Source organism: Agrococcus sp. ProA11, from assembly GCF_039880525.1.
Taxonomy (GTDB): domain Bacteria; phylum Actinomycetota; class Actinomycetes; order Actinomycetales; family Microbacteriaceae; genus Agrococcus; species Agrococcus chionoecetis.
In genome coordinates this window covers 113,310-168,490 of record NZ_CP156989.1, presented here as the reverse complement: position 1 = coordinate 168,490, position 55,181 = coordinate 113,310, and the positions used below count along the sequence as shown (strand labels likewise).

Below are 55,181 nucleotides of genomic sequence, written 5' to 3'. Positions count from 1 at the left end.
CCCGCCCGCCGCGCTGGCCCGATCTCACCACCCGCGAGCGCCGCGAGCGTGAGCTCATGGACGACCCCGACTGCGATCCCGTCGCCCTGCGCACCACCTACGCGCTCTTCCGGCCGATCAACCGGCTGGTCTCCGGCTGGCGCCGCATCTACCTCCGCCAGCTCCGCCCGGCGTTCTCGCCGACCCGCGCGACCACGCTGCTCGACATCGGCTCCGGCGGCGGCGACGTGCCGCGCGCGCTGGCCGCATGGGCCGCACGCGACGGCCTGCTGCTCGACGTCACCGCCATCGACCCCGACGAGCGCGCGCACGAGTTCGCGAGCGGGCTCGACCCGGTGGCGAACGTGCGGTTCCGTCGGATGCTGAGCGCCGACCTCGTCGCCGCCCACGAGCGGTTCGACATCGTCACGTCGAACCACCTCCTGCACCACCTCGACCAGGCGGGCCTCGCCGCCCTGCTCGCCGACAGCGAGCGGCTCGCCAGGCGGCTCGTCGTCCACAACGACATCGCCCGCGGCAACCTGGCCTACGCCGTGTACCGAGCGGCGACCGTGCCGCTGGCGCGCGGCTCGTTCGTGCACTTCGACGGCTCGCTCTCCATCCGGCGCAGCTACCGCGCACCCGAGCTGCGCAGCACGCTGCGCGACATCGGTGCCGACGACGGATGGCACGTCGACACCTCCGTGCCCTTCCGCATGATCCTGCGGTGGACGCCGCCTCGGGACGGGCAGTCGCGTGCGTGATGTCCTCATCATCGGCGGCGGCCCCGTCGGCCTGCTGCTCGCGACGCTGCTGGCCGATGCCGGCCTCGACGCCGCGGTGTGGGAGCGCCGGGAGTCGGTCGCGCCGCTGTCGCGCGCCATCGGCATCCACCCGCCGTCGCTCGTCGCGCTCGAGCGGGCCGGGGTCGCCGACGCCGTGCTCGCCGAGGCGCTGCCGATCCGGCGCGGCATCGCGAGCTCGGGCGGCAGCGTGCTCGGTCAGGTCGCGTTCGACCGTGCCCATCCGCGCTTCCCGTTCGTCGCGGCGCTGCCGCAATCCCGCACGGAGACGCTGCTCGCGGCGCGCCTCGAGCGGCTCGCGCCCGGGGCGCTGCGCCGCGGCGTCGCGCTGGAGTCGCTGCACCCGACCGACGGCGACGTGCGGGCGGCCGGTCGCGCGACGCGGACGGATGTCGAGCACCGGGCGCCCGTCGAGGAGCGCGCGCGCTTCGTGATCGGCGCCGACGGTGCGCGCAGCGCCGTGCGCGACCTGCTCGGGATCGCCGCGCCCGTGCACGACTACCCCGACACCTACGTCATGGGCGACTTCGCCGACAGCTGGCGCGCGCCCGACGCCTTCGTGCACCTGGAGGCGGGCGGCGTGGTCGAGGCGTTCCCGTTGCCGGGCGGCATGCGCCGATACGTCGCGCACACCCCGCACCCCGCCGAGCCGACGCCGGCCTGGCTCGCCGAGCTCGTCGCCGCGCGCACGGGCGTCGACCTCGATCCGGCGACCGCGACCATGCTGAGCGCGTTCGGCGTGCGACGACGGCTCGCCGCCCGGATGGTCGCGGGGCGCGTGGTGCTCATCGGCGATGCGGCGCACGAGATCAGCCCGATCGGCGGCCAGGGCATGAATCTGGGCTGGCTGGATGCCGCCGCGCTCGCGCCGATCCTGGTGGCGAGCGTGCGTGCCGGCAGACCGGATGCGGCGGCGCTCCGCACGTTCGAGGCGCGTCGCACGACGAGCGCGCGCCGGGCGGCGCGCCAGGCGGAGCTGAACATGGCGCTCGGCCGACCGGTGCGCGGCGCTCGGCTCGCGGCACGGAACGCCGGGCTGCGCATCGCGCTCCGCAGCCCCGCGAGCAGGCTGCTGGCGTCGGTCTACGCCATGCGCTGGTCCTGACGCGCCCCGCCGCTCTGCGTCAGGAGATGAGACGGGTGCCGCTGAGGCCCAGCTGCACCGCGATCAGCAGCGACGCGACGATGATGAGCCGGAACAGCAGTCGGCTCGGCGGCCGACTCGCGACGAGCACGATGCCCCACGCGGCGATCCCGAGCGATGCCACGAGCCCGCCGATCGCGACCGGCGACGGCGTCGCAGCCGCGCCCGCGACGCCGCTCGACACCCACGGCCCGACGAGCACGAGCAGCGCGGCGACGGCGAGTGCGAGGAACGCGACGACTCCCGACACCACACGGCCCAGCCGGTGCGGCAGCCCGACGACGCCGGTGCGTGCATCGTCGGCGAGGTCGGGCAGCACGTTCGTGAAGTGGATCGAGATGCCGAACACCGCGCCGACGGCGATCGCCCACGGTGCCGCGACGGCCGGCTCCGGCAGCGCGAGCGTGACGACGGTCGGCAGCAGGCCGAAGCTCACGATGAACGGCACCACCGACCAGGCCGTGCGCTTGAGACCCGCGTTGTACGCCCATCCGGATGCCACGAGCACCAGGTGCGCCACCCCCGCCCAGAGGCCGAGCGCGAAGGAGACCGCCATCGCCACCGCAACAGCGACGAACGCCGCCGTGCGCACGGTGCCGACGGTCACGAGCCCCTGCGCGACCGGCTTGTCGCTGCGGCCGACCGCCCGGTCGCGCTCAGCGTCGATCCAGTCGTTCGACCAGCCGATCGAGAGCTGTCCCGCGACGATCGCGAGCGCCAGCGCGGCCACGCGCAGCGGCGACATCCCGATGGCTGCCGCGAGGACGGCGGAGAGCGCGGTCACCGCCACCGTCGGACCCGGGTGGGAGGAGAGCGCGAGAGCCGTTGCCCGGGCGAACATCCCGTCAGCCTAGGGGAACGACCCGGAACGCCGACTACCCTCTGACGCGATGCGACGCGGCACGGCCGCGTGCGACAGGACGGAGCCGTCCGGCTCCCCGAGCGAGGAGGCAGCATGAGCGAGACGACCGGAGCGAGCGCGCAGGCAGCGACGAGCTGGCACGGCACCGCCGGTGACCCGGTGGTGGTGCTGGCGCACGACTGGAACGGCAGACTGCCGTGGATCGAGGAGCTCGCCGAGACGCTCGCGGGCGAGGGATTCCGCGTCGCGGTCCCGGACTTCTTCGAGGGCCGCACCACGACTGACGATGACGAGGCCGGCGCGCTCCTCGCCGAGCGGTACGACGATCTCGACGGCGCGTACCGCATCCTCAGCGAGGCGATCGGCGAGGCCCGTGCGGAGGGCAGCGAGCGCGCGGCCGTCGTCGGCTTCTCGATGGGCTCGACGCTCGCGCTCGGCTACGCGGCGCACGGTGCGCTGGAGGCGGTCGTGGCCTACTACGGCGCCGCGATGCCCGGCACGCAGACGGGGCCGCGCACGCCGGTGCTCTTCCAGCTCGCCGAGACCGACGACTGGAGCGGCCGCGAGGCGCCGGAGGACTACCGAGCGCGGCTGAGCGGCGAGGGCTACGACGACGTCGAGCTGCGGCACTACGCGGGCTCGGTGCACGGGTTCCAGAACGCGCAGATCGCGAAGCGCTACAACGCGGATGCCTCGGCCGAGGCCTGGGAGTCGACGGTGGCCTTCCTGCGCGAGCACCTGCTGGGCTGATCCGCGCCGGCGTCAGGCCACGAAGGCGGCGCGCAGCAGCCGCGCGAGCGCGGCAGGCCCCTCCGAGAGCGCGGCGCGCTGCCGGGCGGCGCCGTTGCCGTCGGCGCGCGCGCGCTCGACCAGCGCAGCGACCCGCGGCAGGTCACCCACCGCGGCCAGCGCGGGCCCGACCGCATCGAGCATCCGCTCGATCACGACCCACGCGGGGGCGAGCGTGGCAGTGACGGGGTCGACGAGCGTCTCCTCGAGCCCGTGCCGGGCCGCATGCCAGACCGCCGAGTCGACGAACTCGTGGTGCTCCGCAGCCGCCGCGTGCGGCAGGTCGCCCGCCGCTGCGGTCTCGACGAGCGCGCGGGTGAGCAGCGCCGCGGCGACCGTCTCGTCGGCCGTCAGCTGCGCGTCGAACACCCGCAGCTCAAGCGTCGGATAGCGCTCGGGAAGCCGCATCATCCACGCGATCGAGGCGATATCGAATGTCGTGCCGATGCCCAGCAGCCCGCGGATGCGCCGCCGATAGTCCTCTCCGTCGGCGAACGCGGGCGGCACCGACGCGGTCGCGAAGCGGCGCCCGACGATGGTGCGCCAGCTCGCGAAGCCGGTGTCGGCACCCGAGAAGCAGGGGGAGTTCGCCGTCAGGGCGATGAGCGGCGCGAGCCACGGCCGCAGCGCGTTCATCACCGCCACGCCCTCGTCGGCCGAGGCGACCGCCACGTGCACGTGCTGGCCCTGGATGCGGTGGTCGGGATGGATCGCCCCGAGCGTGCGGACGAAGCGCGCGTACCGCTCCCCCGTGCCCACCGACGAGTGGCCGCCGCCGAAGGTGGTGCCGACGCTCGCGACCAGCAGCCCGCGGCGCTCGGCAGCACGCTGGAGGGTGTCGCGGAACTGCCGCACGACGCGGTCGGCGGTGTCGCCGTTGGTGAGCAGCGGCGACGAGAACTCCACCTGCGCCTTGAGGTACTCCGCGCTCACCCAGTCGGACACGGCGTGCCCGTCGCAGACCTCGGCGATCACCTCGTCGGCCACGTCCACCGGGTCGAGCGTGTCCGGGGTCAGCAGGATGACCTCCTCCTCGATGCCGAACGTGCGGGGCGAGGCTGAGATCGGCGCGGTGACCGTCATGTCCGGGATTGTCCCCCTGCTGGCTGAGCGCCCGGTGACAGCATCCAGCCGCGCGTTTCCTGGGAGATGCCCCCTAGCGGCGCTCAGATCGGTGGTGGACAGTGAGAGCATGCGAGCGATCTGGAAGGGCTCGATCACGTTCGGGCTCGTGAACGTACCGGTCAAGCTGTATTCGGCGACCGAGGAGCACGACCTTGAGCTGCATCAGGTGCACGACGCCGACGGCGGCAGGATCCGCTATCAGCGGCGCTGCGAGGTGTGCGGCAAGAAGGTGGCGTACGAGCACATCGACAAGGCCTATGACGATGGCGAGCAGACGGTGGTGCTCACCGACGAGGACTTCGAGGCGCTGCCGGTCGAGCGCAGCCGCGACATCGAGGTGCTGGAGTTCGTACCGAACGAGCAGATCGATCCGATCCTGTACGAGCGCAGCTACTACCTGGAGCCCGACTCGAAGAGCTCGAAGGCCTACGTGCTGCTCCGACGCGTGCTGGAGGACACCGAGCGCACCGCGATCGTGAAGCTGTCGCTGCGGCAGCGCACCCGGCTCGCCTCGCTGCGGGTGCGCGATGGCGTGCTGATGGTGCAGACGATGCGGTGGGCCGACGAGGTGCGCGAGGCCTCGTTCGAGAGCCTCGAGGAGGATGTGCGGATCGGCAAGCGCGAGATGGAGCTGGCCCGCTCGATCGTGAGCGACCTGGAGGCCGACTTCGAGCCCGAGCAGTATGTCGACGAGTACCAGGAGCAGCTGCGCACCCTGGTGGAGGCGAAGCTCGACCAGGGCGAGGCGCTCGACACCGCCGCGACCTTCGGCGAGCAGGAGGACGGCGAGGGCGGCGAGGTCATCGACCTGCTCGAGGCGCTGCAGGCATCGGTCGAGCGCAAGCGCGGGTCGGGTTCGACGGCGAAGGATGGCGACGCCTCGGCCAAGCGCTCCAGCGGCACGTCGAAGGCCGCGAAGCAGCCGGCGGCGAAGAAGGCCGCTGCGAAGAAGCCGGCCGCGAAGAAGAAGTCCGCCTGACGTGGCCGCGGCCGAGCGCATCACCGTCGGCGGCAGGACCCTGCGGCTGACGAACGCCGACAAGGTGCTCTACCCGTCGACCGGCACGACGAAGCGCGACGTGCTCGAGTACGTGCTGCGGGCATCCGACGCCCTGATCGCGCACTCGGCGCTGCGACCGGTGACCCGCAAGCGCTGGCCGGACGGGGTGGGCACGGCGCGCAAGCCCGGGAAGCTCTTCTTCCAGAAGGGACTCGAGCGGGGTGCGCCGGAGTGGGTCGAGACCGTCGAGCAGCAGCACAGCACCGGCAAGAAGCAGTACCCGGTGCTGAGCGAGCCCGCGACGCTCGCCTGGATGGCGCAGATGGGTGCGCTCGAGCTGCATGTGCCGCAGTGGCGGATGGTCGACGGCGAACGGGCGAACCCCGACCGGCTGGTGCTCGACCTCGACCCCGGCGACGGGGCCGACCTCGACGACTGCGCGCGCGTGGCGCTGCAGGTGCGGGAGCTGCTGGTCGACATCGGGCTCGATCCGGTGCCGCTGACGAGCGGCAGCAAGGGCATCCACCTGTATGCGCGGCTCGACGGCACGGTCACCAGCGAGCAGGCGAGCGAGGTCGCGCGACAGCTGGCGCGGTCGCTCGAGCAGATGCATCCTGACGAGATCGTCAGCGACATGAAGAAGGCGCTGCGCCACGGCAAGGTGCTCATCGACTGGAGTCAGAACTCCGCGTCGAAGACGACCATCGCGCCGTACTCGCTGCGCGGCAGGCTGCGACCCACCGTCGCGGCGCCGCGCACCTGGGAGGAGATCGAGGCCGGCGGGCTCGAGCAGCTCGAATACCCGGAGGTGCTCGAGCGCCTGGAGCGCGACGGCGACCTGATCGCGGCGCTCGATCCGCCCCCTGACCGCCTGGAGAAGTATCGGGGGATGCGCTCGGCCGAACGCACGCCGGAGCCCGTGCCGGCCGAGCCCGCCGTGCCCGGCGAGGGGCGCTCGTGGGTGGTGCAGCGGCATCAGGCGCGCCGGCTGCACTACGACTTCCGGCTGGAGCAGGAGGGCGTGCTCGTCTCGTGGGCGGTGCCGAAGGGCCTGCCGACGACGCCGGCGCAGAATCGGCTCGCGGTGCAGACCGAGGATCATCCGCTCGAGTACGGCTCGTTCGAGGGCACGATCCCCAAGGGCGAGTACGGGGCCGGCACGGTCGAGATCTGGGATGCGGGCGAGTTCGAGCTCGAGAAGTGGCGCGACGACGAGGTGATCGTGGTGCTGCAGGGGCGCGCCGACGGCGGCCTCTCGGGCACGCCGACGCGGTTCGCGCTCATCCGCACCGACGCGAAGAAGCGGCAGTGGCTGGTGAAGCGGATGAAGGCGCAGCCCGGCGACGACTCGGCGCACGCCGACGAGCAGGGCGGCACCGAGGCGCGCGCGCGCTCGCGGCGCGGCGCGCGCACCGAGGGCGTGCCCGCGCGGCGCTCGCTGACGCTGCGCTCGGGCGCGAAGCGCCGCGCCCTGCCCACGACCGAGCTGCGACCGATGCTCGCGACGCTGGGCGACGCATCCGACCTCGAGGACGAGCACGAGTGGTCGTTCGAGGTGAAGTGGGATGGGTGGCGCGCCATCGTGCAGCGCGCCGGCGACGCGGTGCGGCTCGTCAGCAGGAACGGGAAGGATCTGGCGGAGGCGTTCCCCGAGCTGGTGGAGGCGCTCCCGGCCGCCATCGGGGCGGAGCAGGCGGTGCTCGACGGCGAAATCGTGATGCTGCGCAAGGGCGTCGCGAAGTTCGAGGCGCTGCAGGAGCGCGCCGGGCTCTCGGGCCGGCCTGCCGCGCGGGCGGCGGCGCAGTCGCCGGCGACGCTCATGCTGTTCGACGCGCTGGAGATCGATGGCGAGCGGATCGTCGGCGAACCGCTCGACGAGCGGCAGTCGCGACTCGATCAGCTCGTGCACGAGAGCGCACGCGTGAAGGTGTCGAAGCCGCTGCGCGGCCGGCTTGCCCGCATCCTCGAGGCGACCGCCGATCGGGGCGTGGAGGGCGTGATCGCCAAGCGGCACGACAGTCGCTACAAGCCGGGCAGGCGATCGGCGGACTGGCTGAAGCTCAAGCACGTGCTGGCCCGCGAAGTGGTCGTGGTGGGATGGCTGGAGGGCAACGGGTCGCTGGCCGGCACGGTCGGCGCGCTCGTGCTGGCGCTGCCGGGTGAGGACGGGCGGCTGCGCTACGCGGGCAGGGTCGGCACCGGCTTCTCGCACGCCGAGCGAGATCGGCTGCGAGACCGGCTGCAGCCCCGGAAGACGACGCCCACTGTCGACGACCTGCCGGCGGATGTGGCGCGCAAGGCACGCTGGGTGCGCGCGGCCGTCGCCGAGGTCGAGCACACCGAGCAGACCGCCTCGGGTGCGCTGCGGCATCCGGTGTGGCGGGGCCTGCGTCCCGACAAGTCGCTGGCCGACCTGCACGCGGAGTAGCGCGCCCGCCCTCGATCTCGTGACGCCCACGGCCTCCGGCCGCGGCCTCCTCGATCAGCGGGCTCTCCTCCGCGGGTCGAGGAGCGGGCTCTCCGCCGCAGGGCCCCACCCCCGTAGGTCGAGGAGCGGGCGGCGCAGGCGCCCGCGTCACGAGACCGGGACCGCCCTGCGCCGCCCGCGCTCCGCGCCCGATCCGCCATGCTGGAGCCATGACCGATGACGCGCGCGACGACGCGCCACTGGCAGGCATCCTCGTCGCCGACCTGTCGCGCGTGCTCGCCGGCCCGCTCGTCGGCGCGACGCTCGCCGACCTCGGCGCCCGCGTGATCAAGGTCGAGCAGCCCGGCACCGGCGACGGCACCCGCTCCTGGTCCCCGCCCGCATCCGCCACCGGCTCCACCTACTTCGACAGCGCCAATCGCGGCAAGGAGTCCGTGCTGCTCGACCTCGCCGAGTCCGGCGATCTCGAGCTCGCCCGCGAGCTCATCGCCCGCGCCGACGTGGTGATCGAGAACTTCCGGCCCGGCGGCGGCGCCCGCCTCGGCCTCGATCGCGATGCGCTGCTGGCAGAGCATCCGGGTCTCGTGTGGTGCTCCATCACCGGCTACGGCTCGCAGCCCGGTGGCGCCGATCGTGCCGGCTACGACTTCGTGCTGCAGGCCGCGAGCGGCCTCATGCACATCACCGGCGACGCCGACGGCCCGCCGACGAAGGCGGGCGTCGCGCTCGTCGACGTGCTGACCGCGAAGGACGCGCTGGCCGGCATCCTCGCCGCGCTGCTGCGCCGCGGACGCACCGGTCGCGGGGGCCTGGTCGAGGTGGCCCTGCTGTCGAGCATCCAGGCGGCGCTCGTGAACCAGCTGCAGGCGGTGCTGGGCCCGATCGGCGACGGCGCCGACCCGGATGCCGCGAGCTCGACGCCGGCGCAGGAGCCGCGCCGCGCCGGCAGCGGGCATCCGTCGATCGTGCCCTACCAGCTGCTCGAGACCGGCGACGGCCCGCTCGCGGTCGCCGTCGGCACCGACGGGCAGTTCCGCGCCTTCGCGGCGCTGCTCGGCGAGCCCGCCCTCGCCGACGACCCGCGCTTCGCGACCAACCCGCAGCGCGTCGCGCACCGCGACGAGCTCGTGCCGCTGCTGGAGGGCGCACTTGCATCCGCCGGCGCCGAGGCCTGGGAGGCGCGGATGCTCGCCGCCGGCCTCGTCGCCAGCCGGGTGCGCACGATCAGCGAGGGGCTGCAGCTGGCCGTCGATGTCGGGCTCGACCCCATCCGTGCCGTGCACGGCGCTGCCGGCCCCGGGCGGCAGCTCGCGTCGCCGATTCGCCTCGATCGCGTGGCGCGCACCGCGAGCGCCGCGCCGCCGCTGCTCGGCGAGCACGACGCGGCCGTGCGAGCCTGGCTCTCGCAGCCGCATTCGCCTGCTCTCTACCCGTCTGCATCCGACAGAGGAGCGCCATGACCACCGACCTGCTCGACATCGAGTCGCTGCTCACCGACGAGGAGCGCGCCGTGCGCGCGCGGGTGCGGGGGCTCGTCGACCGCGAGATCAAGCCGCACATCGCCGACTGGTTCGAGCGCGCGCACTTCCCGCGCGAGCTCATCCCCGCGCTCGCCGCCGAGGGGCTGCTCGGCATGCACATCTCGGGCTATGGATGCGCAGGCGCGTCCTCGGTCGAGTACGGCATCGTGATGCAGGAGCTCGAGGCGGGCGACAGCGGCATCCGCACGTTCGTGTCGGTGCAGGGATCGCTCGCGATGTCGGCGATCGCGAAGCACGGTTCCGAGGAGCAGAAGCAGCAGTGGCTGCCGCGCATGGCCGCCGGCGAGGCGATCGGATGCTTCGGGCTCACCGAGCCGAACGCCGGCAGCGACCCCGGCGCGATGCAGACCTTCGCGCGCCGCGACGGCGACGACTGGGTGATCGACGGCGCGAAGCGCTGGATCGGGCTCGCCTCGATCGCCGACGTGGCGGTCATCTGGGCGCAGACCGACGAGGGCGTGCGCGGCTTCCTGGTGGAGACATCAACCGACGGTGTGCCGACCGCGGGCTTCACGGCGACGCCGATCGAGCCGAAGCTGTCGATGCGCGCGTCGATCCAGTGCGACATCGAGCTCGACGGGGTGCGGGTGCCCGAGTCGATGCGGCTGCCGGAGGCGCGCGGGCTGCGGGCGCCGTTCGAGTGCCTCAACGAGGCGCGCTTCGGCATCGCCTGGGGCGCGCTGGGCGCCGGGCGCGACGCGCTCGAGGTCGCGCTGGCCTATGCCGGGGAGCGCGAGATCTTCGGGCGACCGCTCGCGGGCATGCAGCTGACGCAGGCACGGCTGGCCGAGATGGTGCTGTCGCTGCAGCAGGCGCAGCTGCTGGCGCTGCACCTCGGGCGGCGGAAGGACGCGGGCCTGCTGCGGCCGCACGAGATCTCGATGGGCAAGCTCGCCTCCTGCCGCACCGCGATCGACATCTGCCGTGAGGCGCGCGCGATCCTGGGCGGCAACGGCGTCTCGCTCGAGCACTCGCCGATGCGGCACGCGGCCAACCTCGAGAGCGTCCGCACCTACGAGGGCACCGACGAGGTGCACACGCTCGTGATCGGGCAGGCGCTGACGGGGCTGGCGGCCTTCCGCGGGTAGGCCGTCGCGCCGACCGGGACGCGGCCCGCGGAGCGTCAAGCCAGCAGTCGCTCCAGCACCTGCACGACGCCGTGCTGGTCGTTGCCGGGCGCGCGGTAGCGGGCGGTCGAGTGCACCTCGGGATGCGCGTTCTCCATCGCGAAGGTCCACTCGGCGTCGGCGAGCATGCCGAGGTCGTTGAGGTAGTCGCCGAAGACGACCGTCTGCCCGGCCGTCACGCCGAGCTCGCGCTGCAGCGCCTCCACACCCAGCCGCTTGTCGACGCTGTCGCGCGTCACGTCCACCCAGCGCGGCGACCCGATCGTGATGCGATGCCCGTCGTGCACCGGCTCGAGCCAGCGCGCGGCGTCGGCGGAGGATGTGCCGTTCGCGTGCACCGCGAGCTTCAGCACGTCGTCGGTGTGCTCGAGGAGATCCGCCACCGACTCGAGCGCCACGTGGTACTTGTGCGCCTGCTCGACGAATGTGGCCTCCCGCGACTCGATGGAGGCGATCTCGCGGCGGCTCACGACGAGGCCCAGCTGCCCGTCGGTCTCGCGCACGCGATGCACGACCTGCCGCACGGCATCCGCTGTCACCGTGGTGGTGCCGATCACCTCGCCGCCGTGCGTGACGATGGCGCCGTTCTCGGCGATGCTCGAGAGCCGACCGGCGCGCTCGAAGAGGTGCTCGAGCGTCGCGAGCTGGCGACCGCTCGCGGGCACGAAGGCGATGCCCGCATCGTGCATGCGCTCGAGCAGCGGCCAGAACGAGTCGGGCACGCGCCCGTGGGCGTCGAGCAGCGTGCCGTCCATGTCGGCGACGACGAGACGGATGTCGAGATCCCCAGGCAGCTCGCGCCAGTCGGCAGCCACTCAGTCGGCCCAGCGCACGTCGACGACGTGATGCTCGAGGTCGTGCAGCGCGTAGACGAGCAGCGTCTCGACCGTGAACATCGAGCCGTTCGAGCGCCGGCCGCTGCGGGCCCACGCGTCGTCGGGCACGGCATCCGCCGCGTTCGCGAGCGATGCCGCCGCCAGGTCGAGCTGGGCCGCCACGTGCTCGGGGTCGAGGCTCGGGTAGCGGCCGTCGAGCGCCGCCCGATCCTGATCCCAGTTGGCGAACTCGGGGTCGTCCTGCTCGAGCATCTGGCGCAGCCGCGTCAGCATCACGCCGCACACATCGCGCACGTGCGCGCCGTACTCGAGCGGCGACCAGGTCGCGTCGTCGGGCCGCTTCGTCACGGCCTCGCCATGCAGCCGTTCATGCATCGCCGCCGCCGCGTGCCGGATCCGGCGGCCCAGGTCGTCGCGCTCCACCTCCAGCGGGTCGAACCCGCACTCGGGGCAGCGCTCGTGCAGCACCCAGGTCCAGTCCTTGGTGTCGGGTTCGATCGGCATGCTCCGAGCATCCCACCCGCGCGGATCATCCGGAAGGATGACCGTCGCTGACCGGCAGGCGGATGCGCCCGGCCACGCCCCTTTCCTAGCGTCGAACACACGGCGACGCCGCACACGAAAGGGGCCTGTCATGGACATGTTCGACCTGCTCGGGACGATCGCGAACGTTGCGCTCGCAGCGCTGGCGCTCGCGACGGCGACCATCGTCGTGGTCGGCAGCGCCGTCATCGCCGGCGCGTGGGCGCTCGGCGCACTCGCCGGCCGCGACCGCCACGCCTGACCCGCCTGACCCGCCCGACCCGCCGTCCCTGGCGCGCCCGACCCGCCTGAGCCGCCGCCCCCCCGTCCGTCAACCGGCTCCCTGGTCCCGCAGCACGAAAATCCGCTTCCCGAACCACCAGCTCGGTCGGCCGACGGGCCGCTCGCTTGCACGCGCCTCCGCGGGGGCATACTGTATTCCTGAACGATCGGTCACTAATTCGGGTGCGGCTCGAGCCGGCCCGGTGATCGTCAGTGACGACGGAGTCAGGAGTCCCATGCCCGAGGCCCTTCTCGTCGGCGGCGCACGCACGCCGGTCGGCCGCTACGGCGGCGCGCTCGCCGGCGTCCGCCCCGACGACCTCGCAGCGCTCGTGATCGGCGAGGCCGTGCGCCGCGCCGGCATCGAACCGGCCACGATCGACGAGGTCATCTTCGGCGCCGCCAATCAGGCCGGCGAGGACAACCGCAACGTCGCCCGCATGGCGACCCTGCTCGCGGGCCTGCCCGACGAGGTGCCCGGCATCACGGTCAACCGGCTCTGCTCCTCCGGCATGTCGGCGATGATCATGGCTTCGCAGATGATCCGCGCTGGCGATGCCGACATCGTGGTCGCCGGCGGCGTCGAGTCGATGACCCGCGCCCCCTGGGTGCAGGCCAAGCCCGAGCGCCCGTGGGCGAAGCCCGGCGAGGCGTTCGACACCTCGATCGGCTGGCGCTTCGTCAACCCGCGCATGACTGCGCGCGACAAGGCCACCTTCTCGATGCCGGAGACCGCCGAGGAGGTCGCGCGCGTCGACGGCATCACCCGCGAGGAGGCGGACGCCTTCGCGCTGCGCTCGCAGGAGCGCGCCATCGCCGCGATCGACGCCGGCCGGTTCGACGACGAGATCGTCGCCGTGCCGACGAAGGCGGGCGACGTGACGGTCGACGAGGGGCCGCGCCGTGAGACGACGATGGAGGCGCTGGCGCGCCTGCGCCCCGTCGTCACCGGAGGATCCGTGGTCACCGCTGGCAACGCATCCAGCCTCAACGACGGCGCATCGGCGATCGTGGTCGCGAGCGACGCCGCCGTCGAGCGGTTCGGGCTCACCGCCAGGGCGCGCGTGGTCGGCGGCACCAGCGTCGGCCTCGCGCCCGAGATCATGGGGCTCGGCCCCGTGCCGGCCACCGAGAAGCTGCTGGCCCGGACTGGGCTGCAGGTGGAGGATCTCGGCGCGATCGAGCTGAACGAGGCGTTCGCGACGCAGTCGATCGGCACCATCCGTCGGCTCGGCCTCGACGACAGCCTCGTGAACGCCGACGGCGGCGCGATCGCCCTCGGGCATCCGCTCGGCTCCTCCGGCTCGCGGCTGGTCGTGACGCTGCTCGGCCGCATGGAGCGGGAGGGCGCCGACCGCGGCCTCGCGACCATGTGCATCGGCGTCGGCCAGGGCACGGCGATCATCCTGGAGCGCGTGTGAGCGAGACGCTGCGCATCGAGGAGCACGCCACGCACGTGCTCGCCACCCTCGACCGGCCCGAGAAGCGCAACGCGATCGACCAGGAGCTCGTCGACGCGCTGCACGCGCTCTGCGCCCGGCTCGAGGTCGAGCACCGCACGCTCGTGCTCACCGGGGCCGGCGGCTCGTTCGCCGCGGGCGCCGACATCGCCCAGCTCCGCGAGCGTCGCGCCGCCGACGCGCTCGAGGGCATCAACACGCGCTGCTTCCAGCGCATCCGTGCCCTCCCCATGCCGGTGATCGCGGTGCTGGACGGCTACGCCCTGGGCGGCGGTGCCGAGCTGGCCTATGCCGCCGACATCCGCATCGGCACTCCGAGCCTCAAGATCGGCAACCCGGAGACCGGCCTCGGCATCATCGCCGCCGCCGGCGCCACCTGGCGGCTGCCGCAGATCGTCGGCGACGCGCGTGCCGCCGAGATGCTGCTCACCGGCCGGATCCTGAACGCCGACGAGGCGCTCGCTGCGGGCCTGGTGAGCGCAGTGCTGGAGCCCGACGCCGCCCTCGCGCACGCGACCGAGCTCGCCGAGCGCATCGCGAAGCTCGACCCGGCGGCGACGCAGGCGACCAAGCGCGCGCTCCTCGCGCCGGCGAGCGCCCACCCCGAGATGGAGCTGCAGGAGCAGTCGGTGCTGTTCGAGAGCGACGAGAAGATGCGACGCATGACCGACTTCCTCGAGAGGCGCAAGCGATGAACGACCAGACGGATGCTGTGCTCGGTGCCGGCGCCCCCGAGCGCGTCGGTGTGCTCGGCGGCGGACGCATGGGCGCCGGGATCGCGCACGCCTTCGTGCTCGCGGGCAGCCAGGTGGTGGTCGTCGAGCGGGACGCGGCCGCGGCCGACGCCGCTCGCGAGCGCGTCACCGCGAGCCTGCGCAAGAGCGTCGAGCGCGGCTGGTCGGAGTCGCTCGTCGAGCTCGAGGGCCGCATCGCGGTCGCGCTCGACGTCAGCGCGTTCGACGAGAGCGACCTCGTGGTCGAGGCGGTGCCCGAGGACGAGGATCTGAAGGCGGATGCGCTGGCCCGCGTCGAGGCCGTCCTCGGCTCCCATGCGGCGCTCGCGAGCAACACCTCCTCCATCTCCATCGATCGCTTGGCGACTCGCCTCGACCGCCCCGAGCGGTTCCTGGGCCTGCACTTCTTCAACCCGGTCCCCGCATCCGCCCTGGTCGAGATCGTGCTGGGCGACGCGACCGAGCCGCGGCTCGCGAACGACGCCCGCGCATGGGTCGAGGCGATCGGCAAGACGCCCGTGACCGTGCATGACGCGCCCGGCTTCGCGAGCTCGAGGCTCGGTGTCGCGATCGGACTGGAGGCCATCCGCATGGTCGAGGAGGGCGTCGCGAGCCCCGGCGACATCGACGCGGCGATGGAGCTCGGCTACAAGCACCCGGTGGGGCCGCTGCGCACCACCGACATCGTCGGCCTGGATGTGCGGCTCGGCATCGCCGAGCAGCTGCACCGCGACCTGGGCGACCGCTTCGCGCCGCCGCAGCTGCTGCGCGACATGGTCGCCGACGGCCGCCTCGGCAAGAAGTCCGGCCGCGGCTTCTACGACTGGCACGACGCGTGACGCCCCCAACCGTCGAGCTTCCCGAAACGGCGCGGTTCCACCCCGAACCGCTCGATTCGGGGACGCTCGCCCCCGCACCCACCGCCGAGCTTCCCGAGACGGAGCGGTTCCGCACCGAACCGCTCGATTCGGGGACGCTCGACGACGACGAGACGAAGGATCGACGATGACTCGACTGCTGCCCAGCTACATCCAGGACGCATGGTGGGAGCCCACCGACGCGAGCGACGCGACCGTCGTGCGCGACGCGAGCACCGGCGAGGAGGTCGTGCGCGTGAGCGCGAACGGCCTCGACACCGTCGCCGCCCTCGACCACGCGCGCACGATCGGCCAGCACAGCCTCGCGCCCCTCACCTTCCACCAGCGCGCCATCCTGCTGAAGCAGTTCGCGATCGCGCTGACCGAGCGCAAGCAGGAGCTCTACGACCTCAGCTATCAGTCGGGTGCCACGAAGGCGGATTCGTGGGTCGACATCGACGGCGGCATCGGCGTGCTCTTCACGTACTCGTCGAAGGGCCGCCGCGAGATGCCGCAGTCGACCGTCTACCTCGACGGCGCGGTCGAGCCGCTGTCGAAGGACGGCTCGTTCCTCGCCCGCCACATCTGCACGACCCTGCCGGGCGTCGCGGTGCAGATCAACGCCTTCAACTTCCCCGTCTGGGGCTCGCTCGAGAAGCTCGCGCCGGCCTTCCTCGCCGGCATGCCGACCGTCATCAAGCCCGCCACCCCGACGGGCTTCGTCGCCGAGCACATGGTGCGCATCCTGGCCGAGTCGGGCCTCCTCCCCGCCGGCGCCGTCCAGATCGTCAACGGCTCCGCCCGCGATCTGCTCGACCACCTGCAGCTCGGCGACACCGTCGGCTTCACGGGCAGCGCCTCGACCGCCGACGCACTGCGCCGCCACGACGCGGTGCAGGCCCGCGGCGTGCGCTTCACGGCAGAGACCGACTCGATCAACGCCTCCGTGCTCGGCCCGGATGCCGTCGAGGGCACGCCCGAGTTCGACGCCTTCGTGCGCGGCCTCGTCACCGAGATGACGTCGAAGGCCGGGCAGAAGTGCACGGCCATCCGTCGGGCGATCGTGCCGACGGGCATGACCGATGCGGTGGCTGCCGCGGTCGAGGCGCGCATCGCCGCGAAGGTGGTGCTCGGCGACCCGCGCGGCGAGGGCGTCACCATGGGCCCGCTCGCCTCCGTCGAGCAGCGCGACGAGGTGCTGCAGCAGGTCATGAAGCTGCGCGAGGGCGGCGGCCGCGTCGTGGTCGGCGGCGACGCCGCCTCGGTGCGGCTGGCCGACGGCTCGATGGGAGCCGCAGAGGAGGGCGCCTTCGTCGCGCCGACGCTGCTCGCCTTCACCGACGCGGAGGCCGAGGCACTGCACTCGGTCGAGGCCTTCGGCCCGGTGTCATCGCTGGTCGAGTACGGCAGCCCCGAGCAGGCAGCAGAGCTCGTCGCCCGCGGCGGCGGCTCGCTCGTCACCTCGGTCGCAAGCTACGACGGCGCGTTCGTCGGCGAGCTCACGCGGCGCATCGCGGCGCACAACGGCCGCATCCTGCTGCTCGATCGCGACGACGCGCGCGCCTCCACGGGGCACGGCTCGCCGCTGCCGATGCTCGTGCACGGCGGCCCGGGTCGCGCCGGCGGCGGTGAGGAGCTGGGCGGCATCCGCTCGGTGCTCCACCACATGCAGCGCACGGCCATCCAGGGCTCCCCCGCCATGCTGACCGCGGTCACGGGCGTGTGGCACTCGGGTGCCCCGGCCTCGACCGAGCCCCCGCACCCGTTCCGGAAGTCGCTGGCGGAGCTCGAGATCGGCGACCGGGTCGTGTCGGAGCGGCGCGAGATCACGCTCGACGACATCGAGCACTTCGCCGAGTTCACGGGCGACACGTTCTATGCCCACATGAACCAGGAGGCCGCCGAGGCGAACCCGTTCTTCCCGGGTCGCGTCGCGCACGGCTACCTGCTGCTGTCGTTCGCTGCCGGGCTCTTCGTCGAGCCCGCGCCCGGCCCCGTGCTCGCGAACACCGGTCTCGACAACCTGCGCTTCATGACGCCGGTCTCCCCCGGCGACACCCTGCGCGTCACCCTGACCGCGAAGCAGATCACGCCGCGCGAGACCGACGAGTACGGCGAGGTGCGCTGGGATGCGGTGCTGACCAACCAGGACGACGAGGTCGTCGCGCAGTACGACCTGCTCACCTACGTCGCGAAGACGCAGCCGCAGGCCTGACCTGCGCGCCGGCCGGCTCCCGCTGCGGGGTCGGCCGGTCGCGCGGCATCGGTACCGAAGTGTCGCCTCCGCCCACGCCACGCGACACTTCGGTACCGGAGCGCGGAGCCGGGAGGCAAGGCGTGCCGCGACCGGTACGGATGTGTCGCGCGGTCAGGCGCGAGGCGACCGTTTGGTACCGGAACCCGGCAGGGCGAGGCAGCGCCGGGCGCGAGACGACGAAAGCGGGGGTCCCGAAGGACCCCCGCCTCGCGTTTGCCGCGCTACTCAGCGGGGAGGATGAGCTCCGCACCGGCCATGATGAGGTCGGGGTTCGAGAGCGTGTCCTGGTTCACGGCGTAGATGCCGAGCCAGCCGCTGTCGACCTCGAGCGACTCGGCGATCTCGAAGAGCGTGTCGCCGGGCTCGATCGTGTAGCGCTCGTCACCCGGCTCGACGTCGGGCAGCTGCAGCGCGGGAGCCTGCGCGGCAGGCGCCTGCTGGGCTGCAGGAGCGGCCTGGGCCGGCGCAGCCTGCGCGGGTGCGGCGGCCTGGCTGCTCGAGCTCGCCGCGGGAGCGGCCTGCTGCGTCTGCTGCACCGGCGTGCTGCTCGGCTCAGCCGAGCCCGAGGCGCCGATCTGCACCGAGCACGACGGCCATGCACCCCAGCCCTGGCCTGCGAGCGTGTTCTCGGCGACGCGGATCTGCTCCGCGCGCGAGGCGTCGGCCGGGTTGCCCGTGCCGCCGTAGGCCTGCCACGTCGACAGCGAGAACTGCAGGCCGCCGTAGTAGCCGTTGCCGGTGTTGATCGACCAGTTGCCGCCGGACTCGCACTGCGCGAGCGCGTCCCAGGTCGACTCGGATGCTGCGTTCGCGGTGGTCGGCACGAGCACGACGCCCGCGACAGTCGCGATGCCCGTCGCGACGATGCCGCCGAGGACTCGCTTCGAGCGACGTGCACCGGTGGTGTTGTTCTGCTTGATCAAAATGAACTCCACAGCCCCGTCTCGCACGCGCGCTGCGCCTGCGACCGCCCGACCGGAAGGTTTCGATTCCATGGAACGAAGGACTCTCGGGGCGGATGCGACGGCCGTCCTTCGTGGTTCAAGGTCACGACTCTACCGCAAGGTCACGATTTGGTAACAATATTGCTAGGCTCGCAGGAGTGCGCGCGGCGCGGGTCGGCGCCCCCGTCGCCATGGCGGCGGGGGCGCGAGCAGCGCCTCGGCGGGACGGCTCAGCGCGCGATGAGCCCCGCATCGACGTAGGCGAGCACGGCATCCGCGAGCTCGTCGGGCGTGGTGCGGCCCTCGGGGCGGTACCACTCGACGGTGGAGTTGACCATGCCGAACGTGAGGCGCTCGGCGACGCGGGGATCGATGTCGGCGCGCAGCGTTCCCTCGTCGCGCGCGAGCTCGAAGAGCGCCCGCATCTTCGCGTCGATGGCGCGTCGACGCTCGACCGCCGCCCGCTCAACCGCGGTGTTGCCGCGCAGGCGCAGCAGCAGCGTCACGTAGGGCTTGCGCTCGGCGAGCACGAGCACCGCGCCGCGGACGACGTAGCGGATGCGGTCCTGCACCGGCCCGGTCGTCGCCTCCGGCGCGTCGAAGACGTCGTCGAGCGCGTCGAGCGCCTTGCCGAGCACGACCTCGAGCATCTGCTCCTTGGAGTCGAAGTGGTGGTAGATCGCTGACTTCGACAGTCCGAGCCGCTCGGCGAGCACGCCGAGCGAGGTGGCGTCATAGCCGCGCTCGTTGAAGGCCTCGACGACGACCTCGAGCATCGAGTCGCGGTCGTAGCCGGGGCGGCCGCGGCGGGCGACGGGCTCGGTGGCGGTCATCGGACCATCTTGTCAGCGTCGGCGGACCGGTCTCGTGACGCGCGCGGCGATGCCGCGCGCTCCGCGACCTGCGGGAGCGGACTCACTTGTCGCGCAGGTCGTAGACGCGCTTGTACTTGCCCTCCGAGCGCGGCAGCGAGCCGCTCGGCACGACCTCCACGTCGACCGTCGTGCCGATGCGCTCCTTCACTCGCAGCTTCAGCACCTCGGCTGCCGCGGTCGACACGACCGGCTTCAGGCCCGGCGTGCACTCGATCTTCACGACCAGGCCATCCATGCGGCCGCGGTTGACGAGCTCGAGGATGAAGTGCGGCGTCAGGTGCTCGATCTCGAGCACGATCTCCTCGATCTGGGTCGGGAAGATGTTGACGCCGCGCACGATGAGCATGTCGTCGTTGCGGCCGGTGATCTTCTCGATGCGCCGCATCGTCGGCTGCGCACTGCCGGGCAGCAGCCGCGTCAGGTCGCGCGTGCGGTAGCGGATCACCGGGAACGCCTGCTTCGTCAGCGAGGTGAACACGAGCTCGCCCATCTCGCCATCGCCGAGCTGCGCTCCGGTCTCGCCGTCGATGATCTCCGGCAGGAAGTGGTCCTCCCAGATCGTCGGACCATCCTTGGTGGAGGCGAACTCGCTGCCGACACCCGGCCCCATGACCTCCGAGAGCCCGTAGATGTCGACGGCATCGATGCCCATGCGCCGCTCGAGCTCGAGCCGCATCTCGTTGGTCCACGGCTCTGCGCCGCAGATGGCGACCTTGATCGACGTCTCGCGCGGGTCCAGCCCGGCATCCTCGAACGCATCCGCGATCGTCAGCAGGTACGAGGGCGTGCACATGATCGCGTCAGGCTCGAAGTCGCGGATCAGCTGCACCTGCCGCGCCGTCTGGCCGCCGGAGACGGGGATCACCGTCGCACCGAGGCGCTCGATGCCCGCGTGTGCACCCTGCCCACCGGTGAAGAGGCCGTAGCCGTAGGCGTTGTGCACCTTCATGCCCGGGCGCACGCCCGAGGCGCGCAGCGAGCGCGCGACGACCTCGGCCCACACGTCGAGGTCATCCTTCGTGTAGCCGACGACGGTCGGGCGGCCGGTGGTGCCGGAGGAGGCGTGGATGCGCGCCACCTGCGCCATCGGTACCGCGAACATGCCGAAGGGGTACGACTGGCGCAGATCCTCCTTGGTCGTGAACGGCAGCCGCTGCAGGTCGGAGAGTTCCCGGATGTCATCCGGATGCACGCCGGCCTCGTCGAGCTTGCGCGTGTAGGTCGGCACGTTCGCGTACGCGTGCCGCACGGTCTCCTGCAGGCGGGTCAGCTGCAGCGCGCGCAGCTCGTCGAGCGAGAGGCGCTCGCCCTCGTCGCGCAGATCCTCCGCGGCGAGAAGGTGGTCGGACGCGGTGGGCTCGGTGGGCATCGTTGCTCCTGTCGTTCGAGATCAGGCAGGGCCGCCGGCGCCCTCGGGCGCCGCGGGTGCCGTGCGGTTCGTGGTGAAGGAGCGGCCGCGGAACTCGGCGACCGTCTCGCCCGTCTCATCGACGATGGTCACGTCGTAGATGCCGTTGCGGCCGCTCTTCCAGCGGCGCTCGGCGGTGGCGGTGAGCGTCTGCCCGGCGTGCGTCGCCTTCGCGAAGGTGATGTCGGCGCCGGAGGCGACCGTCACGTGCGCATCCTCGTTGCAGGCGTAGGCGAAGGCGGTGTCGGCCAGCGTGAAGACCAAGCCGCCGTGCGTGATGCCGAAGCCGTTCACCATCGATTCGGCGATCGGCATCGTCAGGACCGCGCGGCCCCGCTCGAGCTCGGCGATCTCGATCCCGAAGGCGACCTTCGCGCGGTCGGTCTCGGCCATGATCGTGGCCAGCCAGGTCTCGTCCCTGGTCGTCTGCAGTGGCATGCACGCTCCATTGCGTTCGGTGTCATCCGGGCCCGTTGCAGGTCCGCACCCCGCGAGTATATACTTACTGAACGTTCGGTCACTAATTCGTGTCCGGGCGCAACGAGGGAGGAGTCGACGATGACGCTGACGGCACCAGATGCATCCGCTCGCCAAGGCGAGCAGGAGATGACCGACGCGGAACGCGCCGAGGCGCAGGCCCGATTCGACGCGATCATCGAGGCAGACCAGCGCATCGAGCCGCGCGACTGGATGCCCGATGCCTACCGGAAGACGCTCGTGCGGCAGATCTCGCAGCACGCGCACTCCGAGATCATCGGGATGCAGCCGGAGGGCAACTGGATCTCGCGCGCGCCCAGCCTCAAGCGCAAGGCCATCCTGATGGCCAAGGTGCAGGACGAGGCCGGCCACGGGCTCTACCTCTACTCTGCCGCGCAGACGCTCGGCATCAGCCGCGACGAGATGACCGAGCAGCTGATCGAGTCGCGCGCCCGCTACTCGTCGATCTTCAACTACCCCACGCCCACCTGGGCAGACATGGGGGCGATCGGATGGCTCGTCGACGGCGCCGCGATCTGCAACCAGGTGCCGCTGTGCCGCGCCTCCTACGGACCCTACGGGCGCGCGATGGTGCGCATCTGCAAGGAGGAGTCGTTCCACCAGCGGCAGGGATTCGAGATCCTGCTCGAGCTCAGTCAGGGCACGCCCGCGCAGCACCAGATGGCGCAGGACGCCGTGAACCGCTGGTACTGGCCGAGCCTGATGATGTTCGGCCCGCCCGACGACGAGTCGCCGAACTCGGCGCAGTCGATGGCGTGGAAGATCAAGCGATTCTCGAACGACGAGCTGCGTCAGCGCTTCGTCGGCATGTGCGTGCCGCAGGCCGAGGTGCTGGGGCTGACGCTGCCGGATCCGAACCTGCGCTGGAACGAGGAGCGCGGCGAGTGGGACATGTCGGAGATCGACTGGACCGAGTTCAACGAGGTGCTCGCCGGCCGCGGCCCCGCCAACGCGCAGCGCATCCAGCACCGCCGCGACGCGCACGAGGACGGCGCGTGGGTGCGCGAGGCCGCCGCCGCCTACGCCGAGAAGCAGGCAGCGCGGGAGCGCATCGCCGCCTGACCGGATTGTCGAGCTTCCCCGAACGGCGCTTCGCGGACGGAAACCGCACCGCTTCGGGAAGCTCGCCGAGAGACACACGATCGAGCTTCCCCAAGGAGCGCCGTTCGAGCGGGAACCGCACCGGTTCGGGAAGCTCGAGCGAGACACACGGATTCGAGGAGATTGAGATGGCAACACCCGGCAACGTCGCTGGCGAAGGCTGGCCGCTGTATGAGGTGTTCGTGCGCGCTAATCGTGGCCTGAGCCACGTGCACGTCGGCTCGCTGCATGCGCCCGACGACGAGATGGCGCTGCGCAACGCGCGCGACCTGTACACCAGGCGCAACGAGGGCGTCTCGGTGTGGGTGGCGCGCTCCACCGCGATCACCACGAGCGACCCCGACCAGAAGGGCGCCTTCTTCGAGAGCCCCGCCGGCAAGAACTACCGGCACGCCAAGTACTACGAGAAGAGCGCGGAGGTCCCCCACCTGTGAACGCGCAGCTCAACGACGCCGAGCTCGCCGCCGATCCGCAGCCCGACGACCCGCGCGAGAGCGCACAGCCCAAGCAGCGCGACGCCGCCGCGGTCAACGCCGAGTACGAGGCCGAAGCGGCCGATGTGCACGGCGATGTCACCGTCGACGAGCTCGACCTGGCAGCCGAGCTCTCGGGCGTGCCCTCCGCGAAGGCGACCGACGACGTGGCGGAGTTCGCGCTGCGGCTCGGCGACGACGCCCTGATCCTCTCCCAGCGGCTCGGCTGGTGGATCTCGCGAGCGCCAGAGCTCGAGGAGGACATGGCGCTCGGCAACATCGCCCTCGACCTGCTCGGCCACGCGCGGAGCCTCCTGCACTACGCGGGCACCGCATCCGGCCGCTCCGAGGACGACCTCGCCTACTTCCGCGACGAGCCGGAGTTCCGCAGCGCGTGGCTCTTCGAGCAGCCCAACGGCGACTTCGCGCACACCATCGCGCGCGGCCTCATCGCCGCGATCTGGATGCAGGAGCTCTACACCGCGATGGCGCAGTCGACGGATGCGTCGCTCGCGGCCATCGCGGCGAAGTCGGTCAAGGAGGTGGCCTACCACCGCGACCACGCCGTGCAGTGGACGCTGCGCCTGGCCGGCGGCACCGAGCTCTCGCGCGAGCGGATGCTCGTGGCGCTCACCGACCTGTGGCCGTACACCGAAGAGCTGTTCCGCGACGACGAGCTGCACGACCGCCTGGAGGGGATCGCGCCGCGTCCGTCGACGCTCCGCGCGGGCTTCGACGAGGTCTGGAACGCGGTGCTGGCCGAGGCGGAGATCACCGAAGCCGACTTCACCAACAAGAAGATCGGGCAGTCCTCCGGTGGCGGCCGCTTCGGCACGCACTCGACGCACCTCGGCCCGCTGCTGGCCGAGATGCAGGTGCTCGCCCGCTCGCATCCGGGGGCATCGTGGTGACCCGCCACGCGCACGCCGCCGCCCAGCAGACCCCGCAGGTCGAGGAGCACGCGGCCGCAGGCGCGCGCCATTCGCAGGTCGAGGAGCACGCGGCCGCAGACCGCGCGCGTCACGAGACCGACACGACCCGGCAGCAGGAGGCCTGGCAGATCGCCGCCGCCGTCGTCGACCCCGAGGTGCCGGTGCTGACGATCGAGGATCTCGGCGTGCTGCGCGCGGTCGAGACGCACGGCGATGACGTGCGCGTCACGCTCACCCCCACTTACTCGGGCTGCCCCGCGATCGACCAGATGCGCGACGACGTGCTGCTCGCGCTCACCGCCGCGGGCTTCCGCGACGTCACGGTCGACTTCACGCTCTCCCCCGCCTGGACCACCGACTGGATGAGTGAGGCCGGCAAGGCCAAGCTCGAGGCGTACGGCATCGCGCCGCCCACGCATCAGGCAGGCGCCCGCTCCGGCCCCATCCCGGTCTCCATCGGCGTCAAGTGCCCGCGCTGCGGATCGCTCCGCACCCGCGAGGTCTCGCGCTTCGGCTCGACCGCCTGCAAGAGCCACTTCGAGTGCCTCGCGTGCCTCGAGCCCTTCGACCACTTCAAGGTGCACTGAGGTGGCCGCGCTGAATCTGGGTTCGACCGGACTGGGCGTCGGATCGTCGCGCAAGCGGGGGCAGTTCCACTCGCTCGAGGTCGCCGAGGTGCGCCCGCTCACCGCCGAGTCGGTCGAGGTCACCTTCGCTGTGCCCGAGGAGCTGCACGATGCCTTTGGCTACGTCGCCGGCCAGCACCTGGCGCTGCGCGCCACGATCGACGGCCACGAGATGCGCCGCTCCTACTCGATCTGCCGCCCACCGACCCCCGGGGCGATCTCGGTCGCGATCAAACGCGACCTCGGCGGCCGCTTCTCCACCTGGGCGAACAGCGAGCTGCAGGCGGGCGACCGCATCGACGTGATGAGCCCGCAGGGCACGTTCACGTCGGCACTCGACGACGTCGACGGCGCCCACGTCGTGGGCATCGCCGCCGGCAGCGGCATCACGCCCATGATGGCGCTCGCCCACCAGGTGCTCTCGCGCTCCGAGACCTCCACGTTCTCGCTGCTGTTCTCGAACCGCTCCACGCTCGACGTGATGTTCATCGAGGAGCTCGCCGACCTGAAGGACCGCTACCCATCGCGGCTCGCCCTGCACCACGTGCTCTCGCGCGAGCAGCGTGCGGCGCCGCTGATGTCGGGCCGTCTCGACCAGGAGCGCCTCGACCGCATCCTGGCCGAGCTGATCCGCCCGGAGAGCGTCGACGAGTGGTTCCTGTGCGGGCCGTTCGAGCTCGTGCAGCTCTGCCGCGACGTGCTCGACGAGGTCGGCGTCGAGGCTGATCACGTGCGCTACGAGCTGTTCACCACCGGCAAGCCCGTCGATGCCGGCGGCGACCGCGGCCGACCGGTGCAGGTCGAAGCCGGCGAGGACACCTGGGCGCTCGACTTCACCCTCGACGGCCAGTCGTCGCAGGTCGAGAGCCCCGTCTCGGCGCGCGAGTCGATCCTGAACGCCGCGCTGCGCGTGCGCCCCGACGTGCCCTTCGCGTGCGCCGGCGGCGTCTGCGGCACCTGCCGAGCGAAGGTCGTCTCCGGCAGCGTGAGCATGTCCGAGAACTACGCGCTCGAGCCCGACGAGATCGAGCGCGGCTACGTGCTCACCTGCCAGTCGCATCCGAAGGACGGCAGCGAGAAGGTCGTCGTCGACTACGACGTCTGACCCTGCCGGCCGCGGCATGCCCGCCCACGGCCGCTCCCGACCATCCGCTGTGCAACGAAGGAGTTCCCATGATCGAGCTGACCATCGATGCGGATGTCGCCGAGGTGGTGCTCACCGCACCCGAAAAGCGCAACGCGGTCGACGCATCCGCCCTGAAGGAGCTCGCGAATGCGTACACCGAGGCCGAGCGCGCCGGCGTGCGCGCGCTCGTGCTGCGCGGCGAGGGCAAGGCGTTCTGCGCCGGCCGCGACATCTCGCAGGTGGATCCGCGCACCGATGATGCCGCCAGCTTCCTGCGCGCCTCGCTGCAGCCGGTGCTGGAGCAGATGGCCGCCTTCCCGGCGCCCACCTTCGCCGTCGCGCACGGCGCCTGCCTCGGCATCGGGCTGGGCCTGCTGATCGCCACCGACGTCGTCTACGTGGCGGAGTCGGCCAAGCTCGGCAGCCCGTTCGCGGCGCTCGGCGCGACCCTCGACTCCGGTGGCCACGCGCTCTTCTTCGAGCGGCTCGGCGCGCATCGCACCTTCGACCTCATCTACTCGGGCAAGCTGCTGTCGGGCGCCGAGGCCGTCGCCGCTGGCCTGTTCTCGCAGTCATTCCCGGATGCCGAGGTGCTGGAGGCCACGCGCGCGGCAGCCGCGCAAGCCGCGCAGGGCCCGACGCTCGCGTTCCGCGCGTCGAAGGAGATCATCCGGGGCCTGCGCGACGAGCGGCAGGGCCTGTGGCGCTCGGTCGAAGCGGAGAACGCGGCGCAGATCGAGCTGGGGCAGACGGCCGACTTCCGCGAAGGCTTCGCGGCCTTCCAGCAGAAGCGCAAGCCGACGTTCACCGGGCGAGACTGAGCGGTCGACCGGGCGGCACGGCGTAGCCTGCCCCCATGGATCACCTGCGAGCGCTGGCAACGCACCAAGCGCAGTTCCTCCAGACCACTCGCAGCGTCGACCCTGCCACGCCCATCCCCTGGCTGGGCGAATGGACGATCGAGCAGCTCGTCGTCCACCTCGCGCGCATCTATCACTGGGCCGACGGGAAGGCGCGGCGGCAGGCCTCCGCGTCGCTCGGTCGCGGCCCCTTCGACCTGCCGCGGCTCTATGCCGACACGGCGAGCGGGGTGCTGGCGACGCTGAGCGAGCTCGACCCGGATGCGCCCGCGTGGGCGCTCATCGACGACGGGGTGCCCGCAGAGGCGCAGACCGGCACGGTGCGCTTCTGGCATCGCCGACTGGCCAACGAGACCCTCGTGCACCTGTGGGACCTGCACACTGCGGTCGGCGAGGCGGTCGAGGCGCCTGCGGGGGCCTGGCTCGACTGCCTCGACGAGGTCGTCACGGTCATGCACCCGCGCCAGCTGCGACTCGAGCGCGGCAGCCCGCCGTCGGCGCGCGTCGTCTTCCGCCCGACGGACGTCGCGGCGTCGCTCGCGGTGAGCGGCGCACCGGACGAGGCGCCCCGGATCGTCATCGCCGGGCCCGTTCGCGCGCTCGCACTGCTCGCGTGGGGCCGTGGCGCACCGAGCGACGACCCGCTCGGCGCCGACGGCATCGACGTGGTCGAGGGCGACCCCGCGCATGCGACGTCGATCCTGCGCGCCGGACTGACCCCGTAGCCGCGCGCCGGCGGGCAGCTGTGCCTCCGGCGCGGGCAGGTATGCCTCCGGAACGGTCGGAGCGCGGCTACGGATGGGGGACAATAGAGGCATGAGTTCATCGACCATCGCGCCCGTCGGACAGCCGCTGCACGGCACCTCGTTCGGCCAGGCCGTCGCGCGCTTCTTCCGCGGCTACGTGCAGTTTTCGGGGCGCGCCAGTCGCAGCGAGTTCTGGTGGGCGATGCTGTTCACGACGCTCGTCTCACTCGCGGTGCAGATCCCGTTCTGGATCATCTGGGCCGTGTTCATGACGCGCGTGGTCGCGAGCGCCGCCACGACGGGCGGCAACCCGACCGGGGTCACCGGCATGCCACAGGACCTCGCGGGCATCATGGGCGGGATGCTGCTGGCGGGCGGCGTGCTGGTGCTGGTCTCGCTCGCCCTCACGCTGCCGTCTCTGGCAGTCATGTGGCGACGGCTGCAGGACGCGAACTTCCACGGGGCGTTCGCGCTGCTGTCGTTGGTCAGCTTGGGGATCGTGCCGCTCATCCTGTGCTTCTTCGAGTCGAACCCCGAGGGCATCCGATTCGACCCGCGCTTCGCGGGGAGGGGTCTCGCTGGCTACGAGCAGCCGCCGCAGTACCCGAATCCGGTTGCGCTGCACTACGGGGAACCCGCGCAGGCGTATGCGCAGCAGTCGTACGGAGAGCAGCCGTACCCGGAGCCGTACGGGCAGCAGCCGTACCCGGAGCAGCCCGACGGCCAGCCGTACGACCAGCCCTACAGCGCGCCCTACGGCCAGTCGACCGAGGAGTCGACCGGCGACCGCCCCTACAGCCAGGGCTATCCGCAGTCCTGACCCGCGCGCCGTGACGGGGTCACTCAGCGCGCGATGACCGGTCGGTCGCCGCTGCCGGAGGCTTCTGCACCTCGGGTGCAGGGGCATCGAACGCGGGGCGGATCCGCAGGCTCGACAGCAGACCGATGACGAGGGCCGCCACGGCGATCCACGCCGCGAGCGAGGTGCCATCGGTCATCGCCGCGCGCGCGGCGTCGGCGACCACGGCCGTCTGCGGATCGGCCGCGAGCGCCCCGATCGTGCCGCCGGAGCTCGCCGTGACCGAGTCGACGACGCGCTGCAGCTCGGGGTTGGCCGCCACGGCGTCGACGAGCCGATTCTCCGTGCCGAAGCGCAGCGTGCTGAAGAAGGCGGTGCCGAGCACCGCGATCCCGAGCGCGGAGCCCGTCTGTCGCGCCGTGCTCTGCGTCGCCGAGCCCTGCCCGCTGCGCTCGACCGGCACATCCGCCAGCACGACGCTCGTGAGCTGCGCGGTCGCGAGCCCCACCCCCATGCCGTAGACGAACAGTGCGGGAGAGGTGAGCCAGGCGGTGCTCTCGGGGCGGATGAGCAGCGCGAGCGTTGCGATCGCGAGGATCTCGAGGCCGAGCCCGATGCGCACGACCACCACCGCGGAGAGCCTGCGCGAGAGCTGCGCGACGGCGCCACTGGCGAGGAATGAGCCGGCGGCGAGCGGCACGAGCGCGAGGCCGGCCTGGAACGCCGTGAAGCCGAGCACGTTCTGGAACCACAGCGGCAGCGACAGGATGAGCCCAAACTCGCCGAAGCTGACGATGAGCGCGGTGACGTTGCCGTTGGCGAACGAGGGGATGCGGAACAGTGACAAGTCGAGGATCACGCTCTTGCCTGCAGCGGTGCGCGCGCGCTCCAGGAACACGAATGCGGTGAGCGCGACGATCGCGATGAGGAACGCGAATGGCACGGGCGAGAGCTCGCCGATGCGGAACGGTGCGGCCTCCTCCGCGAGCCACCAGCCGTAGCTGCGGCCCTCGATGAGCGCGAACACGAGCGCGCCGAAGCCGATGATGGTCAGCAGGGCGCCGCCGAGGTCGAGCCGCCCCTTGGCACTCGCAGCCTCCTTCGACTCCGCGACGAACAGCAGCACGCCGGCGACGATGAGCACGCCGACCGGCACGTTGATGCCGAACGCCCAGCGCCAGCTGGCGTACTCGATGAGCCAGCCGCCGGCGAGCGGGCCGATGGCGGCCATGCCGCCGATGGTGGAGCCCCAGACGGCGAACGCGATGCCCCGCTCGCGGCCGTGGAAGTTGGCGTTCAGCAGCGCGAGCGTGGTCGGCAGCACCATCGAGCCGCCAAGGCCCTGGAGCGCGCGGCCCGCGATCAGCAGCGAGCCATTCTCGGCCAGCGCGCACAGCACGCTGGCGATGACGAAGACGACGATGCCGAGCAGCATCATGCGGCGGCGCCCGACGCTGTCGGCGAGACGCCCCCAGGTCAGCAGGAGGGCGGCGAAGATCAGCGTGTAGATCTCCTGCACCCATTGGATCTCGGTGCTCGAGATGCCCAGGTCGTCGACGATGGCCGGCACGGCAACCGACACGATCGTCGAGTCCATGATGATGATCGCGACGCCGAGGCTGATCGCGAGCAGCCCCCACCAGCGGTAGCGCACGTGGCGGTCCGCCTGCTGGGTGCCGATGGCAGCGGCGTGACGCATGGGGCTCCTTCGGACGCGAGCGCAACAGCGACACTGTACGCCTGCCGACCGTGCCTCGAGCCTTGACGACGAGCGCGGTCGACCGACGCGCTCGCGCTCACGCGAGCAGCGCCACCACCCGCTCCGCCGTGCCCCAGGACAGCGTCATGCCCGAACCGCCGTGCCCGTACGCTGCGATGACGCGCGGCCCCCGGCCGGGTACCTCCTCGATGCGCAGCTTCTCTCGGCCCGGCCGGAGCCCGACGGCGCGCGAGAGGACGCGAGCGCCGGCGAGGGCCGGTACGAGCGCCGTGCAGCGCTCGATGATCGCGGCCTCGACGGCCGGGTCCGGCTCGACATCCGTCTCGCCCGGTTCGTTGGTGCCCCCCAGGACGACGCAGTCGCGGCGCGGGAGCACGTAGACGAGCCCTGCAGGGTTCGCATCGTCGAGCACGAACTCCGCCATGCCGCGGCGCTCGACGCGCACGACCTGACCGCGGATCGGCACGACGCTCTCGTCGTCGCCCAGCAGCGTGCCGCCGCGTGCGCCCGCGGCGACGATCACGGTGTCGAACTCCCCGGTCAGCGCGTCCACATCGTCGACGACGCGACGCTCGAAGCGCACGCCCCGCTCCTCGCACTGCGCGCGCAGCCACGGCAGGTACTCGGTCATGGTCGCCAGCGGCACGATCGTGCGCAGCCCGGTGGCCCCGGCCGGCAGCTCGGATGCGTCGACCTCGGCCGCCTGCAGCTGCGCGGTCCACGCGCGGTCCGGTTGCGGCGAGCGCTCGATGACGATGCCGCTGCGCAGGTCGACGCCGGCATCCGCGTGCTCTGCCGCGATGGCGATGAAGCGCTGCAGCGATGCGCTGAGCATCGCGTCGACCGTCGCCGACGACTCGGCTGCGTAGGGGAACCACAGGGCGCCCGCGACCGCGGAGGTGGTCTCGAGCGGGTCCTGGTCGTGCAGCACGGTGACGTCGCGATCGCCAAGCTCGTGCGCGATCGACATGCCGATCACGCCCGCCCCGATCACTGCGATCCGCTCGCCCATGCCAGCTCCCTCGTTCACCGACCCTGTGGTCGCTCACGCCGATTATGCCGGTGCCACGCCACCTGCACGGTTGAACGCCGGGTGCCCGCGGCCCTCGGCCAAGGGCAGCCGGGTCGAACCGCGGCCCTCGGCCGAGGGCAGCCGGGTCGAACCGCCGCCCTCGGCCGAGGAACGCCGGGGCGAACCGGCGACTACTGTGCGGTGGCCGCGGCCGGCGCCTCGCTCGCGGTCACCGACAGCGCATCGCCCTCGACGTCGACGCGCACGGTGCCGTGCTCGAGCCCGCCGACGATGAGGTCGGCGACCCGATCCTCGACCTCGCGCTGGATGAGCCTGCGCAGCGGCCGCGCGCCGAACTCGGGCTCGTACCCGTGCTCCGCCAGCCAGGTGAGCGCAGCATCGGTCACCTCGAGCTCGAGATCCTGCGCGTGCAGGCGGTCGCGCACGCGGTCGAGCAGCAGCGCGACGATTCGGCGCAGCTCCCCGGCTTCGAGCTTCTGGAACAGCACGATCTCGTCGATGCGGTTGATGAGCTCGGGGCGCATCTGCTCGCGCAGCTTGCCCATCACCTTCGCGCGCAGCTCCGCGGCGCTGCCCGAGCCGTCGCCGGCGTGGAACCCGACCGGGCCCGACTTCGAGGCGAGGAACTCGCCGCCCAGGTTGCTGGTCATGATGACCACGGTGTTGCGGAAGTCGACGGTGCGTCCCTGCCCGTCGGTGAGGCGGCCGTCCTCCAGCACCTGCAGCAGCAGGTTGAAGACATCCGGGTGCGCCTTCTCGATCTCGTCGAGCAGCACCACCGCATAGGGCTGCCGGCGGATGCGCTCGGTCAGCTGGCCCGCCTCGTTGTAGCCGACGTAGCCGGGAGGGGCGCCGATGAGGCGCGCGACCGTGTGCCGCTCGCCGAACTCCGACATGTCGAACCGAACGAGCGCGCCCTCCGAGCCGAACAGGCTGTCGGCGAGCGACTTCGCCAGCTCGGTCTTGCCGACGCCGGTGGGGCCGAGGAATAGGAACGAGCCGATGGGTCGACCCTGATCGCCCAGGCCCGACCGCGAACGCCGCACTGCCTTGGCGACGGCCTCGACGGCGTCATCCTGTCCGACGACGCGGTGGTGCAGCTCATCCTCGAGGACGGCCAGCCGCTGCCGGTCGCCCTCGGTGAGGCGCGATGCTGGGATGCCCGTGGCGCGCGCCACGACCTCGGCGATCTCCTCCTCGTCGACCACGCCGTCCTCACCGGAGCCGGAATCGATCGCGGCCTCGATGGCCGCGATGCGGTCGCGCAGCCGCATCGCCTCCTCGAACTCCTCGGCCTCGACCGCTTGCTGCTTCTCGTCGATGAGGTGGTCGCGCTCCTTCGTCAGCGCATCAACGTCGACCTTCGCGCCGAGGCGCAGGCGCAGGCGCGCGCCAGCCTGATCGATCAGGTCGATGGCCTTGTCGGGCAGGAAGCGGTCGGAGATGTAGCGGTGCGAGAGCTCGACGGCGGCGCGGACCGCGTCGTCGGTGTAGCTCACGCGGTGGTGCTCCTCGTAGGCGCCCTTGAGCCCGTCGAGGATGGCCACGGCGTCCTCGACCGAGGGCTCGGCGACCATGACGGGCTGGAAGCGGCGCGTGAGCGCGGCATCCTTCTCGATGCGGCGGAACTCCGCCAGCGTGGTCGCCCCGATCATGTGCAGCTCGCCGCGCGCCAGGCGCGGCTTGAGGATGTTCGCCGCGTCCATGCCGCCGTCACCGCCGCCACCCGCGCCCAGGATCGAGTGCAGCTCATCGATGAAGACGATCAGCTCGTCCCTGTGCTCGGTGATCTCATCCATCGCCTTCGTGATGCGCTCCTCGAAGTCGCCGCGGTAGCGCGTGCCCGCCACCATCGCGGTGAGGTCGAGCCCGACCACACGCTTGCCCTTCAGCGACTTGGGCACACCGCCCTCGACGATCGCGCGGGCGAGCCCCTCGACGATCGCGGTCTTGCCGACGCCGGCCTCGCCGATCAGCACGGGGTTGTTCTTCGAGCGGCGGGAGAGGATCTCGATCGTCTGCTCGATCTCGTCGGCGCGGCCGATCACCGGGTCGAGCTTCCCGTCGCGAGCGCGCTGCGTGAGGTCGATGCCGAACTCGTCGAGCGTCGGCGTCGTGGAGTTCACATCGACCGCCTTCGACGGCTGCTGGCCCTGCTGCCCCTCGATGGCGTGCTGCCTCGCCTCCGTCGCCGCGCGCTGCAGCGACTCCTGCGAGATGCCCGCCTCCTGCAGCAGCGCGCCGACGGCGCTGTCGCCCGCCATGAGGAAGGCGAAGAAGAGGTGCTCGGGGTCGATGTAGCTCGAGCCGTTGGCGCGCGCGATCTGGTACGCGTCGCGGAGGGCGCGCTGGGCGGATGCGGTCAGTGACGGCGGGCCCTGCGTCTCGCGCTCGCCGTCGGCCGGCATCCGATCCTCGATGCTCGTGCGCAGCGCGTCGACGTCGGCGCGCGCCCCCGCTGCGGCGGCGGCGACCTGCGGCAGCTCAAGCAGGGCGTGCAGGAGGTGCAGCGCGTCGACCTCCGCGTGCTTGTGCTCGCGGGCGTACTCGATCGCGGTGGCGATCACGGAGCTCATCCGCCTCGACACCAAGCGCGTGAGGTCGACGGACCGCTGCGCGGGCAGGCGCTGCCCCTGCAGCATCCGGGCGATGAAATCCTCGTAGGAGCCGTCGCCGATGGGTCCGTAGATCGCTGCCATGTGCATCCTCCCGAAGTCGTGGCGTCGAACTTGAGCGTGCTCGACTCAAGTTACAACACCGCGCGGTGGGATGCATTCCCAGCGGTCGGACTCAGCTCACCGCCTTGGTGACGAGCGCGGCGATGCGCTTGCGCACGTCCGGCGTATCCGCCACGACGGCGAAGGCGGTCGCCCACATGTCGCCGTCGTCCAGGTTCGCGATCGTCTGGAAGCCGAGTGTCGAGTAGCGCTCGTCGAACTTGGACGCCTGCTGGAAGAACACCAGCACCTTGCCGTCGCGCGCGTAGGACGGGAAGCCGTACCAGGTCTTCGGATCCAGGTCGGGAGCGACCTCCGAGACCACCTCGTGCACCATCTGTGCGAGCGCCTTGTCGGGCTCGGGCAGACCCTCGATCGCGTCGAGCACATCCTGCAGCTCGCGCTCCTTCTTGTTGCCGCCCTTGCGGCCGGACTGCTTGCGCAGCTCCGCCGTGCGCTCCTTGAGGGCCTTCCGCTCAGCGGCGGAGAGCGTGCTGTCGTCGTCGACCATCGGTGCCGTTCCTCTCGTCGGGTCCCCGCGCCGCCGCTGTCGGCCGCGGCGCGGCATGCTTCGGCGCTGCACTGCCTCCGATCATGCCCCTCCGATGGCGCCAGGGCGACCCCTGCTGCCTCCGCGGACCCGGCGCACCGGGTCGACTCGGCGCAAAGGGTCGCCGAACGCGCGTGCCGCAACGGCACGCGGACCCCAGATCGGCAGGCGGACCCAAGATCTGGGGTCCGCCTGCCAACGTGGGGTCCGGGGTCGGATGCGCCGGGTCGCGCGGGGCGACCCGGCACCCGTCAGACGGCGGGCACGGGCTCGCGCCGCGAGTCCGGGTTCCCAGCGTCGGCGGCGCCGTCCGTGCCGGCCTCGAGCTCGTCGTCGGCGTCGTCGATGAACGGACCGTCGCCGCGGTCGGCGTGGTACAGCTCCACATCGAGGATGCCCTCGCGCTTGGCGACGATCGTCGGCACGAGTGCCTGGCCGGCGACGTTGACCGCGGTGCGACCCATGTCGAGGATCGGGTCGACGGCCAGCAGCAGGCCGACGCCCTCGAGCGGCAGGCCGAGCGTTGACAGCGTGAGCGTGAGCATCACCGTCGCGCCGGTCGTGCCGGCCGTCGCTGCAGAGCCGACGATCGAGACGAACGCGATCAGCACGTACTGGATGAGCGTGAGCTCGATGCCGAAGAACTGGGCGACGAAGATCGCGGCGATCGCCGGGTAGATCGCAGCGCAGCCATCCATCTTCGTGGTGGAGCCGAACGGCACGGCGAACGACGCGTACTCACGCGGCACGCCGAGGTTGCGCTCGGTGACCCGCTGCGTGAGCGGCAGCGTGCCCATCGATGAGCGGCTCACGAAGCCGAGCTGCACCGCGGGCCACACGCCCGAGAAGTACTTGCGCACCGAGAGGCCGTGCGTCTTGATGAGCACCGGGTAGACGACGAACAGCACGATCGCGAGGCCGAGGTAGACGGCGGCGACGAACCAGGCGAGGGTGCCGAGCTTCTCCCAGCCGTACTGCACGACCGCGTTGCCGAGCAGGCCGACGGTGCCGATGGGGGCGATGCGGATGATCCACCACAGCACCTTCTGGATGACCTTCAGCGCCGACTGCGTGAAGTCGAGGAACGGCTCCGCCCGCTTGCCGAGCTTGAGCGCGGCGATGCCGATCGCGGCCGCGATCACGATCACCTGCAGCACGTTGAAGCCGACGCTCGAGGAGACGTCGCCGGTGTCGGAGACGCGCGTCGAGACGGTCAGGCCGAGGAAGTTCTGCGGCACGAGGCCGGCCAGGAAGTCCCACCAGCCGCCGACCCGGCTGGGCTCCGCGGTCTCGAGGGCGCCGGTGTCGATGCGGGATCCCGGCTGCAGCGTGGTACCGAGCGTGATGCCGATGGAGACGGCGATGGCGGCGGTGATCGCGAACCAGAGCAGGGTCTGGCCGGCGAGCCGCGCGGCGTTCTGCACCTTCCGCAGCTGCGCGATCGAGGCGATGATCGCGGTGAGGATGAGCGGCACGACCGCGGTCTTCAGCAGCGCAACGTAGCTGGAGCCGATGGTGGCTAGGGTCGCCGCGAGCGCGTTGGGAGCCTCATCGGCGCCGGGTCCGAGCTGCCGGGCGACGAGCCCGAGCAGCACGCCGAGCACGAGCGCGGCGGTGATCTGGAAGCCGAATGAGCCGAGCAGTGCGCGGCTTCGGCTCTTGGGTGCGCGCGGTGACGCAGTCTGGGTGGTCGCGGACACAGGGCTCCTCAGGGATGCGATGGGTGGGGGTGTCCAGGCGACGTCGCCCGGGTGCAGATTCAGTTATAGCATCCATTACGTGACCTTGCATCTTCATGTGCGTCGTGAGGATGGAATGCGCGCGACGCGCGGCCGGTTCGAGTGAGCATGCGCAAACGCATCGGCTTCCTCTCGTTCGGGCACTATCGCGACGTGCCCGGCTCCCGCGTGCCCACGGCCGGAGATTCGCTGCGCATGCACGTCGACCTCGCTGTGGCGGCCGAGGAGGCCGGAGTCGACGGCGCCTGGGTGCGCGTGCACCACTTCGACCAGTCGCTCGCCGCGCCGTACCCGCTGCTTGCCGCGATGGGCGCGCGCACGTCGACGCTCGAGCTCGGCACCGGGGTGATCGACATGCGCTACGAACAGCCGCTGGCGATGACCGAGCTCGCGAGCGCCGCCGACCTCATCACGAACGGCCGGCTGCAACTGGGCATCTCGCGCGGCTCACCCGAGCGCGCGGTCGACGGCCAAGAGCGCTTCGGCCTCGGGCTTGGCGACGCGGGCGACTGGTCGACCGAGGCCCGCACCCGCGCCGCCCGCCTGCGGCGCGCCCTCCGCGGCGAGCCGCAGGCGCACTCGGCGCGCGCGGCCGAGCTCGGCCAAGGACCAGACCTGCCGGTCGAGCCGCACTCCCCCGGGCTGGCCGATCGCCTCTGGTGGGGCGCCGGCAACCACACCTCAGGGCTGTGGGCGGCCGAGCACGGCTACCGCCTGCTCTCCTCCACCCTGCTGCTGCAGGACGACGGCCGCCCCTTCCATGTGCAGCAGGCCGACCAGGTGCGCGCCTATCGCGACGCCTACGCCGTGGGCGGTCACGCACGGCAGCCGCGCACCGCCGTCACACGCAGCGCGTTCCCGATCGCGAGCGACGACGACCGCCGCTACTTCGGCCTCGCCGACCAGCGCGCGGACGGTGTCGGGCACCTCGACGGCAGCGCGGCGCGCAGCGGCCCGACCTACGCGGGCGACCCTGAGCACGTCGCCCAGCGGCTGCTCGCCGACGACGCCGTGCAGGAGGCCGACACCGTGCTCTTCGCGCTGCCGAGCCAGCTCGGCTACGACGTCAACGCGCGACTGCTCGCCTCACTCGGCGAGCTCGCCAGAGAGCTCGGCTGGCACGAGGGCTGAGCCGCGCACGCACTGCACGGTGCTGCGGTCGACAGGGACGCAGTGGGAGTCGATGGCGGCGTGGCCCCCATGACGGGGGTTGCGCCCGAGCTCGGCCGGGAGGATTCTCGCTGACAATTGCGGAGGCATACCGATGGATGCGCAGCGAAGCCACGAGGTCATCACCGACGACGGGGTCGCGATCCGCGCGACCGTGCTGGGTCAAGGACCGCCGTTGGTGCTGCTGCAGGGGGTGATGGGCGACGGTGACGTCGACTGGCGAGCACTCGCGCCGCTCCTTGCGACGCGGTTCACGTGTCACATGCCGAGCATGCGCGGTCGGGGTCGCAGCGACGATCACCCGAACGTGCAGCTCGACCGGATCAGTGCGGACTACGCCGCCTACATCGAGAGCCTCGGGGAACCGACGGCGCTCGTCGGATGGTCCGCCGGCGCCGGTCACGCCCTCGGTTTGGCGTCGCGCTTGGATGCGGTCGCTGCGACAGCCTCATACGAGCCGGTCGCGAGCATGCTGATGAACGAGGATGACCGCGCGGCACTGATCGGCAGCCTCGGTCGCGGCCGCGAGCTGGTCGAGCAGGGTGACCTGCCGGGAGCGATGCGCGCGATCGCCGCGTTCCCCTTCACCCCCGACGACATCGCAGCCGCGGACGACGCGGGCTACTTCGAGGCCACGGCCCGCTACACACCCCACCTCCTGGAGGTCTTCGCGCAGCTCGCGGACTACCGCGGCCGCATGCCGGAGGAACCGGAGGTGCTCGGCGCCATCCGTGCGCCCGTGCTCGTGCTGCATGGCTCGCAAACGGGGACGTTCATGCAGGCCAGCGCGCAGCACGTGATCGATCACGTGCGCGACGCGCGTGCAGTCACGATCCCCGGCGCTGGCCATACGGGCCCGTTGACGCATCCCGAGGCGATCGCTGAGCAGCTCTTCCGGTTCTTCGAGCCCGTCTTCGCCGACGGCTGACGTGCGAGCGTCGCGGTCAGTCCCCAACCTCGATCACTGCACCGCGCTGCGGTGCGCCACCACCTCGCGGTAGTAGTCGGCGAGCTCGAGCTCGGCAGCGGCGGCCTCGTCGAGGTACACCGTGACGTTCGGATGCAGCTGCAGCGCCGTGCAGGGCCAGCGTGCCGAGATCGAGCCCTCGACCATCTCGCGCACGGCGGCGGCCTTGGCCGACCCGGTTGCGATCAGCACCGCCTGCCGGGATTCGAGGATCGTCCCGAGCCCCTGCGTGAGACAGTGCCGCGGCACGGCGTCGATGTCGCCATCGAAGAAGCGGGCGTTGTCGCGCCGCGTCTGGGCGGTGAGCGTCTTCACGCGCGTGCGCGAGGCCAACGACGAGGAGGGCTCGTTGAACGCGATGTGGCCGGTCGTGCCGACGCCGAGGATCTGCAGATCGATGCCCCCGGCCCCGGCGATGCGTCGCTCGTAGTCGACGCAGGCGGCGTCGAGGTCGGCGGCGGTGCCGTCGGGGCCGCGCACCGCCCCCGGGGCGAAGTCGACACGGGAGACGAGTTCCTCGTCGATGACCGCGCGATACGAGCGAGGATCGCCCTCGGGCAGCCCGACGTACTCGTCGAGCGTGAAGCCGCGAGCGCGGGCGAACGAGAGCGAGCCCGCGTCCACGCGCGCGGCGAGCTCGTCGTAGACCCGCAGCGGGCTGGATCCGGTCGCCAGCCCGAGCACCGCGTCGGCCTTGCGCTCAAGCAGCGCCTGCACCTCGTCGGCGACGAGCGCGCCGATCGCATCGGCATCGGTGATCACAACTTCCATCGAGCGCTCCGTCCCGCGTCCTCTGCACCAACCGCCGATGCTAGCCCGGCCATGCCGCGAGTGCCGACACGCACACCGCTCGCGGATGGCGCCCGCGGCACGTGCCGTCGAGCGCCATCCGCGCAGCGGTCGCCATCAGCCTGCGTGCACGCCCTCCGCGAACTCCTCCAGGATCTTCGCGTTGAACGCCGGCAGGTCATCCGGCGTGCGGCTCGACACGAGCCCCTGATCCGTCACGACCTCCTGGTCGACCCAGGTGGCGCCGGCGTTCTGCAGATCGGTCTTGAGGCTCGGGTAGCTGGTGATGGTGCGACCGTCGACCGCGCCGGCCTCGATGAGGATCCAGGAGCCGTGGCAGATCACGCCGATCGGCTTGCCCGCTTCGACGAAGCCGCGCACCAGCGCGACGGCGTCCTCATCCATCCGCAGGTGATCGGCGTTCACGACGCCACCCGGCAGCACCAGGGCGTCGAAGTCGGATGCCGCGACATCTGCAACGACCGCGTCGACCGACTGCGTGTGGCCCTTCTTGCCCTCCACCTCGCCAGCCTCGGGCGCGATCAGCGTCGCCGATCCTCCCGCGCCCTGCACCGCATCCCACGGGCTGGTGAGCTCGGAATCCTCGAACCCGTTCGTGAGCACGAACGCGACCTTCTTGCCGGTGATGTCTGCCATCGATGTCTCCTTCTCGTGTGTGATCGGGGTACGTGCGGGACCGTACGCCGCAATGCTGAGTGACGCTTGTGCACCGGTGATCCGCGTGCGAGCCTGCCGTCATGCCGAGTGCACGAGCCTCCGTCACCGCGGATGAGCTCCTGGGGATGTGCGTGCGCTGGCGACCGAGGAGCAGCGGGCCGCGCTCGAGCGCGCACTCGTCGATCGCACGGAGACCGTGATTCTCGGCGCGCGGATGGGCGACGTGTTCGCTCGCCGATCGGCACCTCGACCTGTCGCTCGACGTCGTGCGCGAACTGTTGCGGCCACCGAGCGGCTGGCGTTCACCGAGCGACAGCGGCTGCGCGCGCTCCACGGCAGCGATCGGCGATCAGGTGGCGGCGCCGCCCAGGTAGGCGGCGCGCACCTCCGGCATCTCGACGAGCTCGGCGGGCGTGCCCTGCACCACGACGCGGCCGCGCTGCATGACGACGGCGCGGTCGGCGATGCCGAACGAGGCGCGCACGTTCTGCTCGACGAGCAGCACCGCCATGCCCCTGCCCCGCAGCTTGGTGAGCACCTGCATGATCTCGGCCACAACCTTGGGCGCGAGGCCGATGGAGGGCTCGTCCAGCATGATCACCTTCGGCGCTGCCATGAGTCCACGGCCGATCGCGACCATCTGCTGCTCGCCGCCCGAGAGCGTGCCGGCGGCCTGCCCCATCCGGGGCTGCAGGCGCGGGAAGAGCTCCAGCACGGCATCGACGTCGCCCTTGCCGCGGTTGCTCCACGCGCCGAGCATCAGGTTGTCGCGCACCGACAGCGTCGGGAAGCAGAGCCGGTTCTCCGGCACGTGCGTCATGCCGAGCGCGGCCATCTTCTCGGTCGCCTTCCCGGCCACCTGGACGCCGTCGACCTTCACCGATCCCGCCGTGGGCGCGATGATGCCGTTGATGGCGCGCAGCAGCGTGGTCTTGCCGGCGCCGTTGGAGCCGACGACGGAGACGATCTCGCCCGCGGCGACCGCGATGTCGATCTCGTGGAGGATCGGCAGGCGGCCGTAGCCGGCGTCGAGCCCCGTGACCTCGAGCATCATGCGTTCCCCCCCAGCTGTCCGAGCTCCTGCTCGGCGTCTTCCACATCCGTGCCGAGGTAGGCGCTGATCACCTTCGGATCGTTGCGCACCTCCTCCGGCACGCCGAGCGCGATGAGCTCGCCGTCGTCGAGCACGGCGACGTGGTCGGCGAGCGACATGACCTGCGCCACGTCGTGCTCGACCAGCACGATCGTGAGACCGGCGTCGCGCAGCGAGCGGAGCAGCTCGGCGAGCACCTCGCGCTCACGGCCGGAGAGCCCCGCCATCGGCTCGTCCAGCAGCAGCAGGGCCGGCTCGAGCGCGAGCGCCCGGCAGACCTCCATCATGCGCTGGCGACCGAAGGGCAGGTCGGCCGCGGGGGTCGTGGCGACGTCACCGAGTCGGAGGGCGTCGAGGATCGACCGCGCGGTCTCCTCGTGGCGCCGCTGCTCGGCGCCCTGCAGGCCGAGCATGCCGCGGATGATGCCCGCACGTCCCAGCCGGTAGCGGCCCATGTAGACGTTGCCGAGGACGTCGCTGGAGGCGAACACCTGCAGGTTCTGGAACGTGCGAGTGAGACCCTCCTCCGCGGCGACGTGCGGCTTCTTGCCCTGGATCTCCCGACCCAGGAAGGTCACGGTGCCGCTCGTGGGTGCGATGGCGCCGGAGATCATGTTGAAGCACGTGGTCTTGCCGGCGCCGTTCGGCCCGATGAGGCCCGTGATGCGTCCCGCCGGGATCTCGAGCGTGACGTCGTCGACCGCGACCACGCCGCCGTAGCGCTTCGTCAGGCCCTCGAGCCGCAGGATAGTCTCGCCCGCGGGCACGGGCGTCGACATGGGCGGCAGCGCCGTCGCGGCCTCGTCGACCTCCGCGTCGATCTCGGCAGCCTCCTCGCTCGGCAGCTGCGCGCTGAACGCCCGCGTGGGCGGTGCCGCCTCGCCGCTCGGCTCGACCGGCTTCGTCGCGGCGCCGCGCCGCGGCTTCAGCCGCTGCGTGAGCTGCTTGACGGCACCGACGAGCCCGCCCGGCAGCACCAGGATGACGAGGATGAGCACGGCGCCGTAGCCGATCAGCTGCACCTGGCCGCTCGCGCCGGGGATGAGCGCGGGGATGAGCGCGCGCAGGCCCTCGGAGAGCAGCTCGACGATGAATGCGCCGAAGAGCGCGCCCCACACCGAGCCGAGGCCACCGAGCACGACCATCAGCAGGAACTCGACCGAGAGGTGGAACTCCGCCACCTGCGGCGAGACGACGCGCACCTGGTAGGCGTAGAAGACGCCACCGAGGCCCGCGAAGGCCGCCGAGAGCACGAAGACCTTCAGGCGCAGGATGTAGGTGTTGACGCCCAGCGACTCGGCCGCCAGCTCGGAGTCGTTCACCGACGACAGCGCGCGCCCCGCGCGTGAGCGGGTGAGGTTGAGCGCCAGGATCATCGCGATCACGACGAAGGGTGCGACGAAGAGGAAGAAGTAGCCGTTGTTGTCGATCGAGATGCCGAAGACGGTGGGGCGGTCGAAGCCGTAGATGCCGGTCGTGCGACCCGTGAAGTCGGACTCGCGCGCGACGATCATGACGATGAAGCCGAGGCCGAGCGTCGCCAGCGCCAGGAAGTGGCCGCGCAGCCGCAGCAGCGGCAGCCCCACGAGCAGCGCGACGAGCATCGCGAGCGCGATCGCGGCGATCGCGGCGACCAGATCGGGCACCTCGTAGCGCTCGATCAGGATCGCGTGCGTGTACGCGGCGATCGCGAAGAACGCTGCCTGGCCGAGACTCACCTGGCCGGCGAGGCCCATGAGCAGCGACAGGCCGATCGCCGGCAGCGCGAAGATGGCCGCGAACACGGCGATCGAGAGCATCTGCGACGACGACACGAACGGGATCGCCACGAGCGCGAGCACAAGGGCGATGATGCCGAGCCACATGACTCGCTGGCCGGAGAAGAATCCGGCCTTGGCGGGGGTGAGAGGAGCGGTCATGGTCACACCCTCGAGTGGACTGGGCGCAGCACGAGGCCGGCCGGGCGGATGATGAGCACCAGGATGAGCACGAGGAAGGCGACGCCGTCGCGGAGCCCCGAGTCGAGGTAACCGGCGACGTACGACTCGAGCATGCCGAGCAGCAGGCCGCCGATGATTGCCGCACGGAAGGAGACGAGACCGCCGAGCACTGCCGCGACGAAGCCCTTGAGGCCCAGCAGCAGGCCAGCGGACCAGAGCGACAGGTGCAGCGGTGAGGAGGCCAGGCCGGCGCTCGCGCCCGCCAGCCCGGCGATGCCGAAGGCGACCATCGAGGCGACCGCCGGCGAGATGCCGACGATGCGGGCGGCCACCGGCTGCTCGGCGACGGCGCGGAGCGCCTTGCCGAACCGGGTCTTCTCATAGAAGAGCAGGATGCCGCCGCCGACGACGACGAGCGCGGCGAGCATCCACAGCTCCTGCGAGCGGATGCTGACACCGCCGAGCGTGATGTCCGAGCCGGGGAACGGCGTGAGTCGACGCCCCTCGGCGCCCCACGCGAGCAGCATGCATGCCTGCAGCAGCGTGGAGACGCCGAGGGTGAGGATCATCGAGACGAGGGTCGTCAGATTCTTGACCCTCGCGATGATGAGTCGCTCGATGAGCACCGATGCGAGCGTGACCGTCGCGAGCGCCAGCACCACCGCCAGGAGCAGTGGGACTCCCGCCGCCACCATCGAGATCGCGCTGAGCCCCGCGAGCGTTGCGAAGTCTCCCTGCGCGATGTTGATGACGTGTCGCACGGTGTACGTCGCGATGAGCCCCACGGCGAGCAGCGCGTAGACGCTGCCCTGTGAGAGACCGGCGACGGTCAGCTGCAGGAAATCGGTGAGCACCGAGCGCCTCTCCTACTGGCCGTCTGCGAGGTTCCAGCGACCGTCGCGCGCCTCAGCGAGGATCAGCGCGTCAGCCTCAAGACCCGAGTGGTTCTCGGGGGTCATCGTGAAGATGCCCGAGATGCCGACGAACTCGGAGGTGCCCTCGATCGCGTCGCGCAGCGCGGCGGGATCCGTGCCGGCCTCCTCAAGCGCCGCGACGCCGATCATCCAGGCGTCGTACGCGTGCCCGGCGAAGGACGACGGGGCCTCGCCGTACGCCTCGGTGTAGTCGGCGATGAACGCGTCGATGACCTCGAGCTGCGGGTCGTCCGAGGGCAGCTGGTCGGAGACGAGCAGGCGGCCCATGGGGGCGAGCACGCCCTCGGCGGAGTCGCCGGCCGCCTCGAAGAACGCCGAGTTCGCGACACCGTGCGACTGGTAGACGGGCGCCTCGATGCCGAGCTGGGTGTAGGCGGCTTGCGCGAGGCCGGCCGACGGCGTGATGCCCCAGATGATGTTGGCGTCGGCGCCAGCGTTGCGGATGTTCGTGAACTGCGCGGTGTAGTCGGTCGCGCTCGGCTCGAACGCCTCGGTGGCGACGAGCTCGATGCCGCGCTCGGCGCCGAGCTCGGTGATCATCTCGGAGATGCCCTCACCGAAGCCGGTCGCGTCGCGGGCGAGGGCGACGGTCTCGTAGCCCTTCGACTCCATGTCGTCGAGGATGTTCTCGATCACGACGACGTCATTCTGCGCGGTCTTGAAGATCCACTCGGAGCCCTCGACGATCGCGGCGTTCGCGGCGATGGAGATGGTCGGGATCTGCGCCTGCTCCACGATCGGGCGCATCGCCAGGCTGGGGCCCGTGCGGCTCGCGCCGATGATGAGGTGCGCGCCCTCGTTCTCGATCAGCTCGGTGGTCGCACGTGCGGCGCCGTCCTCGGTCGACTGGTTGTCGAGCACGATGAGCTCGACCTCGCGGCCGTCGATGCCGCCATCCTCGTTGAGCTGGTCGGCGAGCATGTTGAGCGTGTTCTGCTCGGGCACGCCGAGGTTCGCGCCGACGCCGGTGATGTCGAGCACGGCGCCGATCACGATCGGGCCCTGCTCGGCGCCCGGGTCAGCCTCGCCGGAGGTGCCAGGGTCGGCGCTGCCGCCGAAGTTCGAGCCTCCGCAGCCGGTGAGCGCCACGAGGGCGCCGGCCGAGAGGGCGGTGATGGTCAGCAGACGACTGCGACGTCGGATCATGGAACTCTCCCTTGAGCTCTGGGGGCGCTTGCACAGCATCGAACGATTAACTGACTGAACGTTCGGTCGTTTAATCATGCCGCATGATCCGTGCTCCTGCGGACACGGTTCGGGCTCCGTGATCGTTTCGTGACCTTTGGGTCCGGATCGACGGCCCGCGAGCGTGTCAGTGGCCGGTCGTAGCGTTGCCTCATCGAGGCCCTGAGCCGGCCAGGATCGGGGCCGATCCGATCGCGAGGAGGCAGGCATGCACCCAGGTGAATCACATCGGTGTGACTCTCGCCCCGCGTGTCGCGAGCTCGGTTCTGCGCGTTCTGCACAGGTGGGCGCACTCGCTCTCCACAGGCTTTCTCGCGTCATGCCGCGGCGGGAATGACACCTGTGGACTGTTTGTTGAAACAGGTGTGGAGAAACACACCATCTAGTGCCCTTGATCGCGGCAAGACACCACATATAGTGGGAGCCCGGCCCAGGCCACACACCATCTCCAGCACAGCAAGACCCGTTCACGAAAGCAGGTCGACATGACCGTCACCGTCTACTCCAAGCCCGCATGCGTCCAGTGCACGATGACCACCCGCGCGCTCGACGCGCAGGGCATCGACTACGAGATCTTCGACGTCACCGCCGACGACAAGGCACTGCAGACGGTTCGGGACCTCGGCTACATGCAGGCCCCCGTCGTGATCGCCGACGAGGACCACTGGTCGGGCTTCCAGCCGGATCGCATCAAGGCGATCATCGCGGCCTGACCGGCATGCCCTCGGTGGCGCTGGAGGCCCCCGTGGTCGACCTGGTCTACTTCTCGAGCGTCTCGGGCAACACTGCCCGATTCGTCGAGAAGCTCGACCGGCCGGCAGCGCGGATCCCGCTCTACCCGAAGGATCCGCCGCTCAAGCAGCGGGAGCCCTACGTGCTCATCGTGCCGACCTACGGCAGCGGCAACGGCGAGGGCGCCGTGCCGAAGCAGGTCATCCGGTTCCTCAACGACGAGGAGAACCGCAAGCATCTGCGCGGGGTGATCGCGGCCGGCAACACCAACTTCGGTGCGGGCTACGGGCTCGCGGGCGACATCATCGCCCGCAAGTGCGGGGTGCCGCACCTCTATCGATTCGAACTGTTCGGAACTGCAGACGACGTGCGCGTCGTCAATGAAGGATTGGAAGCACTATGGCAACGGTGACGCCCGAGATGACGACGGGCAAGACGGCAGCGATGGATTACCACTCGCTGAACGCGATGCTCAACCTGTATGGACCGAACGGCGAGATCCAGTTCGAGAAGGACCGCGAGGCTGCGAACCAGTACTTCCTGCAGCACGTCAACCAGAACACGGTCTTCTTCCACTCGCTGAAGGAGAAGCTCGACTACCTGGTCGAGAACGAGTACTACGAGAAGGAGGTGCTCGACCAGTACTCCTTCGACTTCATCAAGTCGCTCATGAAGCGCGCCTACGGCTACAAGTTCCGCTTCCCGACCTTCCTCGGCGCGTTCAAGTACTACACCTCGTACACGCTGAAGACGTTCGACGGCAAGCGCTACCTGGAGCGCTACGAGGATCGCGTCGTGAACGTCGCGCTCGCCCTCGCGGCCGGCAACGAGACGCTCGCCGAGCAGATCGTCGACGAGGTCGTGAACGGCCGCTTCCAGCCGGCCACCCCCACCTTCCTCAACGCCGGCAAGAAGCAGCGCGGCGAGCTCGTCTCCTGCTTCCTGCTCCGCATCGAGGACAACATGGAGTCGATCGGTCGCTCGATCAACTCGGCGCTGCAGCTCTCCAAGCGCGGCGGCGGCGTGGCCTTCAACCTCACGAACATCCGCGAGTACGGCGCGCCGATCAAGCAGATCCAGAACCAGTCCTCCGGCGTCATCCCCGTGATGAAGCTGTTCGAAGACAGCTTCTCCTACGCGAACCAGCTGGGTGCCCGTCAGGGCGCGGGCGCGGTGTACCTGCAGGCGCACCACCCCGACATCATGCGGTTCCTCGACACCAAGCGCGAGAACGCCGACGAGAAGATCCGCATCAAGACGCTCTCGCTGGGCGTCGTGGTGCCGGACATCACGTTCGAGCTGGCGAAGAAGGGCGAGGACATGTACCTCTTCTCGCCCTACGACGTCGAGCGCGTCTACGGCGTGCCCTTCAGCGACATCTCGGTGACCGAGAAGTACCACGAGATGGTCGACGACGCTCGCATCACCAAGACGAAGATCAACGCCCGCGAGTTCTTCCAGACGCTGGCCGAGATCCAGTTCGAGTCGGGCTACCCCTACGTGATGTTCGAGGACACCGTCAACCGGGCCAACCCGATCGACGGCCGCATCAACATGTCGAACCTCTGCAGCGAGATCCTCCAGGTCAACACCCCGTCGACCTACGACGACAACCTCGACTACGAGTCGGTCGGCAAGGACATCTCCTGCAACCTCGGTTCGATGAACATCGCGCTGGCGATGGACGCGCCTGACTTCGGCCGCACGGTCGAGACGGCGATCCGCGCCCTGACCGCGGTGTCGGACCAGTCGAACATCGGCTCCGTGCCGTCGATCGCCCGAGGCAACGACATGAGCCACGCCATCGGCCTCGGCCAGATGAACCTGCACGGCTACCTCGGTCGCGAGCGCATCCACTACGGCTCCGAGGAGGGGATCGACTTCACGAACATCTACTTCTACACGGTGCTGTTCCACGCCCTGCGGGCGTCGAACCTCATCGCGCAGGAGACCGGCACGACGTTCGACGGCTTCGAGCGGTCGAAGTACGCCTCCGGCGAGTTCTTCGAGAAGTACACCCAGCAGCAGTGGAAGCCGGCGACCGCCCGCGTGCAGGAACTGTTCGACACCGCAGAGGTGGCGATCCCGACGCAGGACGACTGGCGCGCGCTGCAGGCGCTCGTGCAGCAGCACGGCATCTACAACCAGAACCTGCAGGCGGTGCCGCCGACCGGCTCGATCTCCTACATCAACAACTCGACGTCGTCGATCCACCCGATCGCGTCGAAGATCGAGATCCGCAAGGAGGGCAAGCTCGGTCGCGTCTACTACCCGGCGCCGTTCATGACGAACGACAACCTGGAGTTCTTCCAGGACGCGTACGAGATCGGCCCGGAGAAGATCATCGACACCTACGCCGCGGCAACGCAGCACGTCGACCAGGGCCTGTCGCTGACGCTGTTCTTCAAGGACACCGCCACGACGCGCGACATCAACAAGGCCCAGATCTCCGCATGGCGCAAGGGCATCAAGACGATCTACTACGTGCGACTGCGCCAGCTGGCGCTCGAGGGCACGGAAGTGGACGGCTGCGTCAGCTGCATGCTGTGACGCCGGCGAGACGATGAAGGATACGAACATGGACACCCAGGACACCGCAGCGAGCGCGTTCGAGGAGATCGCGGACGCACCCGTGGATGCCGACGCGCACGAGGCCATCGAGGCCGAGCGCGCCGAGACCCAGCAGGCGCTCGCCGAGGGCGCCGCGCAGACCGAGGCGCAGCAGCGTCAGCACCGCCACAACCGGCTGGTGCAGGCGATCAACTGGAACCGCATCGAGGACGACAAGGATCTCGAGGTCTGGAACCGCCTCGTGAACAACTTCTGGCTGCCCGAGAAGGTGCCGCTGTCGAACGACGTGCAGTCCTGGGGCACGCTCACCGAGGCCGAGAAGCTGCTCACGATGCGCGTCTTCACCGGGCTGACCCTGCTCGACACCATCCAGGGCACGGTCGGCGCCGTCTCGCTCATCCCCGATGCGATCACCCCGCACGAGGAGGCCGTCTACACGAACATCGCGTTCATGGAGTCGGTGCACGCGAAGTCGTACTCGTCGATCTTCTCGACGCTCGCGTCGACGAAGGAGATCGATGAGGCCTTCCGCTGGTCGCAGGAGAACCCCTACCTGCAGCGCAAGGCCGAGATCATCGTCGACTACTACGAGGGCGACGACCCGCTGAAGCGCAAGGTCGCCTCGACGCTGCTCGAGTCGTTCCTGTTCTACTCGGGCTTCTACCTGCCGATGCACTGGTCGAGCCGGGCGAAGCTGACGAACACGGCCGACCTCATCCGCCTCATCATCCGTGACGAGGCCGTGCACGGCTACTACATCGGCTACAAGTTCCAGAAGGGCTACGAGAAGCTCTCGAAGCAGGAGCAGGACGAGCTCAAGGACTACACGTACTCGCTGCTCTACGAGCTCTACGAGAACGAGTCGAAGTACACGGCCGACCTGTACGACAGCGTCGGCCTGACCGAGGACGTCAAGAAGTTCCTGCACTACAACGCGAACAAGGCGCTCATGAACCTCGGCTTCGAGCCGCTGTTCCCGTCGACGGTCGCCGACGTGTCGCCGGCGATCCTCTCGGCCCTGTCGCCGAACGCCGACGAGAACCACGACTTCTTCTCGGGCTCCGGCTCCTCCTACGTCATCGGCAAGGCCGAGGCCACCGAGGACGACGACTGGGACTTCTGACCGCCCGATCCTGACTCCGGCCGGAAACGGCTGGCGAGAGGCCCTGATTCGCAGGATGCTGCGGATTGGGGCCTCTCTTGCGCGTGCTCTCGACTGACAGACGAGCACTCGTGAGCGCCAACGCGCCCCGGATGAGGATTCCCGGTGTCGGTTCGAGTGCCACCTCAGCGCGGGTGAGTGTCGTCGTATGCCTTCCGAGCGATCTCGATGCGCGGGTGATTGTCGATCGCCCAATCGGCGAGCGCCATCGCGAGGGTGATGAGCGTGCCGCCAAGCTCGGTGAGCTCGTACTCGACGCGGGGAGGCACTTCGGCGTACACGGTCCGGGTGACCAGCCCGTCTCGTTCGAGCTGACGGAGGGTGAGGGTGAGCATGCGCTGGGAGATCCCCGGAATATGGCGCTGCAGCGCGGTGAACCGGTGTCGCTCCTGTCGCAACGTGGCGATGACCAGGAGGGACCACTTGTCGCCGATGCGATCGAGGACCTCGCGGATCGCGCGTCCGTGCTCAGTGCCGCCTGGGCCACCCTCGCAGGACCGTTCATAGCCGGTGGGGGCCGGTGGGGCCGGATCGCTGGAGAGCATGCGCGCCATCCCGTGTCACCTGCTTACATCCATGTGCCTTTTGCACGCTCGATCACCATCACCCATGATGAGGTTGCTTACGAACAGTAACAGACCGCACCTCTTCACCCTGGAGTGTCATGATCATCGCCCTGTGGATCCTCAACGCCCTGCTCGCCCTGGCTTTCATCGCCGCCGGAGCGATGAAGCTCCTGCGGCCCAAGCCGGCGCTGGTCGCGAATGGCCTGGCGTGGGCGGACGACTACCGCGACTCGACGGTCAAGCTCATCGGCGCCGCCGAACTGGTCGGCGGCCTCGGCCTGATCCTGCCCCTGCTCACGAACATCGCACCGGTTCTGACACCGATCGCTGCCGTCGCACTGGCCATCGTCATGATCGGCGCGATCGCGGTGCACGCCCGCCGCAAGGAGAGTGCAACACCGTCGATCGTTCTCGGCGCACTCGCCGCTGCGAGCGCAGTGCTCGGGTTTCTCGTCGTGCTCTGACAATTGACGTCGGAAACATCGACGACGACGAACGCGAGCAACTGCGGGAGTCGTTCAACCACGACTGCTCCTCGGGCTCCGGCTCCTCCTGCGTCATCGGCAAGGCCGAGGCCGCCGAGGACGATGACTGGGACTTCTCGACCCAGAGCACGCAACCGGGCCAACGCGAAGCGAGCCCCGAATCTGCAGCCAGCTGCAGGCTCGGGGCTCTTGCCGTGCGTCGTTGCTAGCCGACGGCGGCGCTGGTTCCGCGCCGCTCGATGCCGTCGAGGACGAGGTCAAGCCCGACCTCGAACGAGTCTCCGAAGCTGTATCCGGGTTGCATGACGTGCTCGGTGGTGAAGCGCACGAGCGCCGGATATCGCTCCGCTGACAGAGGCGCGACGATCCCGTCGCTCGCCTCGCTGAGGTCGCCGTCGCGATCGCCGAACGGGAGCGCCGCCTCCTGCAGGACGAATCCGTAGACGAACGCGTCCACGATCGCCAGTCCGTGCGCGATCTGCGGCAGCGGGAAGCCCGTGCTGAGCCAGGTCGTCAGCAATGCCTCGTGATGGTCGAGGATGTCGGGGCCCGGGGTGCGCCGCGACTCCATGATGGGGATCGCCCACGGGTGGCGTCGCAGCGCTGCCCGGAGCGACAGTGCGCGCGCGCGGATCGCTTCCTTCCACGGGGCGCCCGGGAGCGGGCGCTCGACCTCGTCGAAGACGCGGCCGACCATCCCCGTGACGATGTCGTCCTTGCCGCTCACGTAGTGGTACAGCGTCATCGGTCGCGCACCCAGATGCTCCGCCAGGCGTCGGATGGTGAGCGGCTCAAGACCGATCTCGTCCGCGAGCTCGACGGCGCCGACGATGATGCTGTTGCGATCGAGCGATGCTCGCGCGCGGGCCTGCGTCTCTGCCATGCACCTACCGCCTTCCTGGGTCTTGACCATCGTACTAAGTACTACTACAGTTCCCCTAATCCCGTACTTAGTACGATGACTCGAGGAGCAGAGTGATGACCCAGAAGATCGACACCGGCGCCGCGTCAGCCGCACACGCCGTCCCGCGCACCATGACTGCGGTGATGCAGCGGGGCTACGGGGGTGCGGAGGTGCTCCGACTGGAAGACGTGCCGGTGCCGCAGCCGACTCCAAAGCAAGTGCTGATCCGCGTGGCCGCCGCGGGCCTCGATCGAGGGGTCTGGCACATCATGGCGGGCTTGCCCTACCTGGTTCGCCCGATGTTCGGCATGCGCGCGCCTCGACAGCCGATCCCGGGGTCGGATGTCGCAGGCACCGTCGTCGCTCTCGGTACGGAGACGACCGGGTTTGCCGTGGGCGAGCGCGTGTTCGGCACCGCGGCCGGAAGCTTCGCGGAGTACGCGGTTGCCGACGCCAGCACGGTCACGCGCATCCCAGCGGGCGTGAGCTTCAACGACGCGGCCGCGATCCCGGTCTCGGGGCTGACGGCGCTCGAGGCGGTGCACACGCACGGCAAGGTGCAATCGGGCCATCGCGTGCTGGTCACCGGTGCCTCGGGCGGCGTCGGCGGGTACGCCGTGCAGCTCGCAGCAGCGGCTGGAGCAGCGGTGGTCGGTGTGTCGAGCGGCGCCAAGGCCGACCTTGTTCGCTCGCTCGGGGCCGACCGAGTGATCGACTATGCAACTACCGACGTCACGACGCTGCCCGAGCGCTACGACGTCATCATCGACGTGAACGGTCGACTCCCCGTCGGCAGACTGATGCGCATCCTGACGCCAACCGGCGCACTCGTCATCGTCGGCGGCGAGGGCGGCGGGCGATGGACCGGCGGGCTGCAACGACAGTTCGGCGCCCGGCTGCGCTCGGTGTTCAGCCGCCGCCGACTCGGCTTCTTCATCGCATCGGTGTCGGGCGCAGGGCTCCTCGAGCTGAGCCGGCTCGTGGAGACGGGCGCGCTGCGGTCCACGGCGTCGACCGTCAGGCCGCTGACCGCCGTGCGGGAGACCATCGACGACCTCACCGCCGGCCGCATTCGCGGCAAGGCCGTCTTCCGCGTCGCCGACTGAGGCAGGGACATGCTCATGCGCCCACTGCTCATCGCCGGGCTGCTGCTCGGCGTCGTCACATCGCCGCTCGCCGAGGCAGAGGCGACCGTGGAACGGGTCATCGATCAGGAGATGGCGGCGTCCGGCGTACCCGGTCTCGCCTACGCGATCGTCGACGACGGAGCGGTGCGGTCCGTCGGCGCGCGTGGCGTCGTCGAGGCAGGAACCGAGGTCGCCGTCACGCCAGACACGCCGTTCGTCATCGGCTCGATCTCGAAGAGCTTCACGGCGCTCGCCGTCATGCAGCTCGTCGAAGCCGAAGCGCTCGGCCTGGAGGACGAGATCTCCGCTCACCTCGACGTCTTCGAGGGAAGCCCCGCCGCCACCGTCACCATCCGCCAACTGCTCGACCACACGAGCGGCTACTCCACGCTGCAGGGCAACCCATCGCGCGCCCCCGGCGTCGGCGCGGACGCGCTCGCACGCCGCGTGCAGTGGGACGCGGATCGAAGTCCAGCCTATCCGCCTGGAGAGCGATGGGAGTACTCGAACACGAACTACGAGATCCTCGGTCACCTGATCGAAGAAGCGAGCGGGCAGTCGTACGGGTCCTACATCGAGGAGCACATCCTGCGACCGATCGGCATGGAGCACAGCTTCGTCTCCGACGGCGCCGTCCACAAGGAGATGGCCGTCGGGCACACGCCGTGGTTCTGGGCGAAGCTGCCCGTGCGGGATCGGTCGACGTCGCCCGCAACAGCACCGCAAGGCGGGATCGTCGCGAGTGCCTCCGATCTTGCCCGCTACCTGAATCTGCTGATGAACGGGGAGGACGACATCCTCAGCGCCGAGGGGAAGACGCTGCTGATGCGCCCCTCCGGCGGAGCATCGTCGTTCTACGGCCTGGGCTGGTTCATCGACGCGGCGAACGGCACCGTCTCGCACTCCGGATCAACGCCCGGTGTCGAGACGCTCGCGACGATGGTGCCCGCCCAGCGGACGGGCGCCGTGGTGCTGGTCAACGGGGGCAGCGGCATGGGGTTCGGGGAGACCGCGCGATTGCGCGAGGGCATCATCGCTGCCGCGCTCGGCGTCGAGCCGCCCGGCAGCGGGTCGCGGTGGTCGCAGCAGTTGCTCTTCGTCGGGCTGGTCGCGCTGCCGATCGCCTACGCCGCGAGCGCGATCTGGGCTTGGCGCCACCGCGCCGCGCTGCGCGCCAAGCGGCAGGCCGCGCCAGGCGCCGGCGCGCGAGCGTTCGGTCTCTTCAGCCTCTGGTTCCCGCTCGCGACCACGGTGGCAGCGGCCTGGGTGATGCTGCAGCTCGTGCCGACACTCTTCGGCGCACCGATCAGCGTCCTGCTGCGATTCCAGCCCGACGTCGGCGCGGCGATGATCGCTGCGGCCGTCACCGGTGTGCTGTGGGCCAGCTTCAGGCTCGCCGTCGCCTACGGCGACGCGCGGGCCGCGCCTGTCCCGCATGTGCGCGATCGGCCCACGCTCTCCCACGTGCCTGGGTAAGGGCGCGATGCGCGAGCGCGGCGCGACGCCTCAAGATGCGGTCTGTCGTGACGCGGGCAGCAGTGCCATGCTCGAACCGTCCCGACGCACGAGCCCACGGGGACCCGCGCGGATCGGGGCACCGACCTCCGACAGGAGTGGTCGCGATGAGCACGAGCGACCCGGCATCCCCCCGCATCGACGACGACGAACTCGAGCAGCTGCTCGCGTCGATGGATCGCACCGCCATGCCGCGGCGTGCGGGCATCCGATCGGCAGCGGGGCCGCCGGTCGACGAGCAGCTGCACGACGGGCGCACCGTGCCGCTGCACGTCGCCGAGCACCTGGACCGCTTCCGCGACCGTGTGAATCCGGCCCTTCGCCTCGACCTGCACGCCGTCATCGTGCACTCGGTCGTGGACGGGCTCGACCTCACGATCGGCGGATGGCTGCGGCCGAAGCCGCCCCCGGAGGCGCGCGACCTGCTGCACGTCTACGGGCCGGACCGCGAAGGCACCGGCGAGCGGCGCTTCTATCGCTTCGCGTGGCTCGACCACAGCCAGTACGGCAGCCCGTTCACCACCGCCGGCCCCGCCATCATCCGCTCCGGTCGGCTGGGTGGCGCATGCGGCGTCTACTGGGGCCAGTGGGCGTTCTCGGTCGGGGGTGCCGGCATGCTCTTCGTCGCCGAGCACGGCCCTGCCCGCGTGTCCGTGCGACCGCACATCCCCTGGCTCGCGCTCACCTCGTTCAACCGCTACACGATCGGTGCCTCGGTGCGCTGCTCGCTCGGCATCCTGGTCTAAAGCTGGAAGCCCGGGGTCGCCGACAGCTTCTTCCAGGAGCGCGACCACTGGGTCGATGTGGTGCGGCGCTCGAGCGCCGAGGGCCACCTGCTCGACAGCGGCACGAGCGGCACCGCCGGCGTCGGCACCGGCGTCACGACCGACTTCGTGGCGGTGCCGGGCCGCCGCTATGCGATCTACGTCTACGCCTGGCTGGAGGTCGACGGCGGCAAGGTCGGCGGCGGCGGCCCGATCGGATACAGCCGCATCGAGCTCGACGCCTCCGTGCCGTTCGTGGTGGCCGAGGAGACCCTGCTCTGATTCCGGACCGGGCCGACCGGCTCAGTCGTCGAGCACGTCCGGGTCCTGCATGTCGGCCGAGGCTGGGACGATGGGTGCATGCACTTGAGAGCACGGCGCATCGCGGGGGGCGTCCTGCTGGTCGCCACGGCGCAATACTTCGTCGCCGAGGTCGTCACCGCGGCAGCGTGGGTGCGCGCGCCCTACAGCTTCGTGCGTCACTACGTCTCCGACCTCGGAATCCCCGAGTGCCTGACGTCGGTCGACCCGGTGATCTGCTCGCCCGCCCACGCCGTCATGAACACCGGGTTCGTGCTGCAGGGCGTGCTCGTGGCGTCCGCAACCTGGTTGCTCATGGGCGAGCTGCGCCGGGGCTGGCGCTGGCCCGTCGGGATCCTCGGGCACGTCTTCGCCGTCGGCGTCATCATGGTGGGCCTGTTGCCG

At 70.7% G+C, this 55,181-nt stretch carries 54 protein-coding genes (1 of these 54 only partly in view); 33 read left to right on the top strand and 21 right to left on the bottom strand.

The window, feature by feature from the left end:
* Window positions 1-56: 56 nt before the first annotated feature.
* Both ABG090_RS00820 and ABG090_RS00815 read left to right on the top strand, forming a co-directional pair.
* A complete protein-coding gene (locus ABG090_RS00820) occupies window positions 57-743 on the top strand; it encodes a class I SAM-dependent methyltransferase (RefSeq protein WP_347755526.1) in 687 nt (228 codons plus the stop codon).
* Entirely contained in the window at window positions 736-1,887 is a 1,152-nt protein-coding gene (locus tag ABG090_RS00815) for an NAD(P)/FAD-dependent oxidoreductase (protein WP_347755524.1), read from the top strand. Before ABG090_RS00820 ends, ABG090_RS00815 begins: the two co-directional genes overlap by 8 nt.
* 19 nt (window positions 1,888-1,906) lie before the next feature.
* On the opposite strand, the gene ABG090_RS00810 is transcribed toward ABG090_RS00815, so the two are convergent.
* Window positions 1,907-2,767 carry a UbiA family prenyltransferase gene (locus ABG090_RS00810; RefSeq protein WP_347755522.1) on the bottom strand — a complete coding sequence of 287 codons (861 nt, stop codon included), beginning with the start codon at window positions 2,765-2,767 and terminating at the stop codon, window positions 1,907-1,909.
* A 114-nt stretch (window positions 2,768-2,881) separates the two neighbouring features.
* Between ABG090_RS00810 and ABG090_RS00805 the strand changes: the two genes are divergently transcribed.
* Window positions 2,882-3,538, top strand: a complete 657-nt coding sequence (locus tag ABG090_RS00805; RefSeq protein WP_347755520.1) for a dienelactone hydrolase family protein — start codon at window positions 2,882-2,884, stop codon at window positions 3,536-3,538.
* Window positions 3,539-3,550: 12 nt separating this feature from the next.
* Here ABG090_RS00805 and ABG090_RS00800 read toward each other — a convergent pair whose 3' ends face one another.
* Window positions 3,551-4,660: a YbdK family carboxylate-amine ligase gene (locus ABG090_RS00800; RefSeq protein ID WP_347755518.1), complete on the bottom strand. Its 1,110-nt coding sequence runs from the start codon at window positions 4,658-4,660 to the stop codon at window positions 3,551-3,553.
* A gap of 109 nt (window positions 4,661-4,769) precedes the next feature.
* On the opposite strand from ABG090_RS00800, the gene ABG090_RS00795 reads away from it, so the two are divergent.
* The 4 genes from ABG090_RS00795 to ABG090_RS00780 all read left to right on the top strand — a co-directional run bounded on the left by ABG090_RS00795 (window position 4,770) and on the right by ABG090_RS00780 (window position 10,759).
* On the top strand, window positions 4,770-5,681 hold the full coding sequence (locus tag ABG090_RS00795) for a Ku protein (protein ID WP_347755516.1): 912 nt from the start codon (window positions 4,770-4,772) through the stop codon (window positions 5,679-5,681).
* A 1-nt stretch (window position 5,682) separates the two neighbouring features.
* A complete protein-coding gene (locus ABG090_RS00790; protein ID WP_347755515.1) occupies window positions 5,683-8,130 on the top strand; it encodes an ATP-dependent DNA ligase in 2,448 nt (815 codons plus the stop codon).
* Between the two features lie 209 nt (window positions 8,131-8,339).
* On the top strand, window positions 8,340-9,590 hold the full coding sequence (locus ABG090_RS00785) for a CoA transferase (protein ID WP_347755513.1): 1,251 nt from the start codon (window positions 8,340-8,342) through the stop codon (window positions 9,588-9,590).
* Window positions 9,587-10,759, top strand: coding sequence for an acyl-CoA dehydrogenase family protein (locus tag ABG090_RS00780; RefSeq protein WP_347755511.1), 1,173 nt, complete (start codon window positions 9,587-9,589; stop codon window positions 10,757-10,759). Before ABG090_RS00785 ends, ABG090_RS00780 begins: the two co-directional genes overlap by 4 nt.
* 35 nt (window positions 10,760-10,794) lie before the next feature.
* On the opposite strand, the gene ABG090_RS00775 is transcribed toward ABG090_RS00780, so the two are convergent.
* On the bottom strand, window positions 10,795-11,613 hold the full coding sequence (locus ABG090_RS00775) for an HAD family hydrolase (RefSeq protein ID WP_347755509.1): 819 nt from the start codon (window positions 11,611-11,613) through the stop codon (window positions 10,795-10,797).
* Window positions 11,614-12,138 (bottom strand): DinB family protein, encoded by a 525-nt coding sequence (locus ABG090_RS00770; protein ID WP_347755507.1) that lies wholly within the window; start codon window positions 12,136-12,138, stop codon window positions 11,614-11,616.
* 130 nt (window positions 12,139-12,268) lie between these two features.
* Here ABG090_RS00770 and ABG090_RS00765 point away from each other — a divergent pair, with 130 nt between their 5' ends.
* The 6 genes from ABG090_RS00765 to paaZ all read left to right on the top strand — a co-directional run bounded on the left by ABG090_RS00765 (window position 12,269) and on the right by paaZ (window position 17,704).
* A complete protein-coding gene (locus ABG090_RS00765; protein ID WP_347755505.1) occupies window positions 12,269-12,418 on the top strand; it encodes a hypothetical protein in 150 nt (49 codons plus the stop codon).
* A gap of 256 nt (window positions 12,419-12,674) precedes the next feature.
* Window positions 12,675-13,859 (top strand): acetyl-CoA C-acyltransferase, encoded by a 1,185-nt coding sequence (locus tag ABG090_RS00760; protein WP_347755503.1) that lies wholly within the window; start codon window positions 12,675-12,677, stop codon window positions 13,857-13,859.
* Window positions 13,856-14,593 (top strand): enoyl-CoA hydratase/isomerase family protein, encoded by a 738-nt coding sequence (locus ABG090_RS00755; RefSeq protein WP_347755501.1) that lies wholly within the window; start codon window positions 13,856-13,858, stop codon window positions 14,591-14,593. Before ABG090_RS00760 ends, ABG090_RS00755 begins: the two co-directional genes overlap by 4 nt.
* Window positions 14,590-15,471, top strand: coding sequence for a 3-hydroxyacyl-CoA dehydrogenase family protein (locus ABG090_RS00750; protein WP_347755500.1), 882 nt, complete (start codon window positions 14,590-14,592; stop codon window positions 15,469-15,471). The genes ABG090_RS00755 and ABG090_RS00750 overlap by 4 nt, the downstream gene beginning before the upstream one ends.
* A complete protein-coding gene (locus tag ABG090_RS00745) occupies window positions 15,468-15,641 on the top strand; it encodes a hypothetical protein (protein WP_347755498.1) in 174 nt (57 codons plus the stop codon). The genes ABG090_RS00750 and ABG090_RS00745 overlap by 4 nt, the downstream gene beginning before the upstream one ends.
* Window positions 15,638-17,704 carry a phenylacetic acid degradation bifunctional protein PaaZ gene (gene paaZ / locus ABG090_RS00740; RefSeq protein ID WP_347755496.1) on the top strand — a complete coding sequence of 689 codons (2,067 nt, stop codon included), beginning with the start codon at window positions 15,638-15,640 and terminating at the stop codon, window positions 17,702-17,704. The genes ABG090_RS00745 and paaZ overlap by 4 nt, the downstream gene beginning before the upstream one ends.
* Before the next feature lie 263 nt (window positions 17,705-17,967).
* On the opposite strand, the gene ABG090_RS00735 is transcribed toward paaZ, so the two are convergent.
* The 4 genes from ABG090_RS00735 to paaI form a co-directional block, all read right to left on the bottom strand.
* On the bottom strand, window positions 17,968-18,681 hold the full coding sequence (locus ABG090_RS00735; protein WP_347755494.1) for a transglycosylase family protein: 714 nt from the start codon (window positions 18,679-18,681) through the stop codon (window positions 17,968-17,970).
* A gap of 239 nt (window positions 18,682-18,920) precedes the next feature.
* A complete protein-coding gene (locus ABG090_RS00730) occupies window positions 18,921-19,523 on the bottom strand; it encodes a TetR/AcrR family transcriptional regulator (protein WP_347755492.1) in 603 nt (200 codons plus the stop codon).
* Window positions 19,524-19,605: 82 nt separating this feature from the next.
* Entirely contained in the window at window positions 19,606-20,934 is a 1,329-nt protein-coding gene (gene paaK, locus ABG090_RS00725; RefSeq protein WP_347755490.1) for a phenylacetate--CoA ligase PaaK, read from the bottom strand.
* A 21-nt stretch (window positions 20,935-20,955) separates the two neighbouring features.
* Complete coding sequence (paaI, locus tag ABG090_RS00720; protein ID WP_347755489.1) at window positions 20,956-21,411, bottom strand: hydroxyphenylacetyl-CoA thioesterase PaaI; 456 nt, start codon at window positions 21,409-21,411, stop codon at window positions 20,956-20,958.
* Window positions 21,412-21,579: 168 nt separating this feature from the next.
* On the opposite strand from paaI, the gene paaA reads away from it, so the two are divergent.
* From paaA to ABG090_RS00680, 8 genes are all read left to right on the top strand, one after another.
* Window positions 21,580-22,533, top strand: coding sequence for a 1,2-phenylacetyl-CoA epoxidase subunit PaaA (gene paaA, locus ABG090_RS00715; RefSeq protein ID WP_347757639.1), 954 nt, complete (start codon window positions 21,580-21,582; stop codon window positions 22,531-22,533).
* A gap of 167 nt (window positions 22,534-22,700) precedes the next feature.
* Window positions 22,701-23,006 (top strand): 1,2-phenylacetyl-CoA epoxidase subunit PaaB, encoded by a 306-nt coding sequence (paaB, locus tag ABG090_RS00710; RefSeq protein WP_347755487.1) that lies wholly within the window; start codon window positions 22,701-22,703, stop codon window positions 23,004-23,006.
* A 158-nt stretch (window positions 23,007-23,164) separates the two neighbouring features.
* Entirely contained in the window at window positions 23,165-23,956 is a 792-nt protein-coding gene (paaC, locus tag ABG090_RS00705) for a 1,2-phenylacetyl-CoA epoxidase subunit PaaC (RefSeq protein WP_347757637.1), read from the top strand.
* 149 nt (window positions 23,957-24,105) lie between these two features.
* Window positions 24,106-24,564, top strand: coding sequence for a 1,2-phenylacetyl-CoA epoxidase subunit PaaD (paaD, locus tag ABG090_RS00700; protein WP_347757636.1), 459 nt, complete (start codon window positions 24,106-24,108; stop codon window positions 24,562-24,564).
* A 1-nt stretch (window position 24,565) separates the two neighbouring features.
* A complete protein-coding gene (gene paaE, locus ABG090_RS00695; protein ID WP_347755485.1) occupies window positions 24,566-25,708 on the top strand; it encodes a 1,2-phenylacetyl-CoA epoxidase subunit PaaE in 1,143 nt (380 codons plus the stop codon).
* Between the two features lie 68 nt (window positions 25,709-25,776).
* On the top strand, window positions 25,777-26,550 hold the full coding sequence (locus ABG090_RS00690) for an enoyl-CoA hydratase/isomerase family protein (protein WP_347755483.1): 774 nt from the start codon (window positions 25,777-25,779) through the stop codon (window positions 26,548-26,550).
* Between the two features lie 35 nt (window positions 26,551-26,585).
* The gene (locus tag ABG090_RS00685) at window positions 26,586-27,314 is read left to right on the top strand and encodes a maleylpyruvate isomerase family mycothiol-dependent enzyme (protein WP_347755481.1); all 729 of its coding nucleotides are present in this window, start codon (window positions 26,586-26,588) and stop codon (window positions 27,312-27,314) included.
* A gap of 91 nt (window positions 27,315-27,405) precedes the next feature.
* Complete coding sequence (locus ABG090_RS00680) at window positions 27,406-28,155, top strand: DUF805 domain-containing protein (protein ID WP_347755479.1); 750 nt, start codon at window positions 27,406-27,408, stop codon at window positions 28,153-28,155.
* Between the two features lie 19 nt (window positions 28,156-28,174).
* Here ABG090_RS00680 and ABG090_RS00675 read toward each other — a convergent pair whose 3' ends face one another.
* The 5 genes from ABG090_RS00675 to ABG090_RS00655 all read right to left on the bottom strand — a co-directional run bounded on the left by ABG090_RS00675 (window position 28,175) and on the right by ABG090_RS00655 (window position 35,797).
* Window positions 28,175-29,833 (bottom strand): DHA2 family efflux MFS transporter permease subunit, encoded by a 1,659-nt coding sequence (locus ABG090_RS00675; protein WP_347755477.1) that lies wholly within the window; start codon window positions 29,831-29,833, stop codon window positions 28,175-28,177.
* A 97-nt stretch (window positions 29,834-29,930) separates the two neighbouring features.
* The gene (locus tag ABG090_RS00670) at window positions 29,931-30,866 is read right to left on the bottom strand and encodes an FAD-dependent oxidoreductase (RefSeq protein WP_347755476.1); all 936 of its coding nucleotides are present in this window, start codon (window positions 30,864-30,866) and stop codon (window positions 29,931-29,933) included.
* Between the two features lie 191 nt (window positions 30,867-31,057).
* Entirely contained in the window at window positions 31,058-33,586 is a 2,529-nt protein-coding gene (locus ABG090_RS00665) for an ATP-dependent Clp protease ATP-binding subunit (RefSeq protein ID WP_347755474.1), read from the bottom strand.
* Window positions 33,587-33,677: 91 nt separating this feature from the next.
* Window positions 33,678-34,115 (bottom strand): hypothetical protein, encoded by a 438-nt coding sequence (locus ABG090_RS00660; protein WP_347755472.1) that lies wholly within the window; start codon window positions 34,113-34,115, stop codon window positions 33,678-33,680.
* 290 nt (window positions 34,116-34,405) lie between these two features.
* A complete protein-coding gene (locus tag ABG090_RS00655; protein ID WP_347757634.1) occupies window positions 34,406-35,797 on the bottom strand; it encodes a dicarboxylate/amino acid:cation symporter in 1,392 nt (463 codons plus the stop codon).
* Between the two features lie 204 nt (window positions 35,798-36,001).
* Here ABG090_RS00655 and ABG090_RS00650 point away from each other — a divergent pair, with 204 nt between their 5' ends.
* Window positions 36,002-37,024, top strand: a complete 1,023-nt coding sequence (locus ABG090_RS00650) for an LLM class flavin-dependent oxidoreductase (RefSeq protein ID WP_347755470.1) — start codon at window positions 36,002-36,004, stop codon at window positions 37,022-37,024.
* Between the two features lie 133 nt (window positions 37,025-37,157).
* Window positions 37,158-37,991: an alpha/beta hydrolase gene (locus ABG090_RS00645; RefSeq protein WP_347755468.1), complete on the top strand. Its 834-nt coding sequence runs from the start codon at window positions 37,158-37,160 to the stop codon at window positions 37,989-37,991.
* A 33-nt stretch (window positions 37,992-38,024) separates the two neighbouring features.
* On the opposite strand, the gene nagB is transcribed toward ABG090_RS00645, so the two are convergent.
* The 6 genes from nagB to ABG090_RS00615 form a co-directional block, all read right to left on the bottom strand.
* On the bottom strand, window positions 38,025-38,801 hold the full coding sequence (gene nagB / locus ABG090_RS00640) for a glucosamine-6-phosphate deaminase (protein ID WP_347755466.1): 777 nt from the start codon (window positions 38,799-38,801) through the stop codon (window positions 38,025-38,027).
* A gap of 135 nt (window positions 38,802-38,936) precedes the next feature.
* On the bottom strand, window positions 38,937-39,476 hold the full coding sequence (locus ABG090_RS00635; protein ID WP_347755463.1) for a type 1 glutamine amidotransferase domain-containing protein: 540 nt from the start codon (window positions 39,474-39,476) through the stop codon (window positions 38,937-38,939).
* Between the two features lie 370 nt (window positions 39,477-39,846).
* Window positions 39,847-40,551 (bottom strand): ABC transporter ATP-binding protein, encoded by a 705-nt coding sequence (locus ABG090_RS00630; protein WP_347755460.1) that lies wholly within the window; start codon window positions 40,549-40,551, stop codon window positions 39,847-39,849.
* On the bottom strand, window positions 40,548-42,509 hold the full coding sequence (locus tag ABG090_RS00625; protein ID WP_347755458.1) for a branched-chain amino acid ABC transporter ATP-binding protein/permease: 1,962 nt from the start codon (window positions 42,507-42,509) through the stop codon (window positions 40,548-40,550). The genes ABG090_RS00630 and ABG090_RS00625 overlap by 4 nt, the downstream gene beginning before the upstream one ends.
* A gap of 2 nt (window positions 42,510-42,511) precedes the next feature.
* Window positions 42,512-43,384 carry a branched-chain amino acid ABC transporter permease gene (locus tag ABG090_RS00620; protein ID WP_347755455.1) on the bottom strand — a complete coding sequence of 291 codons (873 nt, stop codon included), beginning with the start codon at window positions 43,382-43,384 and terminating at the stop codon, window positions 42,512-42,514.
* A gap of 12 nt (window positions 43,385-43,396) precedes the next feature.
* Entirely contained in the window at window positions 43,397-44,611 is a 1,215-nt protein-coding gene (locus ABG090_RS00615; protein WP_347755452.1) for an ABC transporter substrate-binding protein, read from the bottom strand.
* Between the two features lie 524 nt (window positions 44,612-45,135).
* Between ABG090_RS00615 and nrdH the strand changes: the two genes are divergently transcribed.
* Genes nrdH through nrdF form a run of 4 tightly spaced genes read left to right on the top strand, consistent with a single transcriptional unit; the run spans window position 45,136 to window position 49,076 of the window.
* Window positions 45,136-45,363, top strand: a complete 228-nt coding sequence (nrdH, locus tag ABG090_RS00610; protein WP_347755449.1) for a glutaredoxin-like protein NrdH — start codon at window positions 45,136-45,138, stop codon at window positions 45,361-45,363.
* Between the two features lie 5 nt (window positions 45,364-45,368).
* Window positions 45,369-45,794 carry a class Ib ribonucleoside-diphosphate reductase assembly flavoprotein NrdI gene (gene nrdI / locus ABG090_RS00605; RefSeq protein WP_347755446.1) on the top strand — a complete coding sequence of 142 codons (426 nt, stop codon included), beginning with the start codon at window positions 45,369-45,371 and terminating at the stop codon, window positions 45,792-45,794.
* Complete coding sequence (gene nrdE, locus ABG090_RS00600; protein ID WP_347755443.1) at window positions 45,782-47,932, top strand: class 1b ribonucleoside-diphosphate reductase subunit alpha; 2,151 nt, start codon at window positions 45,782-45,784, stop codon at window positions 47,930-47,932. The genes nrdI and nrdE overlap by 13 nt, the downstream gene beginning before the upstream one ends.
* Window positions 47,933-47,960: 28 nt before the next feature.
* Window positions 47,961-49,076 carry a class 1b ribonucleoside-diphosphate reductase subunit beta gene (gene nrdF, locus ABG090_RS00595; protein WP_347755440.1) on the top strand — a complete coding sequence of 372 codons (1,116 nt, stop codon included), beginning with the start codon at window positions 47,961-47,963 and terminating at the stop codon, window positions 49,074-49,076.
* Between the two features lie 164 nt (window positions 49,077-49,240).
* Here the strand turns inward: nrdF and ABG090_RS00590 are convergent, their stop codons facing one another.
* The gene (locus tag ABG090_RS00590; protein ID WP_347755437.1) at window positions 49,241-49,669 is read right to left on the bottom strand and encodes a helix-turn-helix domain-containing protein; all 429 of its coding nucleotides are present in this window, start codon (window positions 49,667-49,669) and stop codon (window positions 49,241-49,243) included.
* Between the two features lie 110 nt (window positions 49,670-49,779).
* Here ABG090_RS00590 and ABG090_RS00585 point away from each other — a divergent pair, with 110 nt between their 5' ends.
* On the top strand, window positions 49,780-50,145 hold the full coding sequence (locus ABG090_RS00585; RefSeq protein ID WP_347755434.1) for a DoxX family protein: 366 nt from the start codon (window positions 49,780-49,782) through the stop codon (window positions 50,143-50,145).
* A gap of 226 nt (window positions 50,146-50,371) precedes the next feature.
* Here ABG090_RS00585 and ABG090_RS00580 read toward each other — a convergent pair whose 3' ends face one another.
* Window positions 50,372-51,049, bottom strand: a complete 678-nt coding sequence (locus ABG090_RS00580; RefSeq protein ID WP_347755432.1) for a TetR/AcrR family transcriptional regulator — start codon at window positions 51,047-51,049, stop codon at window positions 50,372-50,374.
* A gap of 95 nt (window positions 51,050-51,144) precedes the next feature.
* Here ABG090_RS00580 and ABG090_RS00575 point away from each other — a divergent pair, with 95 nt between their 5' ends.
* The 5 genes from ABG090_RS00575 to ABG090_RS00555 all read left to right on the top strand — a co-directional run.
* Window positions 51,145-52,176, top strand: a complete 1,032-nt coding sequence (locus ABG090_RS00575) for an NAD(P)-dependent alcohol dehydrogenase (RefSeq protein WP_347755429.1) — start codon at window positions 51,145-51,147, stop codon at window positions 52,174-52,176.
* A 9-nt stretch (window positions 52,177-52,185) separates the two neighbouring features.
* Entirely contained in the window at window positions 52,186-53,673 is a 1,488-nt protein-coding gene (locus tag ABG090_RS00570) for a serine hydrolase domain-containing protein (RefSeq protein WP_347755426.1), read from the top strand.
* A gap of 146 nt (window positions 53,674-53,819) precedes the next feature.
* Entirely contained in the window at window positions 53,820-54,458 is a 639-nt protein-coding gene (locus ABG090_RS00565; RefSeq protein WP_347755423.1) for a hypothetical protein, read from the top strand.
* A 60-nt stretch (window positions 54,459-54,518) separates the two neighbouring features.
* Entirely contained in the window at window positions 54,519-54,758 is a 240-nt protein-coding gene (locus ABG090_RS00560; protein ID WP_347755420.1) for a hypothetical protein, read from the top strand.
* Between the two features lie 78 nt (window positions 54,759-54,836).
* A protein-coding gene (locus ABG090_RS00555) for a DUF998 domain-containing protein (RefSeq protein ID WP_347755417.1) crosses the window boundary here: on the top strand, window positions 54,837-55,181 show its 5' portion. The gene runs 339 nt beyond the window's last position; only the first 345 of its 684 coding nucleotides appear in the window; the start codon lies at window positions 54,837-54,839; its stop codon lies beyond the right edge, outside the window.

What these genes read in the sequence shown, in the direction of transcription:
- paaI (WP_347755489.1), bottom strand. Translation starts at nt 21,411, where the DNA reads ATGCCACTGCAGACGACCAGGGACGAGACCTGGCTGGCCACGATCATG.
- ABG090_RS00785 (WP_347755513.1), top strand. Translation starts at nt 8,340, where the DNA reads ATGACCGATGACGCGCGCGACGACGCGCCACTGGCAGGCATCCTCGTC.
- ABG090_RS00575 (WP_347755429.1), top strand. Translation starts at nt 51,145, where the DNA reads ATGACCCAGAAGATCGACACCGGCGCCGCGTCAGCCGCACACGCCGTC.
- ABG090_RS00585 (WP_347755434.1), top strand. Translation starts at nt 49,780, where the DNA reads ATGATCATCGCCCTGTGGATCCTCAACGCCCTGCTCGCCCTGGCTTTC.
- ABG090_RS00580 (WP_347755432.1), bottom strand. Translation starts at nt 51,049, where the DNA reads ATGGCAGAGACGCAGGCCCGCGCGCGAGCATCGCTCGATCGCAACAGC.
- ABG090_RS00690 (WP_347755483.1), top strand. Translation starts at nt 25,777, where the DNA reads ATGATCGAGCTGACCATCGATGCGGATGTCGCCGAGGTGGTGCTCACC.
- nrdI (WP_347755446.1), top strand. Translation starts at nt 45,369, where the DNA reads ATGCCCTCGGTGGCGCTGGAGGCCCCCGTGGTCGACCTGGTCTACTTC.
- paaZ (WP_347755496.1), top strand. Translation starts at nt 15,638, where the DNA reads ATGACTCGACTGCTGCCCAGCTACATCCAGGACGCATGGTGGGAGCCC.
- ABG090_RS00780 (WP_347755511.1), top strand. Translation starts at nt 9,587, where the DNA reads ATGACCACCGACCTGCTCGACATCGAGTCGCTGCTCACCGACGAGGAG.
- ABG090_RS00615 (WP_347755452.1), bottom strand. Translation starts at nt 44,611, where the DNA reads ATGATCCGACGTCGCAGTCGTCTGCTGACCATCACCGCCCTCTCGGCC.
- ABG090_RS00805 (WP_347755520.1), top strand. Translation starts at nt 2,882, where the DNA reads ATGAGCGAGACGACCGGAGCGAGCGCGCAGGCAGCGACGAGCTGGCAC.
- ABG090_RS00770 (WP_347755507.1), bottom strand. Translation starts at nt 12,138, where the DNA reads ATGCCGATCGAACCCGACACCAAGGACTGGACCTGGGTGCTGCACGAG.
- ABG090_RS00765 (WP_347755505.1), top strand. Translation starts at nt 12,269, where the DNA reads ATGGACATGTTCGACCTGCTCGGGACGATCGCGAACGTTGCGCTCGCA.
- paaA (WP_347757639.1), top strand. Translation starts at nt 21,580, where the DNA reads ATGACCGACGCGGAACGCGCCGAGGCGCAGGCCCGATTCGACGCGATC.
- ABG090_RS00630 (WP_347755460.1), bottom strand. Translation starts at nt 40,551, where the DNA reads ATGATGCTCGAGGTCACGGGGCTCGACGCCGGCTACGGCCGCCTGCCG.
- ABG090_RS00730 (WP_347755492.1), bottom strand. Translation starts at nt 19,523, where the DNA reads ATGACCGCCACCGAGCCCGTCGCCCGCCGCGGCCGCCCCGGCTACGAC.
- paaB (WP_347755487.1), top strand. Translation starts at nt 22,701, where the DNA reads ATGGCAACACCCGGCAACGTCGCTGGCGAAGGCTGGCCGCTGTATGAG.
- ABG090_RS00680 (WP_347755479.1), top strand. Translation starts at nt 27,406, where the DNA reads ATGAGTTCATCGACCATCGCGCCCGTCGGACAGCCGCTGCACGGCACC.
- ABG090_RS00665 (WP_347755474.1), bottom strand. Translation starts at nt 33,586, where the DNA reads ATGGCAGCGATCTACGGACCCATCGGCGACGGCTCCTACGAGGATTTC.
- nrdH (WP_347755449.1), top strand. Translation starts at nt 45,136, where the DNA reads ATGACCGTCACCGTCTACTCCAAGCCCGCATGCGTCCAGTGCACGATG.
- ABG090_RS00650 (WP_347755470.1), top strand. Translation starts at nt 36,002, where the DNA reads ATGCGCAAACGCATCGGCTTCCTCTCGTTCGGGCACTATCGCGACGTG.
- ABG090_RS00565 (WP_347755423.1), top strand. Translation starts at nt 53,820, where the DNA reads ATGAGCACGAGCGACCCGGCATCCCCCCGCATCGACGACGACGAACTC.
- ABG090_RS00670 (WP_347755476.1), bottom strand. Translation starts at nt 30,866, where the DNA reads ATGGGCGAGCGGATCGCAGTGATCGGGGCGGGCGTGATCGGCATGTCG.
- ABG090_RS00660 (WP_347755472.1), bottom strand. Translation starts at nt 34,115, where the DNA reads ATGGTCGACGACGACAGCACGCTCTCCGCCGCTGAGCGGAAGGCCCTC.
- ABG090_RS00625 (WP_347755458.1), bottom strand. Translation starts at nt 42,509, where the DNA reads ATGACCGCTCCTCTCACCCCCGCCAAGGCCGGATTCTTCTCCGGCCAG.
- ABG090_RS00750 (WP_347755500.1), top strand. Translation starts at nt 14,590, where the DNA reads ATGAACGACCAGACGGATGCTGTGCTCGGTGCCGGCGCCCCCGAGCGC.
- paaK (WP_347755490.1), bottom strand. Translation starts at nt 20,934, where the DNA reads ATGCCCACCGAGCCCACCGCGTCCGACCACCTTCTCGCCGCGGAGGAT.
- nrdE (WP_347755443.1), top strand. Translation starts at nt 45,782, where the DNA reads ATGGCAACGGTGACGCCCGAGATGACGACGGGCAAGACGGCAGCGATG.
- ABG090_RS00810 (WP_347755522.1), bottom strand. Translation starts at nt 2,767, where the DNA reads ATGTTCGCCCGGGCAACGGCTCTCGCGCTCTCCTCCCACCCGGGTCCG.
- ABG090_RS00820 (WP_347755526.1), top strand. Translation starts at nt 57, where the DNA reads ATGGACGACCCCGACTGCGATCCCGTCGCCCTGCGCACCACCTACGCG.
- ABG090_RS00800 (WP_347755518.1), bottom strand. Translation starts at nt 4,660, where the DNA reads ATGACGGTCACCGCGCCGATCTCAGCCTCGCCCCGCACGTTCGGCATC.
- ABG090_RS00685 (WP_347755481.1), top strand. Translation starts at nt 26,586, where the DNA reads ATGGATCACCTGCGAGCGCTGGCAACGCACCAAGCGCAGTTCCTCCAG.
- ABG090_RS00635 (WP_347755463.1), bottom strand. Translation starts at nt 39,476, where the DNA reads ATGGCAGACATCACCGGCAAGAAGGTCGCGTTCGTGCTCACGAACGGG.
- ABG090_RS00760 (WP_347755503.1), top strand. Translation starts at nt 12,675, where the DNA reads ATGCCCGAGGCCCTTCTCGTCGGCGGCGCACGCACGCCGGTCGGCCGC.
- ABG090_RS00645 (WP_347755468.1), top strand. Translation starts at nt 37,158, where the DNA reads ATGGATGCGCAGCGAAGCCACGAGGTCATCACCGACGACGGGGTCGCG.
- nrdF (WP_347755440.1), top strand. Translation starts at nt 47,961, where the DNA reads ATGGACACCCAGGACACCGCAGCGAGCGCGTTCGAGGAGATCGCGGAC.
- ABG090_RS00675 (WP_347755477.1), bottom strand. Translation starts at nt 29,833, where the DNA reads ATGCGTCACGCCGCTGCCATCGGCACCCAGCAGGCGGACCGCCACGTG.
- ABG090_RS00795 (WP_347755516.1), top strand. Translation starts at nt 4,770, where the DNA reads ATGCGAGCGATCTGGAAGGGCTCGATCACGTTCGGGCTCGTGAACGTA.
- ABG090_RS00570 (WP_347755426.1), top strand. Translation starts at nt 52,186, where the DNA reads ATGCTCATGCGCCCACTGCTCATCGCCGGGCTGCTGCTCGGCGTCGTC.
- nagB (WP_347755466.1), bottom strand. Translation starts at nt 38,801, where the DNA reads ATGGAAGTTGTGATCACCGATGCCGATGCGATCGGCGCGCTCGTCGCC.
- ABG090_RS00590 (WP_347755437.1), bottom strand. Translation starts at nt 49,669, where the DNA reads ATGGCGCGCATGCTCTCCAGCGATCCGGCCCCACCGGCCCCCACCGGC.